The sequence below is a fragment of the Leeuwenhoekiella sp. CH_XMU1409-2 genome (assembly GCF_037029365.1).
Classification (GTDB): domain Bacteria; phylum Bacteroidota; class Bacteroidia; order Flavobacteriales; family Flavobacteriaceae; genus Leeuwenhoekiella; species Leeuwenhoekiella blandensis.
The window spans coordinates 1-57,671 of record NZ_JAYMEI010000001.1; the positions used below are offsets into that span (position 1 = coordinate 1).

Consider the following 57,671-nt stretch of genomic DNA (forward strand, 5'->3'; position numbering starts at 1 on the left):
GCGGCTTGCCCTATGACCCAAATTATGCGACAAAATTGAACTAAATACTCTTGGATTTTAACTCAGTTCTTTGTTGTGTACAGTAATTTTTAACAGCAATCCCAATAAAAATATGCTTTTGAAAAGTCCTTTTTAATTAGGTTTTCTTCGTTTATAAAAATATGTCCAAGTCCACTATCTCCAAACATTATATGGTCATCGACATCTATTTGTAAAACTTGTATATCATCTCTTTGGTCAGCATTATAATCTCTTGGGTCAGATTGAGTAAATTCCGCATATCCGCCAATTTTATGTCCCATTGCATTAAAATATTCTCCAAATACCTTCTCTTGTTCTTCATTCAAGTTTTCAGTAAAATCCCAATAGTCATCTCCGTCAAAAAGATAATCGAATTGAGAATCTTCAGAACCTCCTTTGTCAATTCCTTTCTCAAAAGATAGTTGATGAAGTTTATAAACTGGCATCTCATCGTAATCTTTTTCAGTGATAAATGAAAAATCAGTAATTGGTTCTTTACTTAATTCCTCTATTGAATGATAAATTATAGCAAAGTCTTCTTGATACCAATCCGTTGGCGACAAAAACAGTTGAAGGATTCCATTTTTTGGAAATGCTTTTAATTCCGGAATTTGTTCGAAATTGAGTTGAGCAACCATTACCATTGAATTTCCATTTTCATCTTTTGGATACTCTTTGTCTTTTGGAAAGAATGGCTTTCCAAGGAATTTACTTTCTTTTAAATCCAAATTGTCCTCAAGAAGTTTTTCTTTCCTTGGTTTTGCTTTTATACGTACAAATTCTCGTTCGTATTTTTTTAAGTCAGATTCAAATTTCTTTAAAAATTCAGGAATCATTAATGTTCGTTTTTATTGTACACAACGGGTTTGTATAACAATCAGTTGCGGATTGTTTGAAAACTAAGATAGCTAAAATTCCCGACTTTTATGCTTGCGCGGTTGTGTCCGCAAGACACAAAGCCGCAATTGTTGTTATACGTTGTTATGCTACGTTTTTATCACGTCTTTTATTTCAGGTTTTGTCGCAACTACCAATGAAACTATTGTATTGTTATATTTCATAGCACAAACCAAAAATAGAGGTTCTATAATGCTTTTGTCAAGCTTTTCTAATTTTTCATTTTCGAAATTATAATAAGTCAGTTTATATTCAAAAACATTGGCATTTCCAGATTTTTCCCATTGTCCCATATTCTCTATTTCGGTCAAAAACTCAAAACCTAAATCAAGTTTTTTTTTATCGTGTCCATCTGAATACACATCTAATAAATACTCACTAGTAATTGGTTGATTAGTTGCGAGATGATAGATTCCTTTAAAGTTCTTTTTATGTAGCTTATCTAAAATTATTCTATCAAATGAAATTTCCGCTCCATTGTTTCCAAAAGTAAGTCTGTTGTTAAGCTCTTTTTTGTTTGACAGTATATTGCTAACTGCTCTTCTTGTTAATTCAGATTTATGCAGTTCTCCGTCATTTAAAATTCCTATTACATCTCTCAATTTATCATCAATTTTAGCATATTTTTGATTGCAGGAATAACAAGCAGGAACGGTTTTTCTTTGGTCTTTATATTCTTCTGGATATCCGACAAAAAACGCTTTTGCGGGAATGTGTTCTTTCGTTCTTTGCTTTTTTTCCAATGTTCGCATTGGAATTTCGCAATTATAACATTTTTTTGTCATATTTAAATGTGATTTTTCAGCAAATACTATTCAATTTCGAATTTAAAAGATGTTGCGAGTTTTTTTTAATGTAGCATAACGGTCTAGTATAAGAATAGTAGCGGATTTTTACGCACTAACTTTTCGTTTTAACACAGACCTTTTTTATTATTAATTCATTTCGTTTTAGCGATCAAACCGCTATTATTTTTATACATTGTTGTAAGCTGGCTTTTTTTCAGTTCAGCTTGGTTTTCAGCGTTGGCAAGACATACTCTTTTGCAATTTTTGGCGTAGCGTTGGCTTGAGCGAATTGCAAATGTGTATGGCTTATGCGTTGGCTTCTTCCACAATATTTATTTCTTCTTCTGTCAATCCGTACAATTCATAAACCATTTGGTCTATTTCTTTGTCCGTTTTATCAATTTCTGTTTTTAATTCCTCTGCCTTTTGTTTCTGTTCTTTAAAATACTGCATCCATTCAGCTTCTTCACTTAATGAGATTTTATTGTATTCCGTTTCGTTTTCTTTAGCAGACTTTTTACGGGCTTTTTCTAACTCCTTTAAAAAATCTCCAAATTGATTTTCATACCAATTTGACAATTTTCCTGATAATTTAATTAAATCAAATTTCGATTTAAGTAAGTTATTAAAGGAATTTATATGTTTTAGAAAAGTTCTATTTGTTTGCAACATTTTAATCGACAAGTCATTTAGAACTTCTGTCTCATTTGATATTGGAAACCTTATTTGTTTTAAGTAATCTCCTTTAACAGCAAGATTTAAAAACTTTGTTGCAAAAAGGTAATTAAGTAGTTTAGAATTTAGAATAGCTAAAAAGTAATATGTACTAATATTTTCAGATGTAGGTGTCAAGAAAATTATGCTTTCCATACCATAAATCCCTGAATCATCAATTGTCGCTACTAATCTTGTTTTAAGGCTCTCATTTCTTGTTCTTTGCAATAATATTTTTGGATTTTTGTCTAATTCAGCTTTTTCTCTTGGCCATTGAAGAGAATACCAAGGAATTACACCTCTAATACATTCTCGTCTTTTTTCTAACTTTTCTTTAAATTGTTCAAGCCATTTTTTGGTTAAAGGATAATTATCAATATCAGTATCTCCATCTATATAAAGTATTCTTTTTGAATCATCCTTGATTTTCCATTTACCTATATCTCTACCTAAAACGATTGGAACCAATAAGCTTTCTTCAATATTTGCATTTTTTATATCTTCTTTATTTTCAAAGATGTAGGATTTATTATTTCCGGTTACGATGCCTTGGAACACTTTGAAATAATCTTCTACTTTATGAAATTTCTCATTGAATAGTTTATTGAATAGCTCGTCATTACCGCTTGAACTAATACTTATTGCATTTTGATATTTGGTAAAATAGTCAGTTTCTACAATACTTGACTTATGAATATTAAAGTCTAAAGCATCAGTCAACTTTATATTTTCTACACCTTTTTTATTAATTGTTAGAATAACTGTATCAACTGTTGCATCTGCAAAAACTTTACCGCCTGTATAACATACTTCGGAAAGCCATTTATTATTAAGTAACCTTTCTCTGATTAATTTGTAAGAAAGATTATTTAAAACAATGGAAGGAATAATGAAAGAAACTATACCATTTTTTGTTAGTCTATCTGTGGCCAAATCAAGAAATAAAATAAACAAATCACTTCTTTTGTAAAAAGTTTCAAAGGTGTTCTTATAAAAGTCTTTTTCAAGTTTTGGTATTAATTCGACATTCACATAAGGTGGATTTCCAATAATTACATCAAAACCACCTTCGTCAAAAACTTCTGGAAATTCTTTTTGCCAATTAAAAGCCTTATCTCCTGCAACAGTTGGGTCGTCAATTAAACTGTTACCACATTTTATATTGTTGTTTAAAGAAGTCAGTTTTCTGCCTTTTTGGGCAGTTCGTAACCAAAGCGAAAGTTTGGCAATTTCAACACTTTCTTCGTTGATGTCAACTCCATAAATGTTGTTTTCTAAAATCGCATTTTCAACTTCGCTCAATACCATTGCATCTCCAAACAATTTGGCTTGTAATTCGTCAATGTATTGATGTTCTGCAATTAGAAATTCTAACGCTTGGTTTAAAAAAGCTCCACTTCCACAAGCTGGGTCGCAAATGGTAATTTGTAGCAACCATTTTCTGTAATCTTCTAATTTTTGAGATAACTTTTTTAAGGTCGCTTTTTGTCGGCCTTTACGTTCTTTTTCGTATTCAGCTTCTTGAATGTCAAGTTCGGTTTTCTTTTCCTCGCAAAGTTTGCCAACCGTATTATCTACAATGTATTTGGTAATATATTTTGGTGTGTAGAAAACACCATCTTTTTTACGTTTGGTTTTACTTTGTTCAGATGCAACTCCTTGAATCTCTGCTTGTATTTCATCAATATCGTTTAACGAATGTTCAAAGATGTGTCCGAGGATGTTAACGCTTACTTCACTTTCAAAATCGTAGTTGCTTAAATTAACTGTGTGTTTGTAAAGTAAATCGTCATTGATTTTGATGTTATCTAAAATCTCATCTGGTGCAAAAAGTCCACCATTGTAAGCAAAAATATCGTGCTGTTGTCCTTTGTGTCCTGTGTTCATATAACCGAAATACTTTTTAAATCGGTCGTACAAAGGAAAATACTCGTCATATTTATCTCGTAAATCAGTCCATTGGTTTACGATAGAACGAATTGAATTTGGTGGAAGTAGCAATCTATCTTCTGCAAAAAAGATAAATAGAAAACGGTCAAGTAATTTCTGCGTTTTCTTGAATAATGTTAATTTATCATATTCAGGATTTTCTTTTTGAATGGCATCAAAAATCTCGTTTCTAAATGAAGCGTAATCTTTGTATAATTTTTTGGTGACATTTTCTTCTTGAGTTAAAGATTCGTCTTTAATCTTTTTCGGAATGTCTTTTAAAAGATATTCTGATGAAAGGCAAAGCCAAAGAATGTTGAAACGTTCTTTTGAAAGCTGAAATAAATTAAATTCCTCAAAGTCAACTGCGTTGTCAATGTAAAAACGCAACTTTTCAAAGTTGGAAGTAATGACATAATTACAACCTGGTTGGTTGTTTTTATATCCAAACGCTTGCGTTTCTACTTTGCTTAAATCGGTTGTGTTTGTTCCTTTCAGTTCAATTACTCCAAGTGCTTTTTCGCCTTTTAGGATTGCTCCATCTGTTTTTTTAGAGCCTTTTATGTTTTTTAATTCTGTGGTCAGATTAAAGTCAGGCGTTGGGTTTTTGGTGTAGCCCAAAACATTCACAAAAAGGTCAATCAGAAATTCGCCTTGATATTGTTCCTCTTTCGAGTTACGAATGTTTTCTTGAATGGTCGGATTATGAAAATGGCTTGTAAATCGCTCGTATGCTTCATTAACTTTTTCGGACTCCAATCCTTTTAAATATTTGTTTAGAACAGAGTTCTGAAATAAGCTCATATATATTTTATGTTTTTTCTCAAATTTAATGTTATTCCGAGCGTTGGCAAAAAAACAATGTGTGCCTTTTTCGGCACTCTTTGTTTTGTGCGGTTGGCTCTTTTTTCAGCTTGCTTACAACTTGTTATATCAACACAAATATAGTTGATTATCAGAGTCCCTGTCGGGATATCAACACTTTTTAGTGTCGATTTGTGTTTTTTGTTATTGGCTAAAACACGCCATAAAACACAGCGTTAAACAGGTTCAACCACCGGGTTTTATACGCAATTCCTGCGTGCTTAAACCATTATTTATCCATAGTTTATCCGTTGTTTTACCATTAAACCCCAGTGTTTATGGGCAAACAATGCTTAATTAACGGATGATCTATGCTTAAAGCTGCAAGAAAACCCCTTTCAAATCCTGTTGACCAAGCAGCTGAAGCGATCTGCTTTTAAAGCGATTTTAAGCGAAAATGATATTAACGCAAGTCTTTATAAAACCAACAGCTTGTCGCTGTAAGACTTTTTCTAAAGTGCGTAGGCTTCATTGGATTAACGCGAAATAGCACCTGTATCAAGCGCTTTACGCTTAAACGAAATGGATTCGCCGGGTCGTTTTTGAGCAAGTTGACAAATACCAAATGTACTCAACTGCAACACCCTGGGATAGCCTCCGGAAACCTGACAGTCGCGCATCAACGCGATAAGGGTTCCGCTTGGGGTAAGTTGCACCGTTCCCGGTAAAACCGGCCCGGTAGTGATGCCTTTTAGCACATTATCAAAAATTTCTTCAAACGGGATCGCCATCCGGTTGCTCTTTGAACTCAGCGTAAATGACCTCTCAAAAAGCTGCTGTTGCTCCTCGGTGCTCAACAGCTCAAACTCCGGCCCGGGATAGGCTTCTATTACGGGATCCCAGAGTTGGGTATCTTCAAAATTTACGCGAGATAAGGCTTTAGCGGTTACTACTTCATCAGTAATGGCCAAAGACACCCCTTTTTCAAGCTTAGGAGCCGCTGTAATGCCGGGATACTGACTTCGGCTACCCAATACGCTTTCGGTTTGAAAACCTCCGGAAACGGCAAGATAGGCACGTAAGCCTTTATGAAGTCTGCCAAATTTGAGCACGTCACCTTTTTGTACGCGATAGCGCTTGGCTAAACTTATGGGTTGGTCGTTGAGCAAAATATCAAATTGTGCTCCGCAAACCGCAATGTAGGTTTCACTGCTAAACTCCAATACGGGACCGGTCATCAGCATTTCGAGCACGGCAGCGTTGGGATCATTATTCAGTAATAAATTGGCTTTTTCGGCAGAGAACGAATCCATCACCCCGCTTTGCGGCACACCGTACTGCGCCACGCCGTGTCTTCCGGTATCTTGAAGCGTTGTGTAAAAACCTGGTCGTAGTACGTGTATATTAGCCATGTGTCGAAGTTAATTGATAGGTTCCTGCTTGAACTTCCTGTTGAATTTCGTCATACTTTGCTTTAGAGACCGAATAAAACTGAATGCGATCTCCCGGAGTAAACGGACACGGAGGTTCGCTTTTAGGATCGAATAACGCTACCGGGCAATTCCCGATAATTTGCCATCCGGCCGGACTGCTGTTTGGGTAGATGCCGGTTTGGTTTTCAGCGATGCCCACAGCCCCTTTTAAAACCGATGCACGTGGCTCTGATTTACGTGGCATTTTGAGGCGCTCGTCCATTCCGCCGAGGTATAAAAATCCGGGTAAGAAGCCTGTAAAATAAAGCCTGTATTCCGGAGCGGTATGCAGGCTGATGAGTTCGTCAATCGTTAAGGATTTTTCCTTTGCCAACAGCTCGAGGTCGAGACCAAATTCAGCATCATAACATACCGGTACGTGATACAATTTTGAAGCGACTGCTTCCACTGGAATATTTTGAAAATCAAGTGTTTTTAAGCGTTCAAAATCACTATAAACAGATTCTATTGTTTTATTGTAATTAACTAATAGTGAATTATATGTGTTTATTATCTCAACTTCTTGTTTAACTATATTTTGCGCAATGTATTTTTTTACTGCAAGCAGAAATTTTAAATTTTCAGGCGAAATTTCAAAGTCCCATTGCAGGAGGATTGCCTGTGCTCCAAGTCTGTTTATTCTGGGTTTTACTTGCACGATACAGTAGTTTTTTTAATCTGGTTTTCGTCTAATTTTTGATTTAAAAGCTGAAGCAATTCCACTGCTTTTGGCGTGTCGCCGTGCACACAAATGGTATCAATTTTTACCTTCAAAACACCACCGTCAAGGGTCTTAATTTCGTTGCGCTGCACCATACGCAAAACGTGTTTGATCAAAGCACTTTCATCGGTGATCACCGCGTGGTCTTTTTGACGAGAGACCAAGCTTCCGTCAGGTTCGTAATTGCGGTCAGCAAAAGCTTCAAAAAGTACCTTCAGTTTTCCTGTTGCCACACGGCTCATTTCAGAATCAAAAGGTACATACACCGGGATTTCAGGATAGGCTTCAGCCAAAACTTCCGTAAGAAATTCAGCATATTCCTTTTTTTGCGCACATAGATTATACAAGGCTCCGTGTGCTTTGATATGATGCAATGATACTTGATGGTTCAAACATGCTTGATTCACACGGGCTATTTGTTCTAAAACGGAGTCTTTAAGTGCTTTGAACGAAAGCTGCATTTCCCGCCGCCCAAAATGCTCCCGATCAGGAAAAGAAGGGTGCGCTCCTACTCCAACCTTATACTGTTTTGCAAGCTGAACCACTTGATCTATAGTTTCTAGATCTCCGGCGTGACCGCCACAAGCCAGGTTGCACGAACTGATAAGCGGCATCAATGCGACTTCATTGCCGATGCCCTCGCCTAGATCACAGTTAAGATCGATACTTGTTCTCATAAAAGTCCAAAAACGCTTAGAATTGCACGCGCTCCTAATATAAGAGTTACGATCAAGATGCACACACTTATTATATTTTTCAGCTTGGAGTTTTGATAATTTCCTAAAAGCGTACTGCGATTGGCCAGCCAGATCAAGATCCCTGCGATTACCGGTAAAAGAATACCGTTTGCCACCTGCGCAAACTGAATGATCTCAATAGGTTTGATCCCAAAAGTTGCCACCCCCACGCCCAATACTAAAACGAGCATCCAAACCAATCTGAAATTTCGTGATTTAAGATCACCGCCGAGGTTGAGGCATCCTTGTGCTACATAAGCCGCTGCAAGCGGTGCTGTGATCGCTGAAGTAATTCCGGCGGCAAAGAGTCCTAATCCTATACAATACCGCGCAGCGCTGCCATAGAGCGGCTCTAAGCTTTGTGCGAGTCCGCTGGCGCCATCCACTTCTTGTCCTGTGATGGCAGCCGCAGCAATGATCACACTCATAGATACGAGTCCGCCTAAGATCACCGCGACAATGGTATCTTTTTTTGCTGCGGAAAGTTCAGATCTATCCTTCCATTTTTGATTGACTAAAGACGCGTGTAAAAACAAATTGTACGGCACTACTGTAGTTCCCACCAAAGCGACGATCATTAGAATACTTCCGTCAGGAAATTGTGGAATAAGAGCGCCTTTAAGCACCATTAGCAGCTGAGGACCTGTGAGTATCGCAGTGATCACAAAAGACAAACTCATTAAGATCACCAGAAGTAGAAAGACTTTTTCTAGCACTTTGTAATTGCCGATATACAGTAAAATGAAAGCGATAGCTCCTATAAGCAAACTGTATCCGTTTATAGCATATCCTGCAACTTCAAGAATGCCTGTGCTTCCTAAAGCCTGAAGCCCTAAAACGCCTCCGCTTATATTACCGCCTTCATAGGCTGCGTTGCCCACGACGATAGCCGCTAAAACAAGACCTAAAACCGATTTTCTCAGAATACCTGCGGGCAACTCATCACGCAGTACTTGTGATAGTCCCTTTTGCGAAACCAAACCAATACGGGAAGCGGTTTCTTGTAAAATAATGGTCGCAATGATGGATAAGGTCATCGCCCACAACAGGCTAAAACCAAACTGAATACCCGCAAGTGTACAAACAGTCACCGTCCCCGGACCGATAAATGCCGCTGCCACTAAGGCTCCCGGGCCAATGTTCTTAAAAGGATTTCGCATAAACGTTGTTAAATCCTAAATATAAAAACATCTGTTTTGATTTCGGCAAAAACCTTAGGCTAAAGTGAAAAACGTACTTTTAAGAGTCACTTAAAACCCTTAATACTATGGCTGCAGAGAACAAAAAGAAAGCACATACCGCCCTCAACTTAAACTACAATTCAGATAATGGGGTTTGGCTGCATCAGGGCAAAACCCTTCGTAAGATCGTAGGAACCGCCGGGATGCTGCTCCCTATTTTACTTTTGGCGATTTCGCTTACTTTTTTTGAACTTCCGGGTCCGTTAGAATCCATCAGTCATTATTACTACACACGTGCAGCGACCCTGTTTACGGTCATTGTGAGTCTTATAGGTATTTTTCTTATTGTCTATAGCGGCGAAGAACCTGTTGATTTTTGGGTTTCAAACCTTGCCGGTATGGCTGCTTTGTGTGTGGCTTTTTTCCCTACGAGTAATTTGGCCCAAAGCTGTTGTGATGCGGTAATGCCGTATGCGGTAACGTATTTTGACGAGTCGCAAGAAGGCTGGCGCTCGCTCTTTCACTATATCGCAGCAGCGGTATTCTTAAGTGCTTTGGCTTTTATGTCATTATTCTTATTTGTAAAATCAGACACTCCAAAAGGCAAGCGTTGTAGAGAAAAAGTGCTGCGTAATCGGGTATATCGCACCTGCGGAATCTTGATGCTTCTGGCACTATTGGTCATTGTACTGGGGCTTTTTAATATAATTCCAACCGAAACCTATGATCGCCTAAAACTCACTTTCTGGATGGAAGCGCTGGCGGTTGAAGCTTTTGGTTTTAGTTGGTTGGTAAAAGGAGAAGCCTTGATGCAAGACAAAGTAAACGAACGCAAAGCGCCATCAAGTGGCATTCTTTGAGAGTAATTGCTTTTGCTTTTATGGCAAGTTCTAGGATTTTAAACCTATTGGCGATGCCAAAAATAAAACCCGCTAAAGCTTAACCTTAGCGGGTTCTAATTAAAGTAACTATTGAAGGTTTACTTCTTTATTTCTTCAAGCTTAACTTCGTTGCCCTCTTTATCAAGAAGCATTACTTCGTCAAAGCCCATATCTTTAAATTGCTGGTACTGCGTTGCCGCATCTCCAACAACCAAATACGCCATTTTTGACTCATCAAGATATTTATTGGCTAAAGCTTTGTGCTGCTCTAAGGTCATATTCTTGATCGTTGCTTCTTCCTGCTCGATATAATTAGGATCTAGATCGTAAGCACTACGCTCTTGCAACATTCCTAAAAGCGAACCTTGTGTTTCAAAACGACGCGCATTAGACTTGATCAAAGCGTTTTTAGTAAACTCCAGATCTTCAGGAGAAATCCCTTCTTTATATTTCTGAATTTCATCTCTAAAGATCGAAACGGATTCACCGGTGGTGTTGGTTCGTACAGAAGAAGACGCGGTGAAAGTTCCCGGAATTTTACTTCCGCTAAAACCGGAACGCGCACCATAGGTATATCCTTTTTCTTCACGTAGTACCAGGTTTACGTTACCGCTGAACGATCCTCCTAATTTGTAATTCATCACCTCTGCAGGATAGAAATCTTTATCGGTACGTGGCATAGAAATGTAACCAATATTGATCACCGACTGCTTCGCGTTAGGAACATCAACAAAATAAAGCGATGCTTTATCTCTGTTGTTCTCTACCGGGAATTCCGGAATCGTCACTTCTTTAGCCTCCCAGTTCTCTTTAAGACCTTCTAAGGAAGCCAAAGCCTGACTTTCACTAATGTCTCCCACTACGTGGAAACGACTTACGCTAGGAGAAAAATAGTTGTTGTAGTAGTCTTTTAGATCTTGCATTGTGATTGCCTCAACAGACTCCACGGTTCCTGAAGTAGAATAGGCTAATGGATGGTTCTCTCCATAGAGACGCTTGCTGTACACACGGTTTGCGATCACGTTAGGATTTGCGTCAGAACGTTTGATCCCGTTAATCGTACTTGTTTTGATACGCGCAAATTCCTTCTCGTCCCAACGTGGCTCTAAAAGAATTTCCTGAACTAATTCCATAGTCGCATCAAAGTTACGCGCCAGTGTATTTCCTCTCAAAACAATAGACTCATCACCGGTATACATATTGATGCTTGCTCCAAGACGGTCTATAGCTTCTTCTAATTCTAACGGAGTTTTAGTCGCTGTACCTTCCATAAGAATGTCGCTCATCAAGTTAGCCACTCCATTTTTGTTTAGATCATCTAATAAATGACCTCCTTCGATCACAAGGCTGAAGTTTACTAGCGGAAGTTCGTCTTGAACGATACCATACACTTCCATTTCATTAGGTAATTCAGCAGTCCAGCTTTCCGGAATATTCAATTCTGGAGTCTCTCCCATAGGAGGTGCTACCGAACGGTCAAACTTAGAAGGTGTTTTCTCGATCTCAACATCTGCATCAACAATTTCGGTCTCTACATTTTCGGTGATCTCTTCTTCAACAACCTCAGCTTTTTCTGAATTTTCAGCAATAAGCTCTACTTGTCCTTTTGGTACAAAACTGGTCATTACATAAGGCTTCCCTTTTACGTATTTTTCATAAACACGCATTACATCTTCAGCAGTAACCGCCTTAATATTTTCAATATCATCCTCGATAAACCCGGGATCTCCGGTAAATACATCGTATTGTGCCAGTTGGAACGATTTTCCTAACACACTGCTGATGCCGTTATAAAAGTCAGTTTCCAGACCTGCTTTAATACGTTCGATATCTTCAGCCTTCACGCCTTCTTCTTCAAAAAGCGCAAATGCTTTATTAATTCCGGTTTCTACACTATCCAGATCAACACCAGAGTTAGCGGTAACCGAAACTCTAAATTTCCCTGCAATTTGATCAGAGCTGTTAAATGCAAACGGACGTGAAGCCAGCTCCATATCTTCTACTAGAACGCGGTATAAAGGCGCTTTCTTTCCGTCTGATAAAATTTCGCCTAAGAAATCTAAAGCATACGCATCGTCTGTATACTGCTCTACCGTAGGCCAAACCATATTCAGCTGGGGTGCTGTAGCAAAGTTGTCTTCGTGATACAAACGCTTGGTCTCGTCTAAGGTTACATTTTGAACCGGTAAAGGTTCTACTTCCTGACGCTTTTTAATTTCGCCAAAATACTTTTCTACCAATTCTTTAGTCTTGCCTTCTTCAAAATCCCCGGCAATTACAAGCGTGGCATTGTTAGGGCCGTAGAATTTATCGTAGAATTCTTTTACATCCTCTACAGTAGCGTTTTGAAGATCTTCAAGTTCACCAATCACCTGCCAGCTGTACGGGTGACCATCAGGGAATAAATTCTTGTCAATCACCCAACTGGTATGTCCGTAAGGATTGTTATCAACACGCTGACGTTTTTCATTCTGAACCACTTCTTGCTGGTTTGCAAAAGCCGATTCTGTTACGGTATTGATAAGAAAGCCCATACGATCAGACTCTAACCACAACACAGTTTCTAATGCATTGTTAGGTACTACTTCGTAATATACGGTACCATCTTGCCAGGTTCCCCCGTTTAAAGTACCACCGGCATCCTGAATGGTTTTAAAGAATTGATCTTGCGGAACGTTTTCTGATTCCTGAAAAAGCATATGCTCAAATAAGTGTGCAAATCCCGTACGCCCTTTCTTCTCACGGTTAGATCCTACGCCATACTGAATGGCTACAGATACAATAGGGTCACTCTTGTCTTGATGAAGCACAACGTTTAACCCGTTCTCGAGTTCGTACTTCTCGTAGTCGATTGATAATTTGGCTTCTGCGACATCGCCCGTATCGGTTTCTTTGTCTTCACAAGAAACAAAGGTTGCCACAAACAATGACAACATAAGCGCCATTGGTGTCCATCTCGTTTTGATCATAGATGTTAGTTTTTTGATTAATAAAAAGTTAAATACGTTCCTAACTGTTAGAAAAGACGCAATAATTGCGCCGAAGTTACAAAACTATTAGGGTTTATTTAACGAAATCAAAAAACTGATGCATATTATTCAGCGGCGTTCTCTACGCGTATTTTTTCTAGCTCTTCTTGCGTGAGTACTCTAAAGGAGAATTTATAGCCTTCATAGATGGCGATTCCGTAGAATAGAAGATCCATTGGGCTGAAGGTTTCAGAAAGCAGTTCTGGCAAATAGGCGTAGTCAAAATATAAAGCAGTCTCCAAAAGCGTAAGATCTTGAGCATTGGCTACCAACCCAAAAATACTGAATATGTTCCCAACAAATACAGCGACAAATGCAATGGCGCCTCCCCAGATCCCAAAGATCTGACTGATTCCTTTTCCAATCAATCGAATGGTAAAACCTACGCCGGCTCCTATCGCCACTGCCATATACCCGATCTGAAACTCAGTCAAAACAGTAATAGTTCCCCAGAGAATAGCTCCTATTAAACCGGCTATCAAACCACAGATCACGGCGGGAATTAAATTTTCCTGACTTTTTACATATTCCAGATCTTCTTCAGAAAGCTTTTCTCTGACCTGGCTCATCTCTAAGCCTTCGGTTTGATGAGAAACGACTTTAACCGCGGTATCTTCTTTAAAATCTATACAGGTATTTTCAAAAGAAGCTTTTTCATTGGTGAGTTTACAAAGAATACCTTCTTTCATATTCATTTCTCGGTTGAGGCATCTTTTGCAAAAAGCCAATTGCGCATCTCTGGTCATTCTGATAGTTGTTTAACGATTAGGCAACAAGTATCTTAAAAAAATTAACAGTATCAAATAATTTTAGATAATTAAGACATACTCTAAATAATATCAGAAAGGCTACCCCAACCAGCCATCTCGATCGAGGCTACGGTATTGAATAGCTTCAGTAATATGATGTGCTTGTATCTGCTCTGAAGCTTCTAAATCGGCAATGGTGCGCGAAACCTTAAGAATACGATCATAAGCCCGTGCAGAAAGGTTGAGTTTCTCCATCGCGTTTTTCAATAAGGTTTTTGAAGTCTCATCCAAAGCGCAGTGCTGCCTGATTTGTTTAACACCCATTTGCGCGTTGTAATTGATGCTTTCGATTTCGGTAAATCGGTTGGTTTGTAGTTTGCGGGCTTCGGTAACTCGCTTTCTGATTTCCACACTGCTTTCCGCTTTGCGTTCTTCAGAAAGTTTATCAAAAGACACAGGAGTCACTTCGATATGAATATCAATACGATCTAATAAAGGTCCGGAAACTTTACTCAAGTAGCGCTGCATTTCGGCAGGTGTGCTGCTCACAGGCGCACTGGGATCGTTAAAATAACCACCCGGACTGGGATTCATACTGGCGACCAGCATAAAACTACTGGGATAGGTCACCGTAAACTTAGCCCGGGAAATCGTGACTTCACGATCTTCCAGCGGTTGCCGCATCACTTCAAGAACCGTACGTTTAAATTCGGGTAATTCATCTAAAAAAAGAACCCCATTGTGCGCCAGAGAGATCTCTCCCGGTTGTGGATATGCCCCACCGCCTACCAGGGCTACGTCTGAAATCGTATGGTGCGGACTTCTAAAAGGGCGTTGTGCCATCAAGCCTAGGTTTTCACGCATTCTGCCGGAGACGCTGTGTATTTTTGTCGTTTCGAGCGCTTCACGTAAGGTCATTGGCGGTAAGATAGAAGGCAAACGCTTTGCGAGCATCGTTTTTCCCGCACCCGGCGGACCTATTAAAATAATATTATGCCCACCTGCAGCGGCAATCTCCATACACCGTTTAATCGACTCCTGCCCTTTTACATCACTAAAGTCAAACTCGGGATGCTCTAAGGCAAGAAAAAATTCGTTACGCGTGTCAACAATAGTGCGTTCTAAAGGTGCATCATTATCAAAATGCTCGATCACCTGCGCAATAGAATCTATCCCGTAAACTTCGAGATCTTTGACTATAGCTGCTTCCTTTGCATTTTGACTGGGTAACAAAAACTTTTTGAATCTTTCTTCCTGGGCTTTGATCGCGATAGGCAAAGCACCGCGAATGGGCTGCAGACTTCCGTCTAGCGAGAGTTCGCCCATAATGACATATTCCTCTAAATGTTCCGCTTTTATTTGTCCGCTTGCTACCAGAATACCAATTGCCAGAGTAAGATCGTAGGCGCTTCCCTCCTTGCGTAGATCGGCGGGAGCCATATTCAGCGTGATTTTCTTTCCGGGAATTTTAAAACCATTATTCCGAAGTGCAGCAGCAATGCGGTAATTGCTTTCTCTGATGGCATTATCAGGCAATCCCACCAAATGATACCCAATACCTTTATCAATATTTACTTCGATCGTAATTGTAGAAGCCTCAACGCCAAAAACCGCTGAACCATAAACCTTTGTAAGCATAATTTTTAAGTTGGTTTTCTAAAGAAACAATATTATTTCCAACTTTTGAAATTAGTTTACTGGTTTTTAATGGTTTAAACCCTTTTAAGAACTCCTTCAGCCCATTTTTGAGCAGGTTTCCCAAAACATTCGATCAAATCATCTACCCCCACAACACTGCCTTTGGCAAGCCTTCCTAATAGGGCGATATGTTGATGGGTGTTTCCACCTTGACTGATGATACGGCCGTCTTCTAAAGTATGTAGACCTAATTTATAACTCACGGCATCAACGCGCTTATCTTCTCTGAGATGCTCCACTAAAGGGCTACTAACTGCTTTAAGTTGCGGCGCATCGATCACCGAATTAACCATTACGTCTACGTCTACCGATTGCACTCCTTTTGTTAAGCGCCAACCTTCTTCGATCAACTGTATTTCGGGATCCTTAACAAAATCAAGATTCAGTACCTCTGCTTTTACTAAAGCTATAAGTTGCTGCACACTTTTAACCGGTGGTCCGTAAGAATAGCGTTTACTGGCTTCAATGTACTTTACCACATCTACCATCGCGTCATCCCCTAAATTCATATAGGTATAATCGTGATACAACACACTTAAAGCAAAACGCCATACCTGACCCAGACAGTAATCCAAACTAATATCGGTTTTACCGCAAGCCATATTAAGATAAAGCTCCATTGCCTCCAACGGATCTGTATTATGACTTACGAGTAAGGTATGCTCGTGCCCCGGATTCTTTATGAGTTGTAAGGTTAATGCTGAAAGTTGCTCTAAAGAAAGATCAGTAGTTCTCGCTTTGGTCTCCAATCTTTGATAAATACTACTCGTGATCTGCGCTATAGCTTCAATTAAGAACGAAGCATCTTTAATTTCAGAAGCGTTAGCTTCTGCGGTCTCTATCGCCTTGATGAGTAATTCATTTTCTTCAGGAGTAGGCTTAAACCAAGTGTCAATTGCTTCAGAAAGGGGTTTAGGTACGGGCGGTAAGCCATTTAATGAAAACGCTACCAACTCGCGCGGCGCCTCAGCTGAAGGTTTATATTCAAATTCAATGGAATTAGAAATAGGAACAAATTCACCACCAAAACCTATGCTCAAAGCTCTAACCTGATCCACCATAGACAATCCAAAACCGCGTAGCGCGATTTTCGTTTTAGGCGTAATCTCATCTGTCTCTAAAGCTCCTACAGGATAAGGATCTTTATACAGTTTTAAGTTATGTTTCTTGGCGTGTACATCCCATTCAGATAATTGCTTAGAATCATAAGTAGGCTGATGACCAATCGTGAGTACGACTTCATCTACTTTGTAGTGATCCCCTGCTTTGGTCACGATCGTACACCCCGAGGCCTCCGGCTCGATCTGTACAACTTCATGTTGATAAAGTTCCAATAATCCTGCTCCGATAAGCGCCTGCTTTAGCGTTTCAAAGCGCTCGTTTAAATAGCTTCCTATTTTGGAGCGTGAAGGAAAGTGATCCTGATCTCCTGTTGCTTCTCCTTCGTTCAGCTCCAACCATTCCTGATAACCCGGAAATTGCGGAAGATAAACTTCGTCAAAAGAAAGCGCTTTGCGGCCTGCCAAATTGTTTGACAAATTGCGCTCGTGAATATTCGACAAATTGGTAGCCACCTGATCGGGAGACCATATTTGGCCGGCTCCGGGATAGGGTGAAGCTTCAAACAGAAGCACTTGCAGCGGTTGCTGAATATCTAAGTTCTTCTTTGCAACATAAAGACTTTCGAGAGCTGCAAGTCCACGTGGCCCCACACCTACGATACCAATTTTAAACATTTTTGACACAGAAATGATTTTGGGATTATGAAGTTGAAACGATAAAGGTACGGCGTAACACTTTAGGAAGTCGTTAAGCTTAAGCCATAAGGTATTAAGCTTATCATAAATATGCCTTATTCTACCCTAAAAACAAAAGACTGAAGCGGCTTAATATCTACACGCATCCTTGCTGACTGCTCTTCTATAGTTAGCCTTGCTTCTTCTTCGCCATAAAGCTGATCTATTGCTTTGTAAGTTCCGTCATTGAGCTTCCATTGCTTGATGATATCCTGCGGAAGCTGAAGCTCAAAACCAAAAGTATCATTAGCATCAAAGTTGGTTACGATGATGAGTTTATCGGTTTCAGACCAGCGTACAAAAGAGTGCACACGGTCGTTGTACCATTCGGTATGTTGACGGTTATGCCAGTGAATATCTGCATACTCTCCCATTATCGCCGAATTCTCAAGACTGAAATTCAATAGACGTTTATAAAAATCTCTAAGTGCTAGTTCTTCTGAAGTAGATTTTCCACCATCAAAGTTTTTATCATTAACCCAACGCACCACACTGGGCACGCTTCCGTAGTCAAAAATTGAGGTACGCGTAGGATCACCAAAACCCAAATCTTCCAAAGCCGGCTCACCCAATTCCTGACCAAAATAGATCATTGTAGGCGCCTTACTGATCAATGCCGAAACAACCATCGCAGGTTTTCCTTTGTCTGCAGCTCCGGCAAAAGCATCACTAGCGATGCGTTGCTCATCGTGGTTCTCGAGAAAATGTAGCATATTGACTTCAATGTCTTCCTGGTATTTTAAAATGGGTGCAAAATGATCTGTGCTTCCGTGACCTTGCATCACATGTTTTATGGTATCATACAACTCAACTTTATCGTATAAATAATCCATTTTACCTTTAAAAATGTATTCCCGATACAGCTGCGGATTGTAAACTTCGGCCATAAGAAACGCATTGGGACGCTCCATTTTAATAGCGGCATTCATATAACTCCAAAACTCGACAGGCACCATCTCGGCCATATCATAACGAAAGCCGTCAACACCTTTAGCTATCCAAAATAAAGCGATGTCTTTAAACTGTTTCCACGAAGCCGGTACTTCTTTGCCTTCCCAAAATTCAAAGTGCTTTTTATAATCCCAATGTCCTGCATCCTCAGGCAATTCATCAAAATCCTTATGCCCATCAGGACTCACGCCATAGTTGATTTTTACGGTCTCATACCAATCGTTCTGATCAGGCTGTGCATCGCGCGAACCATTACCTGTCCATTTTGCCGGTGATTCTATAAAGTTATGATCTGCGGTTTTAACTTCTTCACCACCCAAAGGCTGATATCCGTTTTGCCATTCTGGGACTTTAAAATCTTCACCGGGAATATAATAGAAGTTGTTATGTTTAGCGTAAGCTACAGAAGTATCATCGTTTTTACCAAAGGCAATGCTGCCTTGTGGCGTATTCAGGCTTTCATATTTACGGGCAACGTGATTGGGAACGATATCTATTATCACTTTTAATCCTGCTTCATGCGTGCGGTTGATGAGGGCATCAAATTCTTCAAGACGGTTTTCCGGGTTTACGGCCATATCAGGATCTACTTGATAATAGTCTTTTACAGCATAAGGGGATCCCGCCCTACCTTTGACCACATCGGGATCATCGTTTGAAATCCCATATGGAGTATAATCGGTTATCACCGCGTGATGTGGTACACCGGTATACCAGATATGTGTAACCCCAAGATCTTTGATCTCCTGCAACGCTTTAGGAGTAAAGTCAACAAACTTTCCTACTCCATTTTCTTCAATAGTACCCCAAGGTTTATTTGTGGTGTTGGTATTCCCAAAAAGTCGGGTAAAAACATGATACACAACTTTTTTTTGGTTGGTCTTTATAGGCGTCATAGCTGATTTTTGAATTGAATTACTCTGACCGCAAGAGATCAAAATAAGTAGGAACAAGTTAACAAAGCTGTATTTAATCATGACGGAAAATTACATAATACTCTGTAATCCTATACTAGTCTGCGTTTACAAATTTAAGAATGCAATCAACCTAAAATTTTAACATAATGCTAAATCGTTTAAATAGGTGTAAAAACAAAAAAGGGGGAAAATCCCCCTTTTGTTGCTGATAGAATATAAATACTTTTATCTCGTATTAATCAATAAAGATTATTACCGTTTATAATCTAATTATTAGGGGAATTAAATTTTAAACGTATTAATGATTTAGGGGTGAAAGGCACTCTGCGCGAGCAGGGTGTTTTTCTTTTTTAGACGGTTTGTAATAAATCGAAAAATTATAAAACGATTTAGTGGAATTTTAACAGAAAGAGTTGGAAATATATTTTGTAAATTTACAATGTCATTGACAATTTAGGGGTGAAAGGCACTTTGCGCGAGCAAGGTGTTTTTCTTTTTTAGGCCTATTTCATCCCCCTTTAATTTTTATAAAACACAGATTTACTGCAATTTAATATGTTCAATTTTTTTCTTGTAAGTCAAGGTTGAATTGAAATTACTCTAGTTTATTTTTTTCTCGTTTTCGAAATTGATAATTGAAACGGTCTCTTCTTATCAGAATACGTTTTCTGAAAATCAGGAATAGTATATAGCCTAGCCAACTAAAAATGGCTACCAAAAACAACCAAAACCAAAGCTCTCTGGAAGACTTGAATTTGCGGTAGCGCAACTCTAGTAATACCAATAGGACAAACAGTATACGTAAATAAACCAAGCTTAAGCTTTTTGCTTTTCTGCAATAAAATCGTCAATCATTTCCTCCAGAATAGAAAGCGGTACTGCACCTTGCCCTAAAACTACCTCGTGGAATTCTCTGATATCAAAAGTTTCCCCAAGTGCTTTTTCTGCTTTTGCTCTAAGATCAAGAATTTTATTCATTCCTACTTTGTAAGCTGTTGCTTGTCCAGGCATCACAATATGACGTTCTACCATTTTGATGCAATCACTTTCGGCATTGGGTGTATTGTCTTTGTAATAGGCGATCCCCTCTTCACGCGTCCATTTCTTGTCGTGAATACCTGTATCGACAACGAGACGGCACGCACGCCAAAGTTCCATAGCGAGACGTCCAAAATCGGCATAAGGATCTTCATAAGCTCCCATTTCTTTTGGTAAATACTCGCAATACAATCCCCAACCTTCTACATACGGCGTATAACCGCCAAACTTCCTAAACTTTGGGATTCCTTCTAATTCCTGAGCAATCGCCAGTTGCATATGATGTCCCGGGATTCCCTCGTGATAGGCCAAAGCTTGCATTTGATATTTAGGCATCGCTTTAATATCAAATAAATTGGCATAATAAATTCCAGGTCTTGATCCGTCTGGAGCAGGCGAATTGTAAAACGCCTTACCGGCACTTTTCTCTCTAAAAGCCTCTACCCTTTTAACGACAATTTCCGCTTTGGGTTTGGTGATGAATAGTTCGTCTAAACGCGCACGCATAGCATCTATAATGCGTTTTGCTTCTTTCATATATGCGGCTCTTCCGGCATCTGAATCTTCGTAGTAAAACTGTTCATCGTTACGCATAAACTCAAAAAAGTCTTGCAAGCTTCCATCAAAACCTACTTGATCTTTTATGGCTTCCATTTCGGTGTGAATGCGTTCTACTTCATCCAACCCTAATTGATGAATTTCTTCAGCCGTCATTTCGGTAGTTGTGGCTCGATTTAGCGCAATTGCATAAAATTTATCTCCTCTGGGAAACTTCCACGCGCCATCATCTGTAGTTGCTCTTACTTTTTGACTTTCTATGAACGTGATCAATTCTTCGTAAGCCGGCTGTAAACTATCTTTTAAAGCTTGATTAGCTTCTTGTAAAAGTATTGCCTTTGTTTCAGTATCAATGTCCAGCGCTTCTACCTTAGATTGAAAATCGGCAAGTATTGGCATCTGCGTGCTCGACTCGTCAAAAGGCTGACCTTTTAAAATATTTTGACTGTCTTCAAGCACACGATCTAATACAAATTTAGGCGGAACGATCTGATTGGTTTCACGAATGCCCAATTGATTGCGAAGCTCTGTAAATAAAGGCTTAACTCCTTTAATTCTTGAAATGTATGCCTTAGCATCGGCAACACTATCAATGCGATGTTTGTTGATCAAAAATGCAGGAACACTCGCATGTAAGCCAAACATTTGATTGACCGGATAATTATAAAAACGATACTCATAGTCTTCGATCTCGTTTTCCAGATTGAGTTTGTAAAGCTTATAACTTATTTGAGTAACGCTATCTAAAGCGGCCAGATCAACCTCTGATTCCAGGTAATCCAGCCGCGCTTTAGCTTGTTTAAGATCTTCAGCCATCTGGTCTGATGAAATATCATCCCATTTACCATAATTTGTCTTTAAGCCTAAACTGGTTTGCCACTGCGGCGATTGGGCGACATCTTCGTCAAACTTGGTATCAAACCAAGAATTAAGCGACGCGCTGGCTTCCGTTATTTCAGCTTGGGTGTACTGCGCTTCTTCTTGATTTTTACACGAATTGTAAAAAAGCACAATACTAAAAAAAACTATGACTGACTGAACTCTCATAAATCTTATTTTAACACATTAAACTGAATTTCAGAATCTCCAAAAACGGTATGTGTTTGTTTCTGGAAATCTTCAGCACTTGCTTTATAAATATTTGGCACAAAAGTCTGTGGATTACGATCGATTAACGGAAACCACGTACTTTGAATTTGAATTTGCACTTTGTGCCCTTTTAGGAAGGTATGGTTTACCCCTTGCAAGGTCAAATCAACTTCGGTTTTTTGATTCGGTTCAAAAGCTTTAGGGGCTCTGAAACTCTCACGAAAACGGCCGCGCATCACTTCGCTACGCACCATCATATGGTAATTGCCCATTTTAAGGTATTTCTGCGTTTCAGGATAATCTTTGGCATCATTAGGATATACGTCAATCACTTTTACCACCCAATCTGCCGCAGTACCTGTGGTTGCCACTTTTAATTTGGCTAAAATTTCACCGGTAATCGTCATATCTTCGTCTAAAACTTCAGTCTCATACACCAATACGTCTGGTCTTCGAGCTGCAAAACGCTGATCATCGGTCATATACTTTCTTGGCGTAAACACCATTTTAATATCTTCAGAATACGGAACCGGTTTTGAAGGATCACTTACAAATGCATTTGCATAATCTGCTATAGCGTTCTCGGTAAGTTTTTGATCTGCTCCTAAATAAAAGCTTTTGGTTTCAGCAGCTTTTGGTGGCCATTGTGCATAGCTGTCCCACTCCCGCGAACCACTGTCATACATAGAAGCCTCAGGAAAATCAATGGTTCCTTCTCCATCATTTTTTAAGAAATGGTTGAAGAACACTGTCTCATAGTTTTGCTGAAAATCTCTTGAAAGATTATCTCCAAAATATACGTTTCCTATAGCCTGACGCTCACTTGAGCGCGCCCAGTCTCCGTGACTCCACGGCCCGTAAACCAAAATGTTATAATTATCGCTGGTTTCTTCGATCTTTCTGTAGGTATTGAACGGTCCATAAAGATCTTCGGCATCAAATAAACCGCCTACAACCATAACAGCAGGCTTGATATCATTTAAATGCTGAATGATTCCGCGGCTTCTCCAGAACTCATCATAATTAGGATGGTCTTTAATTTGCTGCCAGAATACATTATCTTCTTTGTAATACGCATCTAAATTGGTCAACGGACCTGCATCTAAGAAAAATTGATATTGATCTTGTGAAGGAAGGTCAGGAAAAGCGTACCAAGGCTTGGTTACCGGCTCGTCTTTCATATAACCGAAAAGCGAAATCGCTCTCCAGTAGCTTTCTAAAAATGCCCCATTATGATGAAAATCATCAAAGAAGAAATCTGAAATACACGCTTGTGGAGAAACTGCTTTAAGCGCAGGATGTTCACTTAACAACGAATAGGTGGCATAAAAACCGGGATATGAAATTCCCCAAGTTCCCACATTTCCATTGTTGTTGTCTACGTTCTTTACAAGCCAATCGATCGTATCATAGGTATCGCTGGCCTCATCAACTTGTTTTCCTTTTTTATTCGGAATATAAGCACGCATATTGTCGTAAACGCCTTCACTGTTCCAACGGCCACGCACATCTTGCTGCACAAAAATGTTACCTTCTTCAACCATAAATTGATTAGGTCCTATTCTGCCTTTGAAGTTTTCTTCTCCATAAGGTGCACAGCTATACGGCGTACGCATCATTAAAATAGGATACTCTTGTGATTTATCTTTTGGCGAATAAATGGTTGTATGTAACATTACACCATCGCGCATTTTAATTTTTACTTCTTTCTTGTCGTAATGCTCGCGAACGTATGCTTCGGTTTGCGCTTGAGCAGCAACTACGAGAAGTAAGAATACTGCAGTAATTAGATTTTTAATGTTCTTCATTTAAGGGTGTTTATTAGTCATTGAATTTAGAAATTCCTTCTTCAAGCCAGGCTTCAAATTCGTCTACATCTGGTGTGTAGCCTACCGGCGTGTTAAGTTCGTTATCGTTATGATCGAGCAGTACATAATACGGCTGCGCGTTGATCTGATATTTTTCAATCTGAAAGTCGCTCCATTTATTACCAACAGTTTGAATGCGTTTGCCGGTAACTTCACTAACATATTGTTCTGCTTCCGGAAGCTCTTCTTTTAGATCTACAAATAACGAAATGAGCACCACGTCATTTTGTAGTTTTCCTAAAATTTGAGGTTCGCCCCAAACGCGTTCTTCCATCTTACGGCAGTTTACACAGGCCTTCCCTGTAAAATCTAAAAGTACCGGTTTATTTTCAGCTTTTGCATACGCCATTCCTGCATCATAATCGGTAAAGGTCACCAGTTGATAGGGACCAAGTTCGGCTTCTTCAGGCAGCTCACCTTCCGTTAATCCTGCAACACTACCTTTAGAATAACCAACACCATAAGGCGATTCACTATAATTTAAGGGTGGTGGAAAACCGCTGATCAACTTCAACGGGGCGCCCCATAGGCCGGGAATTAAATACAGTGTGAATGATAGGACGAAAAGCCCTAAAATCAATCTTCCTGAAGAAATATGCGGCAACGGACTGTCGTGTGAAAGTCTGATTTTTCCGAAAAGATAAAACGCCATTGCACCAAAAATAGCGATCCAAATCGCTAAGAATACTTCGCGTTCTAAAATATGCGCTTGCAGTACCAAATCAGCATTGGATAAAAATTTAAAAGCTAAGGCAAGCTCTAAAAACCCTAAAACCACTTTTACTGAATTTAACCAACCTCCAGATTTTGGTAAAGAATTCATCAAACCAGGAAACAAGGCAAACAAAGCAAACGGAATCGCGATGGCAAGTGAAAAACCAAGCATTCCTAATACCGGAGCGATACCACCTTCTGAAGCCGCTTGTACCAATAAAGTTCCTACAATAGGTCCTGTACAACTGAAGCTTACAATGGCCAAGGCCAAAGCCATAAAAAAGATGCCTACAATTCCGCCGCGATCTGCTTTTCGATCCACCGCATTTGCCCAAGAATTAGGCAGCATAATCTCAAAAGCTCCAAAGAATGATATGGCAAATACAACCAGAAGTAAAAAGAATACCAAGTTGAACCATACGTTGGTAGATAAGGCGTTCAACGCATCTGCTCCAAAGATCCCCGTTACAATCGAACCTAAAAGTACGTAGATCACTACGATGAAAATTCCGTATAAAATGGCATTTCTACGACCGGTTGCCAGATTCTTACTTTGCTTTGTAAAAAAGCTCACCGTCATGGGTATCATTGGGAACACACAAGGTGTCAACAATGCTAAAAAGCCTGATGCAAAAGCCACGAAAAAGATGGTCCATAAGTCTTGCTTTTCCTCTTGCTTTACAACTTCTTTTACCGGTTCTATTTCTTCGACTTTCTCTTGAACTTTGCCGTAGGCTTGAAATTCATTAAAGTCTTGAAACACCTGTCCTTTTTCGGTAGAAAGATCAAAAACAATATATTTTTCTTCATTGATGCAAACCTCTTTACACACCTGATATTTCAAGATTAGCTTAACATACTCTGTGGTTTCTTCAGCTTTTATCTTTTGGGTAAGTTGCGCCGTTTCTGAAAAAAAGGTCTCATCAACTTCAAAAATATCGCTATAGGATGTAGTCGTCTCGCTTTCTTCAGTAGGACCTTCTAAGGTATAGGCCTCGCCAGCTTCAAGAAATTCTAATTCGAGCGGTAAAGAACCGCCCGGATCTGTAAACTGAGAATACACGTGCCATTCAGGCTCGATGCTCGCATTTAATTTTAAAGTATAAGAAGTTGCCTCTGATTTTTCAACAGAAGCTTCCCATTGTACTGGATTTTGAGTCCCTGCGCCGGGCCCAAAACCTTGTGCATTTCCTGTAAGGGTAAAAACAAGCAGTACAAGAATAGAGCAGTATTTAATCATAGTGTGCGGTAAATTTTAAAAATTGTGAAGTATTTGGGGTTACTTTATATCGATCATCAGTGCGTGCTCCTACAACCCAGATGATGTCTTGGTCGTTACAAAGCAGCCAAACTGACTCTTTATCTAGTGTTGAAAATTTTAAGTCTTTAAAAAACTTACTGAGCTTTTTCTTTCCCTTAAGCCCAAAGGGATAAAACCAATCGCCTTCCTCCCACTTTCTAAGTCTTAAAGGAAACTTTAACTGTTCAGCATCAAAAATAGCTTCGGTTTTGTTTAACTGGGTCAATTGGTCCACATTTTCTTTCATCAGGGTAAGACCATTAAGATCGACTTTCTCAATATCTACGTACCAAAGTACTTCCTCAGTTTCCGCTTGATGTTCGGTCAACAAAAGAAAATCACGGTCCTTGATCAGCCGATGCTTTGCTGTGGCCACATATTTGCCCGCCTGCGCATCGAGTAACTCATAAATATCATCCCAAGCAGTAAATTCAAAATCCTTTAAAAGTTGGTAAAGAACGGCTTTGGTATTTGGCGTTTCTTTTAATTTCTGAATATTGAATTGATAGCCCTTAAAAGATTGGGTCACGATCTGTGAAAATAACAACGCTGTATAATCTTCTAACAGAAGTGCTGTTTCTTTTAAATGCTGCTGACTTTTTTGAAACTGAGTCAAAAACTGTGGAGCGGCTTCTTCTAAAGCTGGAATTGCGTGATGTCTTAAATGATTGCGCAAATACTTGTCTGAAGCATTGCTGCTGTCCTCCCGCCACGCTAGCGTATTTGCTTCGGCATAGGTTAAAATCTCTTCTCTGCTAAAAGGCAATAACGGACGTACGAGTCGGTCGTTTTCGGCAGTAATTCCGGTAAGTCCGTTTAATCCTGAACCTCTGCTCAAATTGATGAGAAAGGTTTCCAGATCATCTTTTGCGTGATGCGCTGTAGCAAGAAAAGGTAAATGGTGAAGTTGACAAAGTTCTTCAAACCAGTGATATCGCAATTCCCTCGCCGCCATTTGAATAGACACTTTTTGGTCTTGAGCATAGGCTTCGGTATCAAAGTTTTGCACGTGAAACTTCACTTGAAGTTTTTCGGCCAACTTTTCAACATAATCCGCATCTGCATCGCTCTCCTTTCCGCGAAGGTTAAAATTACAATGTGCGATCTCAAAATCGATTTTACACTCCGAAAACAAATGTGCTAAAACCACACTATCTAATCCGCCGCTTACCGCTAGTAAAACACGAGCATCCAGTAGCTTTTTAAAATGGGATTCAATATGAAGTTTAAATGTTTTGATCATAAAAACAAGTGCCGTTCTTGCGCTGTCTCTTTTATAAAATCTAAAACCGTAAATATACAATTTAAGCTGCGTAAGCCTGTAGATGAAATGCCAACTTTATTGGCACCGCCAAAGGGTTTAATGCACAAAGGCCTGCCTTAGTCGGCAGGCAAGCTTGCCTCGACATTGAAAATGCGTTTTCAACCAATGCCTCTTGGGCTTGCCTTGTCGTCAAACAGGCTTGCCCTGAGGTAGTTTATTTAGTAAGTATTTAACGCATTAGGTTTTTGAAATTTTCAATTTGATGGGCTTAATATTGTATTTTTAATCGAAACCCTATGTAACATGTGTTACGAGCATATCAATGCACACAGTATATATTTGCCCATAAATTTGAATCCTTGAAGAAATTCTTTCCCATATTTGACTGGTTACCAAACTACAGGAAAAGCTACTTAGCCGGTGATATTTCTGCTGGAATAACTGTGGGTATTATGCTTATTCCGCAAGGAATGGCGTATGCCATGATTGCCGGTTTACCTCCGGTATTTGGACTTTACGCCGCTCTTTTACCTCAGGTAATTTATGCGATTATGGGTACATCGCGCCAACTGGCAATTGGACCGGTAGCGATGGATTCGCTCATAATTGCATCAGGTTTGGGAGCGCTGTCGCTAAGCGGTATCAACGAATATATCTCGATGGCTATTTTTCTGGCGTTGTTTGTTGGAATCATTCAAGTATTGATGGGTTTTTTAAAAATGGGCTTTTTAGTCAATTTTTTATCCAAGCCTGTGATTAGCGGTTTCACTTCTGCAGCCGCCTTAATAATAGGTATCACACAACTCAAACACTTATTAGGTATCACGGTAAGCAGCAATAAAACCCTGCCTATCATTAAACAAACCCTTGCGCAGCTTGATCAGATCAATCCTGTTGCAGTAGCGGTAGGACTTGCCGGTATTGGAATTATGTTATTGATCAAACGTATAAGTAGTCAAATTCCCGCTGCTATTGTTGTAGTCATCTTTGGTATTTCACTAGCTTATTTTACGCCACTTACCAATTACGGACTCATTCTCGTGGGAAAAATACCGGATGGCTTACCGAGTTTTGGTGTTCCATCGGTTCCTTGGGAAGATCTTGGTCAGCTTTTCACCCTTGCACTGGCAATGTCCTTAATCGCTTTTATGGAAGTCGTATCTATTGGTAAAGCACTCGAAGAAAAGGTAAAATCCAATACGATCAATCCCAATCAAGAACTTATAGCTTTGGGAACAGGTAATATCGTGGGGTCTTTCTTTCAATGTTATCCTACTACCGCTGGTTTTAGCCGTACTGCGGTAAATTTTCAAGCAGGTGCAAAAACGGGAGTTGCTGCTTTTATTAGTGCAAGCTTGGTTGCGCTTACCCTACTCTTTCTGACTCCGGTTTTCTATTATTTGCCTAATGCCATTCTTGCTTCGATCATTATGCTGGCGATTACAAGCTTGATCGATCTTAACTATCCTAAAGAGCTTTACAAGAATCAAAAAGATGAGTTTCTATTGCTAATCGCTACTTTTCTAATCACCTTATTTGTTGGGATTCAAGAGGGAATTATTCTAGGTGTTTTGTTCTCATTACTCTTGATGGTTTACCGCACCTCAAAACCACATATGGCAGTGTTGGGTCAAATAAAAGGAACCACATATTTCAAAAACATCAACCGTTTTGCTACCGACATCATCGATCGTAAAGACATCTTGGTCGTGCGTTTTGATGCACAATTGTTCTTCGGAAATAAAGACTACTTCTATAAAGAGCTTAAAAAACATATTAAAGCAAAAGGTCCTGAACTTAAAACCATTATCATCAATGCTGAAGCGATAAATTATGTTGACAGTAGCGCTATTTATATTTTGAAATACCTCATTCTAGAACTGCGACAAAAAGAGATCACCTTAATGATCGCCGCTGCTACCGGACCTACACGCGATATTCTGTTTAAAACCGGAGTTACGGAATTATTAGGTGCCGAAAACTTATTTGTACGTGTGGTTGAAGCAGTAGAATTTATTGACGGCGTGCATCCTCGTACCGAAATTGAAGATCGTGTCTCCCGACAGAAATTTTAATCAATTGAATTTATAGGTTCCGGCTAAAATTGCAAATCGGTGCGGGTCGTTTCCTTTTATTTCACCTTCGGTATAATTCCATTTTAAACCGATCGTATAGCGTTTCTGCGAAAAGAAAAACCCAACGTGTCCATTTAAAATACTGTGATTTACAAGATCGCGGGGAACTACTTTTTCGCCTTGCGCATTTGCATTTTCAATGGTCGCATTAAAAGCAGAAAAATTCATATTGAAACCGGCTTCGAGAAAAAATTCGGTTTCTCCAGAACCTAAAAGACTTTGTTGGCGCGCCACCGATTTGCCAATAGTATTAAATTGACCAAATCTAAAATAAGCACCTTGCTCAAAAAGGGTAAAAATGTTTCCGGCAGAAATTCGACTGAAACTGTAAAGATTCAGCCATTTTTCAGTGAAAATATCTTGAGCGTAATTCGCTCGTACATTGAAACCAAACTGATTAGGAATCTGCTCTTCCCATTGATCTACAAAAATGTCTCTCGAGAAGTTTTTGTGAATAAAATTCTGTATTTCCCCTGCTTGCACTGCGGGTCCTAAGATCCCTAAATCTACTTTCAATTGAAGAAACGCCTTTTTAAATCCGTAGTTATTAGCAAAATCTACATAACCCCAACCAGCATACGGCTGTCTGGTTTTGACGATTTGATACGTTCGCGCATAATCTGGGGTGCATGCTTGAATGTGCAACCCAATATTATGACTAAAAGCTTCTTTTTGCGGAAAAAGCGACGCAAGCATCTTAGCGTTTTCTGGGCGCCAGTTAAAACCTAGATGAATCCCATAAGTATAGTGCCAGTCTGTGCGCGTTCCAAAGATTGTAAAATCATTATCGTGGCCTGCCAGCACTTCATATTTATAGGCGGTGTCCTGCTGTGCTTTCAGTAGAAAAGGAATTATAAAAAGCCACAAAGCAATACCGATTTTTGCAATCTTCATTGGTCTAAACTAAGTAGTTTTAAATTTAAACACAACCGCTTTCATAAGAATGTCAAGATTTGATTAAATTTAAAAAGCAGGGTTTAATTCAATAAAACTATGTCACAAGCAGCAGCTCTGGCTCAAAGACTTCAGGAAGTTATTCTTGACGGTATGTGGATCGCCAATACCAATTTTAAAAAGGAACTCGATAACACCTCACTTGACGAAGTTTCTATACAAATTAAAACTTACAATACTGTCGAGGTTCTTGCGCAACATATTCATTATTACATCGCAGGTGTAAAGCAGGTTTTTCTTGTTGGTGAGCTCAGCATTAGCGATCGATTTAGTTTTGATTTTGAGCCTATGCAAAACGATGAAGCGTGGCAAAACTTCTTGGCGCTTTTCTGGAAAGATACCGAAGAGCTCGTCAATTTGATCAAAACTTTAACTGATGATCAACTAGATGCTATTTTTGTAAAAGAAGCCTACGGAAGTTACAAACGCAATATTGAAGCACTCATTGAACACAGTTATTATCATTTGGGGCAAATCGTACTCCAGCTAAAAACCGAAGCAATAACGTAATTTTACAGCACTGAAACCGACTTATAAAACGTGGATAAATATCTAAAGATCATACAAGATTCCTTTACTGGATATTTTAATTACCTGGTTGATGAGATCACCAATCCCGGGTGGACCAACTATTTCTATTGGCTTCTCGGGCTCTCGTTACTTGTTTTTGCATTTGAGATCATAATTCCCTGGCGTAAAAAACAACCAATTTTTAGAAAGGGATTTTGGCTCGATGCGTTTTATATGATCTTCAATTTCTTTCTGTTCTCTTTGATTGGTTACAACGCGCTCTCAAATGTAGGCGTCGAACTCTTCAATGACTTTTTAGGACTTTTCGGGATAGATAATTTGGTTGCGATCGAGGTTCAAGACTTTCCGGTTTGGGCGCAGCTTTTAATCATGTTTGTTATCGCCGATTTTATTCAGTGGAATGTGCACCGAATGCTACATCGGGTACCGTGGTTGTGGAAATTTCATCAAGTGCATCACAGTGTAAAAGAAATGGGCTTTGCGGCTCAATTTCGGTTTCATTTTGTGGAGACCTTAGTATATAAAAGTGCGCAGTACATTCCGCTGGCGATGATCGGTTTTGGGATCGAACAATTTTTTGTAGTACATATGTTTTCAGTATTCATCGGTCACTTAAACCACGCCAATCTCGATTGGAGTTATGGTCCGCTGGGTTATATTTTAAACAATCCTCGCATGCATATTTGGCATCACGCTAAAGCGCTTCCGCCAGAACATAAATACGGGATGAATTTCGGCTTAAGTCTAAGCATTTGGGACTATCTTTTTGGCACCGCATATATTCCAAAAAGCGGAAAGAACATTGAAATAGGTTTTGACGGAGATGAGCGTTTTCCTCACGATTTTACGGGACAACTCACCTATCCTTTTAAGGAGCATTCTTCCAAATAATTGCAGTCTTAGTATTCAAAGCTAGTGTATCAAAGGTTACACCCACAAGCTGTAGCCTTTTTTATTTTTGAGTAAAATTTCAATGCTATGACAATTAAACAATTTGAATACAAACCTTTAGCCCATTTTTCTTACGCAATTTTGAGTGATAACAAGATCGCTTTAGTAGACCCAGAACGTGATCCCGCGCAATACTATGCCTTTGCAGAAAAACACAATGCGCAAATCGTAGCTGTTTTTGAAACACACCCGCACGCCGATTTTATTTCTTCCCATCTACAAATTCATAAAGAAACGGGCGCTACTATTTATGCTAGCAAATTACTAGGTGCAGACTATGCACACGAGCATTTTGATGATGGCGACTTTGTTGAGATGGGTAAAATTCAATTTAAAGCAGTTAATACACCGGGACATTCTCCCGATAGTATCACGATAGTCGCTTCAACCGAAAATGAAACGGCTCTTTTTACAGGAGACACTTTATTTATAGGGGATGTAGGTCGTCCTGATCTGCGTGAGAAAGCAGGAAAAATGAAAGCTAAACGCATAGACCTTGCAAAGTCTATGTATAAGACGATGACAAGCGCTTACAACGAATTTAACGATGATGCGGTTGTTTATCCAGCGCACGGAGCAGGTTCGCTTTGCGGAAAAAATATGAGCAGCGATGGCAGCAGCACACTTGGTGAGCAACGTGCTACCAATTGGGCTTTTAAAGAACAGTCTGAAGAAACTTTTGTAAATCATTTACTGGATTCTCAGCCGTTCATTCCGCATTACTTTGGTTTTGATGTGGATATTAATAAAACCGGAGCGCTAAACTTGAATAGCAGCTTGGCTGATATCCCTTTAAAACTTTATGAAACGCACCTGAATGGTGATGCATTAGTTATAGATACCCGTTTAGAAGAAGATTTTAAGAATGGGCATAAGCGCAACAGTTTGAATATTATGGCGACCAAACCAGAGCATAAATTTGAAACCTGGTTGGGTGCTATTGTAAAACCTGAAGAAGAATTTTGTCTTGTCGCTAACAGTGCCGCTCACGCTGAAACGCTACTCGATCGCGTGAGCAAAATAGGTTATGAGCATCAAGTTAAAATGGTCTATACACTTGGTGAACAAGATTGGCTCGAAATGAAGGATCTGGATCTGGAAGACTTCAAGAAAAACACAAAGGATTATACTATAGTTGATATTCGAAATCAAAGTGAAACGGAAGCCGGTAAATTCTTTGATCACGCCATAACCATTCCACTTAATGAATTGCGCGATCGTTATGAGGAGATTCCGGTAGATAAACCTATCGTGGTGCACTGTGCAGGTGGCTATCGTAGCGCTGCCGGAAGCAGTATATTGGCAATGCATATTGATGAAGTTTCAGTCTATGATCTAGGAGATGCAGTAAAAAACTTTCAATAGCATTTAAATGAAAAAGGCATACAATATTTTATTTGTAACACTGCAAATTATAATAATGTGTGCCTTTTTCTTTCCAATAAGCCTTCTTAAATTCAGATTACCGGAAGCCTTTAATTACGGAGCTTATGCCCTATTTATTCTCGGAATGCTATGCGTTGTCATTGCCCTTTATCAATTACGGCATCAATTATCCCCATTTCCTAGTCCGCATAAGAATTCAAGCCTTATAGACTTCGGAATATTTAGATACAGTAGACACCCTATCTATTTTGGAATCTTACTTTTATTTTTAAGTCTATCGATCTTATTTCAAGAGGTATACAAGCTCGTTTTGACAGCTGTTCTTTATCTCTTCTTCTGCTGGAAATCTACTTTTGAAGAAAACTTACTCATGGCTCGCTTTCCCGAATACAAGAATTACAGAAAGAAAACCCCAAGGTTTTAAGTCCTTTTAATTTCAAAAAAAATGAAAGAACTTTAACAAGAAAACCTAGTGTTTTCAAGCTTTCAACCCAAGATTGGATTGTAAATTTATATCAGAATAAAAGCTTCAAAAGCTTTTATAAATCAACCTCCAAGAACCCATAAAAATGGATGTCGAATTACTCGCCCGAATTCAATTTGCCTTTACAGTAGCCTTTCATTACATCTACCCACCTCTAAGTATCGGAATCGGATTATTGATGGTCATCTTTGAAAGTCTATATGTAAAAACCAAAAAAGAAGATTACCACATTCTCGCAAAGTTTTGGACTAAAATCTTTGCACTCACATTCGGAATTGGTGTCGTTACCGGCATTGTAATGGAGTTTGAATTTGGTACCAATTGGGCCACCTATTCGCGTTATGTAGGAGATGTTTTTGGAAGCGCGCTCGCAGCTGAAGGTATTTTTGCCTTTGCTCTTGAAAGTGGTTTTTTAGGCGTGTTACTTTTTGGCTGGAACCGTGTAAAACCTTGGGTTCACTTGGTTTCAACAATTGGCGTATTTTTAGGTTCTATGTTTTCTGCGATCTGGATCGTAGTCGCAAACAGCTGGCAACAAACCCCGGCAGGTTATCATATTGTAGGAGAAGGTATGAAAGCCCGCGCAGAGATCACCGATTTTTGGGCGATGGTTTTCAATCCGTCGAGTATAGAACGTATTTGGCACGTTTGGTTAGGTGCTTTTCTAGCGGGAGTATTCCTAATTCTTAGTGTACACGCCTACTATATCTTAAAAGGACGTTATGTGAGCATTTCAAAAAAAGCATTTAAGATCACACTTATCATTGCTACTATAACTTCGCTCGCTCAACTTGTAGCAGGGCACGCATCGGCAGAAGTCGTTGCAGAACATCAACCTGCAAAATTAGCCGCACTTGAAGGACATTATGATGAAAGCGCTGCGGCAGACATGTATCTTCTGGGTTGGGTAGATCAAGAGAATCAGGAAGTGACCGGTTTAGCAATTCCCGGTGGATTGTCGTTTTTATTAGATCAGGATTTTGAAGCTCCTGTAACCGGTTTAAATGCGTTCCCCGAAGATGAGCGTCCGTCTCAGGTTAATGCTGTTTTTCAGTTTTATCACCTTATGGTTGCCATCGGGATGTTTTTGATCGCACTTACTTTATATGCTTCTTTTTTAATGTGGAAGAAGAAACTGTTTTCTAAAAAGTGGTTGCTTTGGGTTTTTGTCTTTACTGCTCTGCTTCCGCAGATCGCTAATCAAGTAGGCTGGTTCTCTGCAGAAATGGGTCGGCAACCTTGGGTGGTTTACGGCTTACTGCGCACTAACGAAGCCTTTTCTCAAGCAGTAACGGCGAATCAAGTCTTATTTTCTTTAATCCTTTTTTTTGCCGTCTACGCCCTGCTCTTTTTACTTTTTGTTTACTTACTTAATAAAAAAATTAAGCACGGACCTTACGAAGAGGCCAATGACGAAGATGACGACAGACCATTAACCAAAGAAATCAGCGAAGTAGTAACAGGATAACAGAATAGTATGGAAACAATTTTAGGTATAGATTATCCCACGTGGTGGTTTTTCGTAATTGGCGGTTTATTCTCAGGCTATGCGATTTTAGATGGATTTGATTTTGGTGCAGGGGCTTGGCATCTCTTTTTTAAAAAGGAATTGAATCGTCGTATTGCACTTAATGCTGTTGGTCCTGTTTGGGATGGAAACGAAGTTTGGCTCGTGATTGGCGGCGGAGCGCTATTTGCCGGTTTCCCTGTGATGTACGCGACACTTTTTTCTTCGTTGTATATTCCGTTTATGCTGTTTTTGATCTTCATCATTTTCAGAGCCATTTCAATCGAATTTAGAGGAAAAGAAGAAATGCTTTGGTGGCGTAAACTTTGGGATGTTTGTTATAGCATTTCAAGTATAATGCTCGCTTTTTTGCTAGGTGTCGTTTTAGGAAATGTGCTGCAAGGCTTTGCCATAGGCGAAAATTACCAATATACCGGCTCCGGCTTTTTTGAATTTCTGAATCCGTATGCGATTATGACCGGAGTAACGACACTTGCGTTGTTTATGGCACACGGAGCCATTTACCTGCTTCTAAAAACCGAAGGAGCGATGTTTGAAAAACTCACCAATCTACTCCAAAAAGGAATGATCTTTTTTATGGTGAGCTTTGCGATCACTACGCTGTATACACTGCTTTACATTCCGCATTTGTCTGACGACTTTAAAAGTGCTCCTGTACTATTTGCGGTACCGGTGCTCACCTTTTTAAGTATTGCAAACGTACCACGATTGGCGAGTAAGAAGAATTATAAACTGGCATTTTTCTTTTCGTCGCTAACCATCAGCCTTTTGCTGGTTTTAGTTGCTGTAGAACTTTATCCTAACCTACTCTTTTCTACAGTTGACCCAAAATATAGTATCGATGTTTATGAAGCTGCTTCTTCTGAGCGTTCATTAGGGATTATGCTTTTATTTGTAGCCATCGGTGGTCCACTGGTTTTAGGATATACCTTTTTTGTGTACCGTACCTTTAGAGGAAAAGTCAAACTTGACGATCATAGTTATTAAAATAGATAATCATCCTGAGGCATTGCTTGAAAACGAATTTTCAATTTCGAGGCATCCCGATAGCTATCGGGACCGAGTATTAAACCCTTTGACGGCGCCAATAAAAAAAGCCCCTATAACGGGGCTTTTTTGCTGCTTAAAGTATAAAACACACTTATAATTAACCTTAAACAGTTTTCTATAGGCTAGCTTTTTGTTTCAAGAATTACGGTAACCACAGCCTTTTTAGGGATTTCAAATCCGTTGTTGGTTGTTAGCTCTTTCAGTTCTAGATTATGCGTTTCTGAAGTTATGTAGCTATTTGCTTTATAAGATTCGGTATACTTTGATAATGCTACCGCTTTACTTTTTTCGGTATCATTTATAAAAACGAGTACTATTTTATCCTTTTCCGGACTTCTAAATGCCGAATACAAAAACTTCTCATCTGGTGTTGACGCTTCAAGCTCCTGAAGATGTATACGCGTATATCCCGGGCGAATAAATCTACTGTAATTACCAAGCGTCCAGAGCATTTTACTTTCGTAAACAGTTCCATCATTTTTGTTTTTATCGATATAAACCAGACCATCTTTATAATCATAGGCTGAGATTGCGGTCCACCAATGCCACGCACTAGCGTTTGCGACGACCAGATCGGTATTGATCACTTTTGCCATATACAATGCTGCGGTCATTCCTAAATCTCTACCATTACCTTCGATTTCACCAGCATTATCCCCTAGGATGCAATATTCACTCATCCAGAAATGTAGATCTGAAATTTCATCTATGGCACTGTTAAGCTGTTTACGCTGATCTACAAGTCGTGAAAATGGTGAAGTTGTAAAATAACTGTGTGCGGAAACAGCATGATTTACTCGTGCCAAATGACCCAGATAGTTTTTTGAATTAGTATTAAAAAAGGTTTGAATCACGTTTGCTCTTCCTGATTTGTTTCCGTTTTCAAACAAATAGTTTATTTGAGCGGTTTCAGGAATATCAATATAGGTGGTGTTAAGATTGCGCCGTTGAAGTTCGTGATCTAAGGCTACAACCAAATCTTTTATCTGATCGTTCCAAAAAGGAGTTCCTTCTTGACCACCATCTGCCCAATCCCATTGCGGTTCATTTATAGGACTTATATAATTTATATCCAGGCCTATTTTTGAAAAGCCTTCGGTCACATCTGCAAGATATTTTGCGAACGCTTCATTTTTAGTGGGATCAAGGTTACTTTGAGCCTTATCGCTGGTATAGGCTTTTCCGTTTCTGGTGAATTGAACCGGCGGACTATTAGAAAAAACCAATAGTTGTTCTACACCTCGTTCTTTTGCAGCTTTAGCAAACCAAACTTGTCCGCTTTGCTTGCTCCAATCGTACGTTCCTTCTTGAGTAAGAAAACTTTCCGCTCTGCGCCATTCGTCGCGAATGCCGCTTGATTTTCCTTGCTCTGCACTACCCGCTCCTAAATTAAAGCGCCAAAGACTTAAGCCTATTCCTTTAGGATTTCCATCTTGATCATTCTGCGTGCTGAAAAGCAAATCAGCGATTTGTTCTCTTTTTTCTAAAGGCCAATTTTTGCCTACAAATTGCACTGACCACGCATCTGACGCACCAAAATTATCGATCTTTTGAAAAGTCGTCTCAGCATCTAAATCTAAATGAATTAAATCTGGTGACTTCTGATCTTCCCTATTTGAATGCCAACTTAGCAATGTTAAAACAACAAAGAGGCCGAAAAAAAGAATTCCTATTTTAAAACTTGTGATCTTCAACTTGTGAATAAAAGCTTCTGTTAATTAATTGATAACGATTACAATTATCCAACTTTTCTAAGATTATTGCCGTCTACAAAATGCTCTTATTGGAGGTGTAGAACGTTCAAAACATAAAATGGAACACTTTTCTACATAAAATCAAAGTGCCTATGGATTCACTTCGTGCAAACTCGCAAAATCGTTATTACGCGTAACCAAAACTTTGGTGGCTCCTGAAGCAAAACGTACCAAATTGAGATCACGAATGTCCCCACGCAAATTTAACTGTTCAGCTTCTTTGAGTGAGATCCATTTACCATTTTCAAATTGAAGTAAACTACCAAAAGAAGCATCCATCTGCCCCAGACTTATTTTGAAAGGAAAGAAATTACCGGCTGCTAAAACTTCTTTATTTCCATCGTTATTGAAGTCTTCAACTATAAAATGCTGCACTACCGAAGCTTGTGCTTCAACTGGTAAAGGTTCTAAATGGAAAGATTCATTTCCTGAATTCACCAAAACCGAAGAACGCAATTCTTTAATATCAAGAACAAATCGAGGTTTGATTTGAGCTACTTCCAGCAATTCTTCAGTGGTGGTTTTTGCATAATCTTCATAATACGGAAAGTGCTTCTTCAACCCGGGAACTTGTGCTAAAAGTTCGTCCCGACCGGCTAGCGGATAATTTTTATGCTGAATATAATAGGACAAGATCGGATCAATTCGGCCATTATTATCAATATCTTGAATGTAATACCGCATAGGCTCTTCTGCCGAAGCTTTTAATTGCGAATTGAGCCCCATATTTCCTAATAAATAATCAGTGTCCCCGTCATTATCAAAATCAAAAGGAACAATTGAAGTCCACCAGCCTGTAGCATCGTTGAGATCATAGGCATCACTTTTGGCTAAGACGCCTTGTTTATTCTTTAATATCGTGATTGGCATCCACTCTCCTACTACGATCAAATCTTGCCAGCCGTCTGCATCAATATCTTCCCAAATGGCGTCGGTAACCATTCCTAAGTTAGCAATATCATAATTGCGCTGCGCTTCAAAAACAATACGACCATCGCTACTTTTATTCTCGAGCAAGATACTTTTGGGAGTCATAGGATAGTTTTTTCCGTTCAATCGTCCTCCTACAAATACGTCAAGATCGCCGTCCTTATCAAAATCTGTTGCTTTGACGGTTGCACCGCTAAAACGCATATCAGGTAAAGCATCTTTAGCCTCAGTAAACTTGGCATTGCCGTCATTAAGGTATAATCTATCCTGATAGAAATCATCACCGTTAAACGCTTCATTACCACCACTCACAACATACAAGTCTAAATCTCCATCTCCATCGGCATCAAAAAACAAGGATCCTAAATCTTCTTGAGCAGTCGCCCCGGGGGAAGTCCAAGGTTGATTGTCATTAAACGGTTTAAACGTTTCATCTGTTTGACCAAGAAACAGAACTGCCGGTTGCTCTTTTGCAGCTTCAAAATAAATATCGTCATTACCATCATTATTGAGGTCTGCGACACTGGCTTTGCCGCCTAACATTGATGCTCTGTAAAGAATTAAATTCTCACTATTAAAGTCTTGGTACGCATTTTCTTGATGCTTAAATTCAAGGTTTGATGTTTTTGTAATGTCTTTAAAGAATGCCTGAGCTTCATTTGATCCTGAACTGGCATATGCTTCAGCATCTTCTTCTTTAAGTACCAAGGTTTGATTGACTTTAAAATCTTTAAGTACCGAAGTTTTTCCGCCAGGCCAAAGGATTTTAAGTTCGTCAACATTTTGAATTGCTCCTGTACCAAGGGTCAGCACAGGTTCTACTGAAGATTGATAACCGCGACCATAATAGACTTCTTGATAAACAGTGGTTGAATCGTTTAGCTTCAGCAAGACTTTTGCTCCTAAGGCTTTAGCATTTTGACCGGAACCTTCCAGTTGAATTTTTAAATAATTATGGTTGAGATTATTTGTGTTGTTTTGGTACAAACTTATTGGAGCATTGAGATTATTGACAATAAGATCAAGGTCGCCATCATTATCAAAATCTGCATAAGCAGCTGCATTGGATACCGTTTTTTTCTCAATTCCCCATTCTGAAGTCTTGTCTACAAATTGCGCCTCACCCTTATTTTTGTAGACATAATTAGATACTTTGGTCGAGGACATTTTACTAACCAAGAGTCCAATATCTACATTTGAATGCGACTGTTGCGCTTGACTGATCGCTTCATTTACCGTATAGTTTGTAAAATCAAGATTGCTAAAGTCTCTCAAATAACCATTGGTAATAAAGATGTCTTTGAGGCCGTCATTATCAAAATCTGCCAGTAAAGGCGCCCAACTCCAATCTGTATTAGAAACGCCTGAGAGTTGCGCTTGCTCACTAAAAGCTAAACTTGAATCTGCCGAAACACTTCGGTTTAACTGAAGCGTATTACGCATATATTGATGATGGTAACCGCTATCTACAAGCGTGCGCTCTCTATTGAATTGATCGGGACCTTTAAGTACTTTTTGTCGGTAATTATCCTCAGGCAACATATCAAGGACAAACACATCAGGCTTTTGATCATTATTTAAATCAGCAATATCAGAACCCATTGAAAATTTTGATAAATGACCGAATGCGGATTTTGAAATGTCTTTAAAGGTTCCGTTTTGTTGGTTTATGTAACAAAAATCCTGTTCTACATAATCATTAGTCACATAAATATCAGGATAACCGTCATTGTTTAAATCGCTTATTGAAGCACTGAGGCCAAAATTTATTCCGGTCCCATTAATCCCAGAACCTTCAGAAACTTCAACAAATTTGTTTCCAATATTTTCAAACAATTTATTGCCATAATACGGATGTCTGAGACTTCGTAACTTTTTTACGTTTATAAGGGTATTGTAAAATTTATTGGCGTGATTCAATAAAAACATGTCCAAATCGCCATCCAGATCATAATCTAAAAAATAGGCTTGTGTGCTAAAGCTTCCCGCCGCATCCAGACCATATTCTTTGGCCATTTCTTTAAAAACAGGAACACCGTCTGCGTTATTACCTTGATTGATGAATAAGGCATTAGATCTACCTTCATAATTTGGTATAACCGGCTCAGCATGGCCTTCTTTTTTTGAGTTTCCGGAATAGGACAAATACAGATCCATCAAACCGTCACCATTCACATCTGCGGCTGTGACACCTGTTTTCCAGCCTTGCTTTTCTTTGATTTCGGCAGTTTGGGTTACGTCTTTAAAGTTCCATTTACCAAGATTAAGAAATAGTTTATTGGCAACCTGATTCCCAGAAAGATATACATCTGCAAAACCATCGTTGTTAAAATCTGCCACTGCAACGCCACCACCGTTATAAAAATACTCGTAGGTCATCACATTCTCGGCATCAGTTTCAGTGAGCCTATTTTCAAAATCTAAACCTGCTTCAAAGGCATCTACTTCTGTAAAAAGTGTTTTTTCTTTACACGAAAGCATAAAGAAAGCTGAAAATAAAATACCAACAGAACATCTATATAAAGACATGTTTTATACCGTTTTAAATATCTAGGTTAGAAAAATACAAAACTTATATACTTTTGATTTTAATCGTATTAGATAGTTTTTTTGAATTCGTCACTTTAAGCAAAATATCCCCTTTTTCTGAAGTACTTCTGAGAATGACTAAAGCTCTTCCATTCCAGGTTTTTCTAGAATGACTTGGGTATGCTGTAGTGTCTTTGAGATTTGCATTGTCTGTCGCTATAATTTCTGCAGGTCCCTCTACTGTAAAGTCTAAAAGCTGGTCTTGAGTTGGATTCAGAATTCCTTCTTCATCCTGAAGCTCTACCTGAATGTAGGCTAGATCCTGTGCGTTGGCTACAAGCGTATTATTTTCTGCAGTCAGTTTAATCTGGTCAACAGCTTTGGCTGTTTGTAAGAGCGTGCTTTCTTTTAGAACTCCATTTTCAAAGGCTTTTGCTACCAAGGTTCCCGGTTGATATTCTACATCAAAACTTGCTATAAATTCAGTCTCTCGAGAAACCTGTTGTGCTTCAATCAGGCGGTTATTCAAGTATAGTTTTACTTCAGGATATTTGGTATATACTTCAACCGTAATTGGTTTGCCTACATGTTGAGGCCACGTCCAACTAGGCCAAGTAGGCCAAACCGACCACATGGTTTCTTTAATCTGTTTTCCTTCAGGATTAGGCTGCTTAACCGCCATATAGATCTTTTCAGAATTATTCCATAGCATATCTCGGTAATGCGAGATAGGCTTACGCCAACCTATTAAATCAATATCTCCACAATAGGCCCCATGCCAAGGAAAATGATCTGCAGACCAATGCTCGCCATCAGGTTCTTCACCGGCTATATAAAATCTACCTATTCCGGATTCGCCTAAATAATCCATCGCAGTCCACACATAATCTCCAATGACGTATTGGTGCTTTTGCGTCATATCCCAACAGAAAAAAGCATCACGAGGATACGATTCGGTTTGCACCATAACACGCTCCGGCACGCGCTCGTGATCAGACTCCGCGCGATGCAATTGATAATTATAACCACCTATATCGTGTACTGAAAATAAAGGATCAAAAATCTGCCAATCATTATCCCAAGTGGTCATTGCAGAAGTAACCGGTCGCGTTGTATCCAATTCTAAAACTGCATTTTTCAAAAGCTGTGCTGTTTTTACCGCTTCGGGATCTTTTCGTTCAATAATCTCATTACCAATACTCCACATTACGATTGAAGGGTGATTGCGATCACGTGCCACCATTGCCTGAATATCTTTTTTATACCAAAGATCAAAATACCTCGCGTAATCATAAGGTGTCTTTTCCGTTCGCCAACCATCAAAAGCCTCGTCAATTACGAGGAGACCAATACTGTCACAAGCCTTTAAAAACATTTCACTAGGAGCATTATGCGAAGTGCGGACCGAATTGAATCCGGCATTTTTGAGAAGTTGTACTTTGCGAATTTCAGCACGATCAAAAGCTGCTGATCCCAGTGCACCATTGTCGTGATGCATATTTCCCCCATTGATTGAAATGCTTTTACCATTAAGTTTAAAACCTTGCTCAGCACTGTAATCAATCGTTCGCACCCCAAAACTTTGTTCAACCTCGTCTATTAGTTTTCCTTCAGAATCAATTATAGAAACTTTTAAAGTATAAAGATTAGGGTTCTTAGGACTCCATAACTTCGGGTTTGGAAGTTCTATAGCTAAAGTTCCATTTCTAGTCTCACCCGGAGCATTCTTAAGGTCTAATTCTGATGTGTAGCTTCCATTTTCTGTTTTGACCGAAGCCGTGACCTTATATTCCTGAATACTTTCTGTCTCGTTTATTATAGACGTATTTATATTTACTGAAGCTTTATGTTCTGAAATTTCAGGTGTCGTAATAGCGATGCCATTTGTCTCAAAATGTAAAGGATTATTCACCTGAATATTTACGTGTCTATAAATACCAGAACCACTAAACCAGCGTGAGTTGATCTCTTCAGAATTGTCTACTTTAACGGCTATGACATTTTGTTCTCCAAACTTTAAATATTCTGAAATGTCAAAGTAAAAAGGAGAATAACCATAAGGTTGAATCCCCACTGAACGCCCGTTTACAAAAACTTCCGTATTCATATAAACTCCACCAAAATGAATAGAAACTTTCTTTTTCGCCAGCTCTTGAGGCACTTGAAATGTTTTTCGATACCAACCTAAACCATTTTTAAAATAGCCGCCAGCTCCTGCAGACGGGTTTTCTTGCGCTATAGGAAATTGTACACTCCAGTCGTGAGGTAATGTAAGATCTTCCCAACCGGAATCATCGAAATTTGGGTCAATAGCCTTCTCATCTGCACTTAAGCTGAACTTCCAACCGTGGTCAAAGTTTTGAGTTTTTGATGTTTTATCAAGATTTTGTTGTGCTTTTAGTGGTAACATGCTCAAAACGAACACAAAAACTGCAAGCAATGCATTTGGGTTTTTCATGAATTTTAAAGTATTCGGTAGGAAATCTTCACCTTTGAAAGCCTTGGGCAAAATGATTAAAATCTGATTTTAAGCCTTGCCTTCGCATTTAAAGAAATCGATTTCGTAATCTAAAGACAATGATATAATTATTTCAAGGTCAAGACAAGGTAATTTTTGCCCGATTTCGGGGTATAAAGTGTTCAGAAGAATTTGCTTAAAAGGGTTTGTAACCTAATTTACCATAAAGAAAGACCCTAATTGAAGCTTCTAATAAGAACAACTTCAATATTTAATAACAGTCCATCTTGATTTGACCGCGTTGCTGATAATAGCTTAAAGATTTTAATTGGTAGGTTTCACAAATAACCTGAAGCGCAGCGATCACTTCTTTTTGCATACTAATAGACCCACAAATCATTAGAACCGTTCCATTTTTTAATGCATTAGAAAAAGCTAAATGATTACTGGCGATCACGTGCTGCACATAGATTTTTTCTTTACCTAAACGAGAATATACCGGAAAAAATTTTGAAAGCACCCCACGCTCCAAAGCAGCACTGATATGGTTTTCATAAAGCGCAAAACTTGCTTCATTTTTAGCTCCCCAATACAAGACGCGTTCTTTTTTATTTGCATTATCAGTCATCATTCCTAAAAATGGAGCGATTCCCGTTCCTGTAGCAATCAGTATGGCTTTCTGATTTTTCTTTAAGTGAAACTCAGGGTTTTTAATACGTACGGCATTAAGTGAAGCTCCGACTTCAATATCATTGAGATAGTTAGAACACAGCCCAAATTCGTGTCTTTTTATACTTAAGAGCATTTCTCCATCTAAATTCTTTCCTATAGAATAAAGGCGCTCGTGTGTGTCTTTTTGCGGATAAATAGCCAATAAATCACCTGATCTAAATTTGATCGATTTCTCGGGACATACCGTTACTAAAAAAGTATCATCCGGACTTTCTTGAGCCGTCGTTTTTGCTATTACTTCAAATTTTTGAGGCTTTTTACGGGGCTTGGTTACCGTATTGTCTCTGGGAACTTCAAGTTTAAGGGCTAATCGCTCTCCCCATTGATCTACCCATTGATCAAAGGCCTCCCAGGATTTATTATTTATGGTGTACACCTTCAGTAATTCTTTGGCTACCGAGCTTGCGCGCAGCGCTTCATCTACATCAAAAGCATACTTACAATAGCTTGGATACGCCAACGAACCAAAACCAACCACACTGTAGTTAAATTGTGGGACGTCTTTAAACTTATCAAGCAAGTTTAAAAATTTGGTAGCGTTTGCAGGAGGATCGCCGTCCCCATACGTCGAGGTAAATATTACCAATTGCTTCATCTTTGGAAACTGCTGATATTTATCCATTTGGGTAAGATGAACCTTTATGTCTTTATTGAGTAGCTCTTTATAAAATAAACTCGCAAAAGACATCGTACTCCCAGTTTCAGAACCAACGAGGATTACAATTTCGCTTTGCGCAGCTTTAAATTTATTTTTGATTCTCCCTTTACGACGCATAAACGTCATCTTGAATCCTGAGTAAATAAAGAATAAAATACTAAAACACGCCGCCGCCAATATCACAGCCCAAATGACACTCCCACGACCTGTATGTAAAACCGTGCTGTAGTACGATAACATATTGACCAACGGATACGAAAGCTCACTAATTACTTCTCCGGTAACCTGATTAACGAGAAGCTCTCGATCGGTTAAACTTATTTTATAGGGATCTTCGACATCAGGACTAAACGGAAATTCGATATATCGAACATCTGCTATTGTTATATTTTTCAACGCGGGAAATTCTGCTAAATTCCTTTGTGGACTGTCGGTTATAGAAGCGTAGTCAACATCGTGAGTTAGCACGATATCAGGTAAAATTTCAAAACGCTGTAGCGAAAGGTAAACACCTGTAAGCGTAATGATAATGATAGGAATAAGCGATAAGCGTCCTAAATAAATATGATAATAGGAATAAAAATTATCCTTTATTATTCGGTTGAAGAACGCACGTATGCCTTGTTGCCTTTTGATGATTAAAATAAGGCCGGTAATACTGATAAGAAATAATAAAAAGGAAGCAAGACCTACAAAAAAACGTCCTGTGCTTTTTAAGAAAAGACTGCGGTGCAAGCTGGTTGCAAATTGAAAAATTTCGGCTTGTTTCTCAATTTCGCCTACTTTTTTTCCTGTTAACGGATTGATATAAAAATCACCGCTGTCGCCTTCCATACTCAGTACAGAAGCCTTCACAAAACCTGCTTCATCAATTTCAACACTTAAGACTTCGTCATAACTTGACTTAAGTGTATCGATGAGTTGCGTTACGGGAATCTGGGTTTGATCACCACTGTAGTTTAATGCAGCGTGATCAATAGGTTCAAACGCCAGAATGATTCCTGTTACAGAAGCAAGAAGTATGAATAAAAAAGAAGATACAGCCAATGCTAGATGACTGTATCTCCATATTGATAAAATCATAGATTAATTGCTTGCCATCAACCGTACATATCTTATGTAACCTTTACCGGCAAATTTACCATTAAGGCTTGCCTGATCAAGCGGAATCATAAGATCATCCTGATAATACTTTTGATCTTCAACAGCGGTTTCAAATCTCAGTTTATAACCACTGTCTATCTTGTCCTGAGCAATTTTGAATGAACCTATCCCACGGCCACCGGCACCTACAGTAGCTCCGGCAATACCATCGATATTTTCATTTTTTACTTTTTGCTGCTCCCACCATCCGGTAAGATCTGGATACCACTCTTCGTCATCTCCCTGAACTAAAAGGGTTTTTTCATACTCACCTTCAGGATTGATGAGCGACACAACAACATAGGCACCTTCTCCGCTATAGTTAGTTATTTGAATTAAACATTTAAATGTGGTTTCTGCAGGTTCTTTTTCAACAAAAGAAAAAAGTGTAAAGCAGAATAATCCTAATACTAATGTTTTTAATCTCATAATTTAAAATGAATTGTAATCGCTTATTTTAAAAATTCTATGCTTGCTTTGCTGCTGGCTAGAATTTCGTTTTCACTGGCAAGATCATAAATACTCTCACCAAAATCTGTAGTTACACTGGTATCTGCACCATTAGCTACAAGCAACTCTAGAATTTCAGTATTGTCTGCTCTTAATGCTGCAATTTGCAATGGTGTATTTCCATCTTTATCAGCCTGATTAACATCAATTTCTAAAGCCAAAGCTTTTTTGGTTAAAGGCAAACTGTTTTTCTTAACGGCTAACAGTAGCATGTTCTCTTTATTCTCTTGAGTAGCAGCAAAATCAACGCCTTCTTCTGCAAGCAACTCCATTTTTGCTTCAAAAGCTGCTGCGTTACGTGGATTGTAAGCATCAACCAAATAGAACATTAATGTATTTCCTTTATCGTCAACATCAGATGTATCTGCACCTTGCGCAATTAAATAACTTACCACTTCGGGGGAATTTCCTGCAACGGCTCTACTTAACGCTGAAACACCTTCTTCATTAGTATGATTAATTGCTTCAGTCTTCTCTTCAAATAATTTTACTACTTCTAGACTATTTCTAGAAGATGCATAGATAAGTGGTGTGTTTCCTTCACCGTCTACCGCAGTAGGATCTACTCCTTTTTCTAAGAAATAATTGAAAATGTCCATATCCTGATTTCTTCCGGCAAGCACGTGAAGCGGATTGGTTCCTGTAGTGGTAGTAACGTTTGCTTCAATACCCAATTCTTCTAAATATTTAAATACTGAAAGCGGACTAGAACCACGGCGAGAACCTTGTGCGGCAGCAAGTATTGCGTTTCCGCCTTCATTATTTGTAGCTTTAGGATCAATACCTTTTTCGATGAGCTTGTTCATCATTTCTACATTTCCTGAGCGGGCAGCATAGATGAAAGCGTTGTTACCATCCTCATCGGTATCGGTAAGAGCAAGACCTTTATCTTCAAAATAATCGATCATTTTGAAGTCTTTTTGACTTGGTAAGATCAAAAGCAAAGCGTTTGCACCGTGATGCGTTTTTTCTACTTTAGGATTAGAACCCTTAGCGATTAAATAGTCATAAATCTTAGTATCTGTAACACCGGCATTGGCAGCAAAATTAAGCACCGAATAGCCGTGATCATCTACAAGGTCCATTTTAGCACCGGCATCAGCAAACTTTTTTACTAAAGGAAAATTTCCTCTAGAAGCCGCCCAAAAGATATAAGTACGACCATCGTGCGTAAGTTTGTTTACTGAATTTCCCTCTTGAGCAAAAAGATAGTCAATCACTTCTTCTGAAGCATCGCCAAAAATAGCCATCACCACAGGATCAAAATTACTTCCGTTAGCCTCTGAAGGATCATTGCCTGCAGCGACCGAAGCTTTAACTTGTGCTAAGGAAGGTTTTTGACCCCAAAAATCTCTAGAGAGTAATTGGTTTGACTCTTGCGCTGTGAGCGTTAAGCTAAAGAGTATTACAAGAGCGCTAATTATATATCGCACTGAATTCATTATTTATTCTTTTTTAGATTAATTATAAATAGGTGGGTAAATTTAATTATTTTTTGGTTTTCGGTCTATCTCTTACTTGAATATTTTCAGGATTAATTTTAAAGTTAAAATAGATGAGCAAACTATGCTACATAAAGCGTTTCGGCACAAATACAATTCAATAAAAATGACATTTTGTTCTGGCCATTTCCTGTATTATGTTCATTACTTCTTACTTCCCATTATCGAATCATAGTTCAAGCGTTCGACCTTCAATCTCCTACTTCTCTCATTCGACAACAAAACTACTGAATTATTTTATTTTTATTTAATCTAAATAAGATATTTTGTTAATTTTGAAATATCAAAACTATATTTTCTATGAAAAAACTACTACAATTCACTGTACTGCTTCTATTTATAAGTATTTCTGTTCGAGCTCAATCTAAAAAGGATCAAGACAAACAAGCCATAAAAGATATGTGTGGTTGTTATGAAGTAACTTTTAAATATGCAGAAACTTTTTCTCCAGACGGCAATTACACAAAGCACGACGATTACTATGCGTCTGCCCTAGAATGGGCTCAGCTTATTGAAGATGAAGAAAACAAGATCTCCATTCAGCATTTACTTGTTGTACAAGACACGATGGTGATTAAACATTGGCGTCAAGATTGGAGTTTTGAAGACCCAAATCTTTTTATCTATGATGCTAATAACACCTGGAATCGTGTTGAAAAGGATGATCAAAGCATTAAAGGGCAATGGGCGCAAAAAGTATATCAAGTAGATGACAGTCCTAGATATTCCGGTTCTGCCACTTGGATTCACGTTGATGGTAAAAAAATCTGGCAAAATACAACTCCTGCTCCTCTACCTCGCAGAGAATATACACATAGAAGTGATTACAATATTATGGAGCGTAACAATCAGGTTCAAATCACCACGTACGGATGGTTACACGAACAGGATAACTCAAAAGTATTGCACGCCGCTGATGCCGATGATCGCATAATAGCAGAAGAAAAAGGATATAATATTTATGAACAAGTAGCAGATGAGCGCTGCGCAGCTGCACAATCATGGTGGGAAGCCAACCAGGAACTCTGGGCAAAAGTCAGAAAAGAATGGGATCGTATTTTGGCATCAAAAGAACGCCTTAAATTGAAAAAGAAAGTTGATGGAAAACGCCTTTACAGTGTTTTGTTTGATCTTAAACCAACTGCAACAACCGCAGAAATACATCAAGCGATTATTGCATTTGTTGAATGAGTGGAATGAACTTTCCTAAAATTAAAAGAGTCCTCAAATTGAGGACTCTTTTTTTTCTTTAAACGTTTTAAACACACTTACATATAAACGTTTAAACTAAAACCATGTAATTATTCTGAAACCACAATATCCCAAGAACGTACGTTACAAAAACGTCCAGGGTTTCCATCCTTTTGAGTAGTAATTTGTCCTACGGTAATTGTTGAGTTTTCGTCTAAGCTAAATTCTAATCTGTAGGTGTATTCATTACCCAAAGCTGCGTTAATTCGTTTATAAACCAATACATTATCTGCCGTTTGTACATCTGAAACATCTGGTAATGCGTCACCTTTTGCCACAACAAAATAAGAACCTCCTTCATCTGTTAAGGAATGGTTTGTATCACGTATCAAAACATTAAGAATATAAGATGCTGGTTGTACATTGGTTACACTTTGATAAATTTTACCATTGGTTATCGCGGGAGCTCCCCATCCTGATTCCATATTAAAAATATTGCCATTCCATTCATCCCAACCCCCGTAGCCGTTATGAATTTTCACAGGTTCTGTTGTAGTCCAATCCTCTAAGATCCCCCATCTTCCAGATATAGATGACGCTTTAAAAGGTATTGCAGCATTAACCAGTACCGGTTTTGAAATAGGTGTAAACGAAACATATTCGGTATAAAAAGTATCAATCGCTGTTTCTTCAGGTTTAAATACCGTACGATATTGATATGTTGACAACGGTTTAAAATCTGTAATAGACCAAACATCCTCAGCGATTGGGACAAAAACGGTGGTTTCAACATCTGCTGTATTGGTATAAACAACCTCGGTACCAATAACCCCACTTGAAAGATCCATACCGGCATATGCAATAGCCAGACTGTCTTCAATTAGGTTATTTGCGGTTACTGGTCTATTAAAAAGTGTATTTTGATAACGCTCACCATACACAGTTCCTGTAATGTTGGAAGCTAAAGATTTATTTCCTTTTGCATCATAAGTGCGTAACTCAAAGTTGTAGATATTCTCAGGAATACCTTCTATCATCACTTCTAATGTATCTATACCTTCTGAACGTGTTACAGGAACGGAAATGGAATCTCGCTTATCATTCCAAAACACTCTTAGCTCGGTGATTTTTGGATCTGCGTTTACGACACCTTGCAACATGATTCGATTATTTCCTGAAAAGGCTTTTAAAGAATCTATACGTTCGGTATAGCTGATTTCGCCATCAGCGGCAAACTTTTTATAGTCGTCATATTCCTCTTGAGTACACGACCAAAAAATTGATCCAAGCCCCAAAAAGGTGATTAATGTATATTTATAGATGTTTTTCATAAGTTCTAATTTTTAATTACAGATTAGAATTACCATAAACCTGTAGTTCTGCAATACCCATAGCATAGGTTCCTGCCCAGTTATCAATCATTTCAATTCTTATATAGCGCATAGGAGGAGCATTGGGATCAATATCCCAGCTGAATCCGCTATTTGCCGTCTCAAAATCTTCGTTATTACTTTGACCGTAAGGCAAACCACTTGGCTTTACTTCTTCATAACTACCTAATAATGTCCACTCGCTAAGATCTCCTGTTGGCTCTAACTCAGCCGAACCATAAATCTTCAACTCTTTCATACAGACGTTATAAAAATATTCGCGACCGCTACCATTACCTCCATCATAGTATTCAGGATAATCCCAAATCACAATACGACTAAGCTTGGTAAGCACACCTATGTCAAAACTAGTGATGTGCGTATCTTCGATAAAGTTACCTTGCGTTAGATAACATCTGGGCCAGTCCCAGTTATTGCCATCCCACATCCCACTTTTAGGTGTAGAATTATGACCTGGTGCATCGTTAGGTAACCTTAAGTCACCATAATTTGATTTAGGAATAGCTTCTTCAAATAAAGGTGTAATCGTGCTTTCTAATGTATCTGTATAGTTTAACCATCTATCACGCACAGTAAAACCAAAATCTTGGGCAAGCGTATCTAAACCTCTTAGACGTCCATTGATGATATCTGTTGAAGTATAAATACTGTTAGGGTCTGTCACATATTCACCTTGCTCATTCTTAGTGAGAATAAGTATCGCAATATCCATACGCTCTGGATTTTCGGCGTTGACGAAAATTCCACCAAAAGCTTCTCCTACATCCAGACTGTTATATACATCGAATATTGGAGACTGCAGCGGGTTTACGGTAACGGTTACCGGTGCCGAAGCTACTTCACTTCTATTTACAGCAACCACCTCAACTTCAACATCTTCATTCCCAGTAAAACCTTCTAGAAGCATTGAGTTTTGATAATAGGATGCTTTTACTTCCATTTCTCTACCTGTGGGCAACGTATAATTTGCTTTTATATATAACAAGTCCTCATCATCAGGCAAGGTATAGGTAAGCTTTGCTTTACCTTTAAGATTCTCTACCTGAAGATTTGAAATTTGCTGTGGTGCACTAGAATTTGCTTCCAGCGGCACTTGATCAACTTCTTCTGAGCAGCTCCACAAAAGGACCACAAGACTCAAAAAGAATATTTGCTTTAATGTTTTTGTTTTCATAATCTAAATTTTTTAAGGATTTTACCAACCTGGATTTTGTACCAAATTGGTATTTCTTATAAGTGATGTCTCACTTAAAGGCCAGAAGTAATCTCTTGGAGATACAAAACTTTGAAGATGAATGGTACGCACCTGATAATAGGCTGCTTCAGATTCTCCAAAGACATTCCAACCTTGTACATCATCATTAAATTCTTCTACGGCACGTTTCCATCTCAATAAATCCCAATAGCGCTGTCCCTCAAAAGCGAGTTCGATCATACGTTCTTGTTGAATAATGCTGCGTAAACCATCTTGTGTTGTAGGTTTATTAGGATTAACCGAATGTGCAGCCCATGATTCTACTACGCCGTCAAGTCCTGCACGATCGCGTATACGGTCTATATATTCATAGACTTCAGCGCTAGGCCCCTCTACTTCATTCAAAGCTTCAGCATACAACAAGTATAGATCTGCGAGACGCATCTGTGGCCAAGCATAACGCTCAAAAGAACCACCGTCATTACTAAAAGTCATTCTCCAGTTTACCAGCTTTTTACAATAGTACCCTGTCTCGTTAAAGAAAAACGGATGATCACTACCACTGTAGTCACCAAATTTCCCTTCAATATGCCATTTGGTCTCATCTTGTAATGCATCACGCTTATACCATGTACTACCGTCAAAACCAAGGTCTGCATAAAAACGTGGCTCTCTGTCAAAATTCAATCTGGAAGTACGGTAACCTTCTTCAATATTGAAGCGCTCTTCTGGTGTAGCTTCACGCAGTTCTAAAATATCGTTGAAGTCATAATTACGATCTTCGGTAATTGGGACTCCATTATCGGTATAGAATAATCTTGCCATCGTAATCGTAGGAGACAATACCTTACGTGCTACACGTGTATTATGTCCTGCCTCTAATGGCGCCATTGCACTTGCCTGTAACCCATCTTCCCCGTCTGTTAAACTCTGCGTATTAGGCCAAATCAACTCTATACTTTCAGGATCTGTAATGGCATTGCGTATGCTCAGTTTAGTCACTGTAGTATCAGTAAGATTAAAACCTGTAACTGAAGAGTTGAATCGAAAAAGTTGAATTCCTGCTGTTTCTGCAGCGTCTATAGCTTCTTTAGCAGCATCTGCGGCCTGTTGCCATTTGGTTGGATCATAGGTCGTGTTGTAAAGTGGTGTACCATCGGTGTTTACCATGGTCGACAGATCTGCGTTACCGTTATAAAGCGGACTCGCAGCAGTGACCAACACTTTTGCCTTTAATGATCTTGCAATTACCGAAGTAATTCTACCAAACTCGGTATTGATATCTGTAATAACCGGAGGAAGAACAGCCGCTGCTTCATCAAGAAGTTGAACTACATAGGCTATACCCTCGTCATAAGGTTCTCTTGATAGATCAAATGCCGGTGTAGGCGCATCAATGTCTACATTTTCTCTAATGATGGGTATAGCCCCATAAAATTTCATCAGATAGAAGTGGTAATATGCCTTTAAAAATTTGGCTTCAGCAATCCAACGCTCCCGCTCTGACTGCGTGATATCGGGTACATTATTCTCATCAGACATATTTTCTATAAAAATATTACAGTGTCTGATTCCATCCCAGATCTCAGGTCCGTCATAAGGGGCGCCTGCTTGATATTCACCTTGCCATACATTGAAATATGGATTTGAAACGCGCTGTCTACCCAATGCAATTTCTAGAGCAAAATAATCTCCATTCTCACGATTGTCTGGTACCCACATTTCATCTCCAGCTAAAAACCCTGCATTTCTACGCGGATGACCTAGACGTGGCATATAGGAGTAGCAAGTAAAAAGATACTTTTCTGCCTCTTGACGTAAATTAAAAATCTTATCTACAGTAGCAAGTCCATCGGGTACAACATCTAAATAATCGTCCTGACACGAATTAAACCCAGCGAGTGTCGCCAAACCAAAGGCAACAGCTGCGGTACGATTCAATAGTCTTTTATATAGTATATTTTTCATAATTCTTTATTCTAATTTTAAAAGTCAAATTGAAGACCAAGGTTATAAGCTGTTTGAATAGGATAGCCTAAACCATTACCTCCCATTTCAGGATCCCATAAGTCAAAGCTGCTCCACACGGCAAGGTTGATCCCACTGGCGTAAATACGCAAGGAGCGAATACCCAATGCATCTACCAGCTTTTCTGAAGCTCTATAACCAATCTCTACATTTTTTAACCTTAAGAAGTCATTGTTTTGTAACCACCAAGAAGAGCTCTGAGCATTGTTCTCTACCACATTTGGACTCAATCTTGGCCAAAATGCATAAGCATCTCTATTGTCTTCAGACCAATAACTATCTGCGATAAGTTTTAAGAGCCCATTTTGTTGACCTAATTGATTACCAGTTCCTAAGACAAAAGGTGAAATAGCAGCCGAATTAATCTGAAATGACGATCGTGCAGAACCTTGAAAGAAAACACTTAGATCAAAATCTTTATATCCTACAGTTCCTCCAAAACCATAGATCAACTCTGGAGTAGTAGGTAATCCAATTGGAACACGGTCTAATGAAGTAATCACACCATCACCATTCACATCCCTATATTTAATATCACCACCGGTATAATTACCAAACTGTGTTGGAGAGTTATTGACTTCCTCCTGATCTGTAAATAAACGTTCGGCTATATAGCCATACATTTGAGAAGCATTATTTCCTACCTGAGATAAATATCCCAATTCGTCAGGATAGTTGAGCTCATTAGTCTGTACGACCTCGTTTGTAGCAAAGGTCAACGTTGCTCGTGCTTGCGTCCACCACTCTTGATTGATTTGGCGGTTATAATCTAGCGACAAATCGATTCCCTTAGATTCTAATTCAGCAAAATTAACCTGCGGATTTGCAGTTAAACCAATGACATCTCCAATCTCAGTTCTACGTTGTAGAATATTGGTTCTGTTTTGTTGATAGATTTCTGCAGTGAAGTTTAAATCACGCCATAAACCTATGTCAATCCCAATATTAAATTGTTCTGAAACTTCCCATCCAATATCAGGATTTGCATAACGATCAATTGAAATACCGGGTCGTCCAAAATTATATTCCTGTCCAAAGGTTGCTCCAAATCCACCATTATTAGGGTTCACACGCGATAAGTAAAAGAAACGATCTTCCTCTGCATTACCAATCTCATCATTACCGGCTTTACCATAGGTGAATCGTAACTTAAGATTACTAAACGTGTCCTTTAAACCTTCAAAATATTTCTCGTTAGATATCACATAACTCGCTCCAAATGAAGGGAAAAACCCATACCTATTGCTTCGGTCAAAACGCTCTGAACCATTATATCCAAAACTGAACTCAGCAATGTAACGCTTATCAAATGCATAAGTAAATCTTCCTGAAAATGTATGGTTTCTGTACTGTAAAGATTCTTGAAGATTATCATAGTCTGTAGTCTCATAACTCTGAAGTACGTTGATCAAGAAACCTGATACTGCATGAATATCATTAAAAGTTTTATCATAGTTCAGCGTAAACTGATTATAAATCCTTGAATTAGACTGATTGTTTGAGCCCGCAAGATTTAAGAATTCTGTACCGGGAAGACCAATAGATGATTGTGTCCCGTCATTCAACACGCGCAATTGAACACCTCCGTCTACCGGGTTTCTAGAGGCTTGATAATAAAATGGATTATACGCTCTACTAATAGAATATGTATTATATCTACGTATGTAGTTCATCGTACCAATTTTTAAACCTTCAGTTATAAAGTCGAGCTCTTGATCTATTGATATCTGTGCCTGAACGGTTGAATTTTTGGTCGTTCTATACCCTCTAACCATTTCTGCATAAGGGTTTGTATAGAGTGCATTACTGGCAAGCGATAGAGGTGCATTACCAAATAGAGGATGTTGTGCTAAAGGATATAATTCAGCAGGATAAATAGAGGTAAAAGCCACTGGGTTTGCATTCACTGTAGAGGCAATGATGTCACCACCATTTGAAATTGGTCCATTATAATCATCAAACTGGCCGTAAATATTAACGGTAGCCAAGGTCGTTGGCGTAAGGTCAATATCTAGTTTACTCCGTAACGAATAGTTTTGAAGTTTGATATTACTATTAAAATTGTTGATAGGATTTACATCTAGAATACCGTTATCAATATTATACGTTCCTGAAACATAATATCGGGCACGTTCAGAACCACCACTTGCACTTATGTTGAAACTTTGATTTATAGTATACTCTTTGAGTATCTGATTGATCCAATCATTACTAGGATATAAATAAGGATTATCTCCTGCTGCCGTACGGTCTATCTTGGTTTGTGAATACGGTAGAACAGCTAAAGGATCACGTGTGAGCGCCGCTTCATTAGCCAAACGCATATAAGTGATATTATCTGCAAATTCAAAGTTTTGCGTATTGGTCGAAACTCTGGAAGCTGCACGTGCACTGAATTTTGCTTTTCCTGCTTTACCGCTTTTGGTAGTTATCAAAATCACCCCGTTTGCTCCTCGAGCACCATAAACCGAAGCTGCCGCAGCATCTTTCAGTACAGAAAAGGTATCGATATCGTCAGGCTGTAAACGTGCCAAATCTGTAGATGTAGACTCTATATTATCGATAAGAATAAGTGGATTACGTTTTCCTGAGCCAAAAGTACTTAAACCACGAATGAAGAAATCTGAATTGTCTGCTCCAGGCTCTCCAGATCGTTGAAAAGAAACCATTCCAGGAACACGACCTGCCATCATATTGGTCAAGTTATTGGTAGGCCCTTTTAATTCTGCAGGATTGATCGTGGCAATGGAGCTTACCTGACTTTCCTTTAACTGTTTACCTCCAAAAGCGATAACCACGGTTTCTTCTAAAGATTCTGAGCTTAAGCTCATTGTAACGTTTATCGTTTCTTGGTCAGAAACAACAACTTCTTTGGTCTCAAAACCAACAAAAGAAAAAACTAGTGTTGATCCCGGAGAGACGCGTATAGAGTAATTTCCATCAAAATCTGTTGAGGTTCCATTTTGTGTACCCTTTTCAACTACCGTTACCCCTATTAAAGGTTGATTGCTATCACTACCGTCATAGACAGTACCTGTAATAACCTGCTGTGGTTGATCATAGGCCCTATTTGCATCTAAAGCATATGAATAACCAGACACCACTAAAAGCAATAGATAAAGTCTGGTTTTTATAACCATTTTGAGTGTGTATATCATAATTGTGTGTTGTAGTATTCTTTCAATAATGTGATTTTCAATTGTTAATTAAGTTTCTGCTAACTGCTATTGTTTCCATAATTTTTCATTTTTTGGCTTTATTAGTTAATATTCAGTTTTTATTCGGCAGGTGTTGATTCTTGGAGTTGCCAAGTGTCCTGCCATTTTATTTCGGGCTTTCCGTTATTGATTTCCAGTGGCAACCATATATACCTTCCGTCTATATGATTTTTAGGATTCCATCTATCACCCATATAGATGTACGAAGTATCTGTTTTGCTTACTACCGGCAGGATAAATGTACTTTGGGAATGAAATGTGACATTACTGTGTTTACCTTTGGCCGGATTTCCAAGA

General features: G+C 38.9%; 37 protein-coding genes (1 of these 37 running past the window's edge). 9 read left to right on the forward strand and 28 right to left on the reverse strand.

The window, feature by feature from the left end:
* Window positions 1-89 precede the first annotated feature (89 nt).
* The 7 genes from WA338_RS00005 to WA338_RS00035 form a co-directional block, all read right to left on the reverse strand.
* Window positions 90-857, reverse strand: a complete 768-nt coding sequence (locus WA338_RS00005) for a YwqG family protein (protein WP_336091579.1) — start codon at window positions 855-857, stop codon at window positions 90-92.
* Window positions 858-1,007: 150 nt separating this feature from the next.
* Window positions 1,008-1,661, reverse strand: coding sequence for a hypothetical protein (locus WA338_RS00010; RefSeq protein WP_273016294.1), 654 nt, complete (start codon window positions 1,659-1,661; stop codon window positions 1,008-1,010).
* A gap of 351 nt (window positions 1,662-2,012) precedes the next feature.
* The gene (locus tag WA338_RS00015; protein WP_336091583.1) at window positions 2,013-5,153 is read right to left on the reverse strand and encodes an Eco57I restriction-modification methylase domain-containing protein; all 3,141 of its coding nucleotides are present in this window, start codon (window positions 5,151-5,153) and stop codon (window positions 2,013-2,015) included.
* Window positions 5,154-5,689: 536 nt separating this feature from the next.
* Window positions 5,690-6,565 carry a biotin-dependent carboxyltransferase family protein gene (locus tag WA338_RS00020; RefSeq protein WP_273016291.1) on the reverse strand — a complete coding sequence of 292 codons (876 nt, stop codon included), beginning with the start codon at window positions 6,563-6,565 and terminating at the stop codon, window positions 5,690-5,692.
* Window positions 6,558-7,283: a 5-oxoprolinase subunit PxpB gene (pxpB, locus tag WA338_RS00025; protein ID WP_273016289.1), complete on the reverse strand. Its 726-nt coding sequence runs from the start codon at window positions 7,281-7,283 to the stop codon at window positions 6,558-6,560. Before pxpB ends, WA338_RS00020 begins: the two co-directional genes overlap by 8 nt.
* The gene (pxpA, locus tag WA338_RS00030) at window positions 7,274-8,023 is read right to left on the reverse strand and encodes a 5-oxoprolinase subunit PxpA (protein ID WP_273016287.1); all 750 of its coding nucleotides are present in this window, start codon (window positions 8,021-8,023) and stop codon (window positions 7,274-7,276) included. The genes pxpB and pxpA overlap by 10 nt, the downstream gene beginning before the upstream one ends.
* On the reverse strand, window positions 8,020-9,243 hold the full coding sequence (locus tag WA338_RS00035) for an Nramp family divalent metal transporter (protein WP_009780335.1): 1,224 nt from the start codon (window positions 9,241-9,243) through the stop codon (window positions 8,020-8,022). Before WA338_RS00035 ends, pxpA begins: the two co-directional genes overlap by 4 nt.
* A 107-nt stretch (window positions 9,244-9,350) precedes the next feature.
* On the opposite strand from WA338_RS00035, the gene WA338_RS00040 reads away from it, so the two are divergent.
* Window positions 9,351-10,124 (forward strand): hypothetical protein, encoded by a 774-nt coding sequence (locus WA338_RS00040; protein ID WP_272987374.1) that lies wholly within the window; start codon window positions 9,351-9,353, stop codon window positions 10,122-10,124.
* A 119-nt stretch (window positions 10,125-10,243) separates the two neighbouring features.
* On the opposite strand, the gene WA338_RS00045 is transcribed toward WA338_RS00040, so the two are convergent.
* The 9 genes from WA338_RS00045 to tilS form a co-directional block, all read right to left on the reverse strand.
* On the reverse strand, window positions 10,244-13,114 hold the full coding sequence (locus WA338_RS00045) for a M16 family metallopeptidase (protein WP_272987372.1): 2,871 nt from the start codon (window positions 13,112-13,114) through the stop codon (window positions 10,244-10,246).
* Between the two features lie 125 nt (window positions 13,115-13,239).
* Window positions 13,240-13,920, reverse strand: coding sequence for a hypothetical protein (locus WA338_RS00050; RefSeq protein ID WP_273419295.1), 681 nt, complete (start codon window positions 13,918-13,920; stop codon window positions 13,240-13,242).
* A 102-nt stretch (window positions 13,921-14,022) separates the two neighbouring features.
* Complete coding sequence (locus tag WA338_RS00055) at window positions 14,023-15,561, reverse strand: YifB family Mg chelatase-like AAA ATPase (RefSeq protein ID WP_336091592.1); 1,539 nt, start codon at window positions 15,559-15,561, stop codon at window positions 14,023-14,025.
* A gap of 74 nt (window positions 15,562-15,635) precedes the next feature.
* Complete coding sequence (locus tag WA338_RS00060; RefSeq protein WP_336091761.1) at window positions 15,636-17,357, reverse strand: FAD/NAD(P)-binding protein; 1,722 nt, start codon at window positions 17,355-17,357, stop codon at window positions 15,636-15,638.
* A gap of 116 nt (window positions 17,358-17,473) precedes the next feature.
* Window positions 17,474-19,345: an alpha-amylase family glycosyl hydrolase gene (locus tag WA338_RS00065; protein ID WP_442913201.1), complete on the reverse strand. Its 1,872-nt coding sequence runs from the start codon at window positions 19,343-19,345 to the stop codon at window positions 17,474-17,476.
* A 756-nt stretch (window positions 19,346-20,101) separates the two neighbouring features.
* The gene (locus tag WA338_RS00070; protein ID WP_009780342.1) at window positions 20,102-21,928 is read right to left on the reverse strand and encodes a DUF885 domain-containing protein; all 1,827 of its coding nucleotides are present in this window, start codon (window positions 21,926-21,928) and stop codon (window positions 20,102-20,104) included.
* Window positions 21,929-21,933: 5 nt separating this feature from the next.
* A complete protein-coding gene (locus tag WA338_RS00075; RefSeq protein WP_009780343.1) occupies window positions 21,934-23,778 on the reverse strand; it encodes a CocE/NonD family hydrolase in 1,845 nt (614 codons plus the stop codon).
* Between the two features lie 13 nt (window positions 23,779-23,791).
* A complete protein-coding gene (locus tag WA338_RS00080; RefSeq protein ID WP_272987362.1) occupies window positions 23,792-25,792 on the reverse strand; it encodes a protein-disulfide reductase DsbD family protein in 2,001 nt (666 codons plus the stop codon).
* Window positions 25,785-27,095, reverse strand: a complete 1,311-nt coding sequence (gene tilS, locus WA338_RS00085) for a tRNA lysidine(34) synthetase TilS (RefSeq protein WP_336091600.1) — start codon at window positions 27,093-27,095, stop codon at window positions 25,785-25,787. Before tilS ends, WA338_RS00080 begins: the two co-directional genes overlap by 8 nt.
* 380 nt (window positions 27,096-27,475) lie before the next feature.
* Here tilS and WA338_RS00090 point away from each other — a divergent pair, with 380 nt between their 5' ends.
* Window positions 27,476-29,191, forward strand: coding sequence for a SulP family inorganic anion transporter (locus tag WA338_RS00090; RefSeq protein ID WP_040532722.1), 1,716 nt, complete (start codon window positions 27,476-27,478; stop codon window positions 29,189-29,191).
* Here the strand turns inward: WA338_RS00090 and WA338_RS00095 are convergent, their stop codons facing one another.
* Window positions 29,192-30,145, reverse strand: coding sequence for a lipid A-modifier LpxR family protein (locus tag WA338_RS00095; RefSeq protein WP_272987360.1), 954 nt, complete (start codon window positions 30,143-30,145; stop codon window positions 29,192-29,194).
* 99 nt (window positions 30,146-30,244) lie between these two features.
* On the opposite strand from WA338_RS00095, the gene WA338_RS00100 reads away from it, so the two are divergent.
* The 6 genes from WA338_RS00100 (at window position 30,245) to cydB (ending at window position 36,072) form a co-directional block, all read left to right on the forward strand.
* Window positions 30,245-30,715 carry a DUF1572 family protein gene (locus tag WA338_RS00100; protein ID WP_272987358.1) on the forward strand — a complete coding sequence of 157 codons (471 nt, stop codon included), beginning with the start codon at window positions 30,245-30,247 and terminating at the stop codon, window positions 30,713-30,715.
* A gap of 30 nt (window positions 30,716-30,745) precedes the next feature.
* Window positions 30,746-31,627, forward strand: a complete 882-nt coding sequence (locus WA338_RS00105) for a sterol desaturase family protein (protein WP_272987357.1) — start codon at window positions 30,746-30,748, stop codon at window positions 31,625-31,627.
* Between the two features lie 87 nt (window positions 31,628-31,714).
* Window positions 31,715-33,052 carry an MBL fold metallo-hydrolase gene (locus WA338_RS00110; RefSeq protein ID WP_336091607.1) on the forward strand — a complete coding sequence of 446 codons (1,338 nt, stop codon included), beginning with the start codon at window positions 31,715-31,717 and terminating at the stop codon, window positions 33,050-33,052.
* A 7-nt stretch (window positions 33,053-33,059) separates the two neighbouring features.
* A complete protein-coding gene (locus WA338_RS18890) occupies window positions 33,060-33,497 on the forward strand; it encodes a methyltransferase family protein (protein ID WP_442913202.1) in 438 nt (145 codons plus the stop codon).
* A 145-nt stretch (window positions 33,498-33,642) separates the two neighbouring features.
* Window positions 33,643-35,025: a cytochrome ubiquinol oxidase subunit I gene (locus WA338_RS00115; protein ID WP_336091610.1), complete on the forward strand. Its 1,383-nt coding sequence runs from the start codon at window positions 33,643-33,645 to the stop codon at window positions 35,023-35,025.
* A gap of 9 nt (window positions 35,026-35,034) precedes the next feature.
* Window positions 35,035-36,072, forward strand: a complete 1,038-nt coding sequence (gene cydB / locus WA338_RS00120) for a cytochrome d ubiquinol oxidase subunit II (RefSeq protein ID WP_336091612.1) — start codon at window positions 35,035-35,037, stop codon at window positions 36,070-36,072.
* A 185-nt stretch (window positions 36,073-36,257) separates the two neighbouring features.
* Here the strand turns inward: cydB and WA338_RS00125 are convergent, their stop codons facing one another.
* From WA338_RS00125 to WA338_RS00150, 6 genes are all read right to left on the reverse strand, one after another.
* A complete protein-coding gene (locus tag WA338_RS00125; protein WP_272987350.1) occupies window positions 36,258-37,769 on the reverse strand; it encodes a glycoside hydrolase in 1,512 nt (503 codons plus the stop codon).
* A 210-nt stretch (window positions 37,770-37,979) separates the two neighbouring features.
* Window positions 37,980-41,348: a VCBS repeat-containing protein gene (locus WA338_RS00130; RefSeq protein WP_273016285.1), complete on the reverse strand. Its 3,369-nt coding sequence runs from the start codon at window positions 41,346-41,348 to the stop codon at window positions 37,980-37,982.
* A 43-nt stretch (window positions 41,349-41,391) separates the two neighbouring features.
* The gene (locus WA338_RS00135) at window positions 41,392-43,806 is read right to left on the reverse strand and encodes a sugar-binding domain-containing protein (protein WP_273016283.1); all 2,415 of its coding nucleotides are present in this window, start codon (window positions 43,804-43,806) and stop codon (window positions 41,392-41,394) included.
* Window positions 43,807-44,077: 271 nt separating this feature from the next.
* Entirely contained in the window at window positions 44,078-46,279 is a 2,202-nt protein-coding gene (locus WA338_RS00140; protein WP_272987346.1) for a PepSY domain-containing protein, read from the reverse strand.
* A 3-nt stretch (window positions 46,280-46,282) separates the two neighbouring features.
* Window positions 46,283-46,768, reverse strand: coding sequence for a DUF2271 domain-containing protein (locus WA338_RS00145; protein WP_009780358.1), 486 nt, complete (start codon window positions 46,766-46,768; stop codon window positions 46,283-46,285).
* 23 nt (window positions 46,769-46,791) lie between these two features.
* Entirely contained in the window at window positions 46,792-48,291 is a 1,500-nt protein-coding gene (locus WA338_RS00150) for an ankyrin repeat domain-containing protein (protein ID WP_272987344.1), read from the reverse strand.
* Window positions 48,292-48,651: 360 nt separating this feature from the next.
* On the opposite strand from WA338_RS00150, the gene WA338_RS00155 reads away from it, so the two are divergent.
* On the forward strand, window positions 48,652-49,542 hold the full coding sequence (locus WA338_RS00155; protein ID WP_272987342.1) for a DUF6607 family protein: 891 nt from the start codon (window positions 48,652-48,654) through the stop codon (window positions 49,540-49,542).
* Between the two features lie 110 nt (window positions 49,543-49,652).
* Here WA338_RS00155 and WA338_RS00160 read toward each other — a convergent pair whose 3' ends face one another.
* From WA338_RS00160 to WA338_RS00180, 5 genes are all read right to left on the reverse strand, one after another.
* The gene (locus WA338_RS00160; RefSeq protein ID WP_272987340.1) at window positions 49,653-50,873 is read right to left on the reverse strand and encodes a DUF4998 domain-containing protein; all 1,221 of its coding nucleotides are present in this window, start codon (window positions 50,871-50,873) and stop codon (window positions 49,653-49,655) included.
* A gap of 16 nt (window positions 50,874-50,889) precedes the next feature.
* Window positions 50,890-52,107: a DUF4959 domain-containing protein gene (locus WA338_RS00165; RefSeq protein WP_009780362.1), complete on the reverse strand. Its 1,218-nt coding sequence runs from the start codon at window positions 52,105-52,107 to the stop codon at window positions 50,890-50,892.
* Between the two features lie 21 nt (window positions 52,108-52,128).
* Window positions 52,129-54,096 carry a RagB/SusD family nutrient uptake outer membrane protein gene (locus WA338_RS00170; RefSeq protein WP_009780363.1) on the reverse strand — a complete coding sequence of 656 codons (1,968 nt, stop codon included), beginning with the start codon at window positions 54,094-54,096 and terminating at the stop codon, window positions 52,129-52,131.
* A gap of 17 nt (window positions 54,097-54,113) precedes the next feature.
* Window positions 54,114-57,314 carry a SusC/RagA family TonB-linked outer membrane protein gene (locus WA338_RS00175; RefSeq protein WP_272987339.1) on the reverse strand — a complete coding sequence of 1,067 codons (3,201 nt, stop codon included), beginning with the start codon at window positions 57,312-57,314 and terminating at the stop codon, window positions 54,114-54,116.
* Between the two features lie 119 nt (window positions 57,315-57,433).
* Window positions 57,434-57,671, reverse strand: the final stretch of a protein-coding gene (locus WA338_RS00180; protein ID WP_272987337.1) for a glycoside hydrolase family 43 protein. It continues 920 nt past the right edge of the window; the window shows 238 of its 1,158 coding nt (coding positions 921-1,158); its start codon lies beyond the right edge, outside the window — the gene reads right to left on this strand; the stop codon is at window positions 57,434-57,436.

Coding starts and splice junctions, on each gene's coding strand:
- WA338_RS00005 (WP_336091579.1), bottom strand. CDS start 857: ATGATTCCTGAATTTTTAAAGAAATTTGAATCTGACTTAAAAAAATAC.
- WA338_RS00015 (WP_336091583.1), bottom strand. CDS start 5,153: ATGAGCTTATTTCAGAACTCTGTTCTAAACAAATATTTAAAAGGATTG.
- WA338_RS00020 (WP_273016291.1), bottom strand. CDS start 6,565: ATGGCTAATATACACGTACTACGACCAGGTTTTTACACAACGCTTCAA.
- pxpA (WP_273016287.1), bottom strand. CDS start 8,023: ATGAGAACAAGTATCGATCTTAACTGTGATCTAGGCGAGGGCATCGGC.
- WA338_RS00035 (WP_009780335.1), bottom strand. CDS start 9,243: ATGCGAAATCCTTTTAAGAACATTGGCCCGGGAGCCTTAGTGGCAGCG.
- WA338_RS00040 (WP_272987374.1), top strand. CDS start 9,351: ATGGCTGCAGAGAACAAAAAGAAAGCACATACCGCCCTCAACTTAAAC.
- WA338_RS00045 (WP_272987372.1), bottom strand. CDS start 13,114: ATGATCAAAACGAGATGGACACCAATGGCGCTTATGTTGTCATTGTTT.
- WA338_RS00050 (WP_273419295.1), bottom strand. CDS start 13,920: ATGACCAGAGATGCGCAATTGGCTTTTTGCAAAAGATGCCTCAACCGA.
- WA338_RS00055 (WP_336091592.1), bottom strand. CDS start 15,561: ATGCTTACAAAGGTTTATGGTTCAGCGGTTTTTGGCGTTGAGGCTTCT.
- WA338_RS00060 (WP_336091761.1), bottom strand. CDS start 17,357: ATGTTTAAAATTGGTATCGTAGGTGTGGGGCCACGTGGACTTGCAGCT.
- WA338_RS00065 (WP_442913201.1), bottom strand. CDS start 19,345: ATGATTAAATACAGCTTTGTTAACTTGTTCCTACTTATTTTGATCTCT.
- WA338_RS00070 (WP_009780342.1), bottom strand. CDS start 21,928: ATGAGAGTTCAGTCAGTCATAGTTTTTTTTAGTATTGTGCTTTTTTAC.
- WA338_RS00075 (WP_009780343.1), bottom strand. CDS start 23,778: ATGAAGAACATTAAAAATCTAATTACTGCAGTATTCTTACTTCTCGTA.
- WA338_RS00080 (WP_272987362.1), bottom strand. CDS start 25,792: ATGATTAAATACTGCTCTATTCTTGTACTGCTTGTTTTTACCCTTACA.
- tilS (WP_336091600.1), bottom strand. CDS start 27,095: ATGATCAAAACATTTAAACTTCATATTGAATCCCATTTTAAAAAGCTA.
- WA338_RS00095 (WP_272987360.1), bottom strand. CDS start 30,145: ATGAAGATTGCAAAAATCGGTATTGCTTTGTGGCTTTTTATAATTCCT.
- WA338_RS00100 (WP_272987358.1), top strand. CDS start 30,245: ATGTCACAAGCAGCAGCTCTGGCTCAAAGACTTCAGGAAGTTATTCTT.
- WA338_RS00110 (WP_336091607.1), top strand. CDS start 31,715: ATGACAATTAAACAATTTGAATACAAACCTTTAGCCCATTTTTCTTAC.
- WA338_RS18890 (WP_442913202.1), top strand. CDS start 33,060: ATGAAAAAGGCATACAATATTTTATTTGTAACACTGCAAATTATAATA.
- WA338_RS00115 (WP_336091610.1), top strand. CDS start 33,643: ATGGATGTCGAATTACTCGCCCGAATTCAATTTGCCTTTACAGTAGCC.
- cydB (WP_336091612.1), top strand. CDS start 35,035: ATGGAAACAATTTTAGGTATAGATTATCCCACGTGGTGGTTTTTCGTA.
- WA338_RS00130 (WP_273016285.1), bottom strand. CDS start 41,348: ATGTCTTTATATAGATGTTCTGTTGGTATTTTATTTTCAGCTTTCTTT.
- WA338_RS00135 (WP_273016283.1), bottom strand. CDS start 43,806: ATGAAAAACCCAAATGCATTGCTTGCAGTTTTTGTGTTCGTTTTGAGC.
- WA338_RS00140 (WP_272987346.1), bottom strand. CDS start 46,279: ATGATTTTATCAATATGGAGATACAGTCATCTAGCATTGGCTGTATCT.
- WA338_RS00145 (WP_009780358.1), bottom strand. CDS start 46,768: ATGAGATTAAAAACATTAGTATTAGGATTATTCTGCTTTACACTTTTT.
- WA338_RS00150 (WP_272987344.1), bottom strand. CDS start 48,291: ATGAATTCAGTGCGATATATAATTAGCGCTCTTGTAATACTCTTTAGC.
- WA338_RS00155 (WP_272987342.1), top strand. CDS start 48,652: ATGAAAAAACTACTACAATTCACTGTACTGCTTCTATTTATAAGTATT.
- WA338_RS00160 (WP_272987340.1), bottom strand. CDS start 50,873: ATGAAAAACATCTATAAATATACATTAATCACCTTTTTGGGGCTTGGA.
- WA338_RS00165 (WP_009780362.1), bottom strand. CDS start 52,107: ATGAAAACAAAAACATTAAAGCAAATATTCTTTTTGAGTCTTGTGGTC.
- WA338_RS00170 (WP_009780363.1), bottom strand. CDS start 54,096: ATGAAAAATATACTATATAAAAGACTATTGAATCGTACCGCAGCTGTT.
- WA338_RS00175 (WP_272987339.1), bottom strand. CDS start 57,314: ATGATATACACACTCAAAATGGTTATAAAAACCAGACTTTATCTATTG.